Source organism: Thalassovita litoralis, from assembly GCF_900182725.1.
Classification (GTDB): domain Bacteria; phylum Pseudomonadota; class Alphaproteobacteria; order Rhodobacterales; family Rhodobacteraceae; genus Thalassobius; species Thalassobius litoralis.
Genome location: NZ_FXTO01000024.1, coordinates 1 through 48,238, shown reverse-complemented (window position 1 = coordinate 48,238; position 48,238 = coordinate 1). Strand labels below are relative to the sequence as shown.

Below are 48,238 nucleotides of genomic sequence, written 5' to 3'. Positions count from 1 at the left end.
ACGCAGCGCCCTGTGGATATATTGCAATTAAGGGTACAGAATCTGCCGAAAACGCTTCCAATCCGCAGAATCTGATTAATTAGGGTACAGTGACACCAGCCCAGGCAGGGCGCTCACCGTGAAAGGTCCAGCCCGAAGTCCGGGCTGTGCCGTCGCGGCCGAAGGCGATAACGTCAGCCGCGCTCCTCGAGGGTGATGCTGTAGTCAGGACCAAAGCGCAGATCGCGCCCGTCACCGAACTCGAGATGATGTTTGAAGAGCCCTGGCCATATGTTGAAATACCGCGGCTCAGGCCCGTGCGGGGTGATCCGGGTCGAGACCAGAATGGCTTCCGGCTCACCCTCGCGCAGGTAGATGCACTGGTAGCGCGGCTTGCCATCGTCCGTGAACCCCACGAGTTCATACCGGCAGCGGAACGCGATGCCCTGTTCGGACAGGTCTTTGACACCATCGATGGTGATCAGGATCTGGTTGCGCGCTATCGGCATGTTCGGACTCTCCCCACGAGAGCCCTTCTACTGCACGACACTAAGGCCATAAAGTCATATGGAGTCAATACGACATATTGCAGAAAAATACATATTGCGCGATAGTCTGCGCAACTTTTGCGGGAGAGCGACATGAAGCGACAGGCGATGGCAGCGGCGATGGGGGTGATGGCGGTGTTCGGAGCCCCGGGGAAGGCGCAGGCCTATGACATCGACTGCGCCATCATGCTCTGCATGGCTGGCGGCTTCCCCCCGAGCGCAGTCTGTGCACGGGCCTATCGCACTATGATCCGCCGCATCACGCCCTGGCCGAGCCTGCCGCCCTTCGGGGTCTGCACCTTCGCACATGTGCCGGTCGAGCTGGGCGGGCCCGGCGGGGAGGGCGAGCTCGACACCACTCTGCCCGAATACGAATGGCTGAACCGCACCCATGTGATCTGGTTCACCGGTCAAGCCTATAGAGAAAGGGGAGGTGAACAGTATTGGGACTGGTCTCTCCGTTCCTGCGACCGAGAGAACCGCACCTGCCGGTACATCCAGCGGGTCTACCGATCCCACACGCCCTGGCCCGAGGCATTCGTATCGGAAGGCGGTCAGGAGATCGCCTATCCGACCGGCGGAGGTTCCTCGTACTTCTATTTGCGCAGTATCATGGTTGAATACGGCGACTACGAGGGCAACATGGGCCACTCGGAGTGGTTCTCCTACTGATCCGAACGGTCTGATGCCTTCAGGGAAACTGGGCGAAGCTCGACCAGACAAGCATCAAAGCGTTCTGGATCGACATGCCAGCGGCGGCTCACCGAGCCATCATTCCAACGGTAATCGGTGAACAGGTGAATCTCCTGCGCACCGTCGTTCAGAAACCCGTTCTGGAAGGGCCAGCCTGTCTTCTTCTTACCCATCGAACTCTCTGCACTCCATTTGACTACCTCTTGAGACGTTCCGCTCCAGGACGCATCAGGGGCTGGCAAAAACTGGCTAGCGTTTTGTGAAGAGCTCTGCTGGATCTACGTTCAGTGCTTTGGCGATACGTTCGAGAAGGTCGAGGGAGGCCGCGAACTTGGCGTTCTCGAGCTTGCCCATATGGCCGCGACTCACATCGGCCCGATGAGCAAGCTCCTCCTGGCTGAGGCTGCGGGCGCGTCTCAATTCCTGGATGTTTAGTGCTACACGGTCCCGCAAGTTCATGCCGTTGAAACGGACACGATGCGCGAAATATCGCCACGCGATATATGTTACATTCGGAAGTGCAGAGAAGAAATCTTGGGATGGCGCGAGATCGCCGGAATGGAATGCCTGCCGAAACGCAGGTCACGTGATGATCCGTCTCGCAAACATTATGGGCCGTTCAATCGTTCTTTCAGGAAAGGGCGGCACCGGAGAGAGGTTCCGGTACCGCCAGGGTATCGCCCACAGGGAGGTGGTAGAGGGCGAATTCTACACGGAAAATTTGGGGTCGACCAATAATCGCGTAATCAAGATTATGGTAATTTTTAGGCTGTCACGGCACCTCAGACAGCTTCGAGTGCGATTGCAATTCCCTGTCCCACGCCAATACACATGGTCGACAACGACTTTTCTCCAGGTTTGAGGTCCAGCATCGCTGAGCCGGTGATGCGGGCACCCGACATGCCAAGCGGATGGCCGAGAGCAATAGCGCCGCCGTTTGGGTTCACGCGGGCATCATCATCCGCGATCCCCAGGTGCCGTAGTGTGGCCAGACCCTGCGAAGCAAAGGCTTCGTTAAGTTCGATCACCGAGAAGTCTTCTTGTTTCAGTCCAAGTCGCGCCATCAGCTTTTTCGACGCCGGTGCCGGCCCGAAACCCATGATGCGCGGTGCAACGCCGGCGGTTGCGCCGCCCAAGACCCTTGCGACCGGCGTGAGGCCAAATTTTTTTGCGACGTCGCTGGTGGCAAGGATCAATGCTGCGGCACCATCGTTCACGCCTGAAGAATTCCCTGCGGTTACCGTGCCATCCGCTTTTACGAAAGTTTTCAGTTGGGCGAGCGCTTCCAAAGTCGTACTCGCGCGAGGGTGTTCATCCTGTACGACGATCTTTGGCTCCCCCTTTCGCTGAGGAATCTCTACCGGGACAATTTCACGGGCCAAACGACCGTTCGCCATAGCAACGCTCGCCTTTTGCTGGGAATGTAGGGCGAAAGCATCTTGGTCGGCGCGGTTGATGCCGAAGACTTCAGCCACGTTTTCGGCCGTTTCAGGCATACTGTCGACGCCGTATTGGCTCTTCATCAGTCTATTGACGAAGCGCCAGCCGATGGTGGTGTCTTCCACACTATTCTCGCGCGAGAATACTGTTGTAGCTTTTGGCATCACAAACGGAGCACGCGACATGCTTTCCACACCACCTGCGACAATGAGATCGGCCTCTCCTGATTTGATAGCGCGGGCGGCCGTGATTATCGCATCCATGCCCGACCCGCACAACCGATTCATTGTTGTCCCCGGTACACAATCCGGAAATCCAGCTAGTAGAAGCGACATGCGAGCAACATTACGGTTGTCCTCTCCCGCTTGGTTGGCGCAGCCAAAAATCACTTCGTCAATGGTCGCTAGATCTAGCCCCGGGTTTCGGCTGGCCAAGGCCCTGAGTGGGATTGCGCCAAGATCGTCGGCTCGCACAGAAGAAAGCGCGCCGCCATAGCGACCGATTGGTGTGCGGATGTAATCGCAGATATAGACGTTTGTCATTCTTTGAGTGCCTTTGTCAGGTCCGGGACTGCGTCGAAGAGGTCTGCGACGAGGCCGTAATCGGCGATTTGGAAGATGGGGGCCTCTTCGTCCTTGTTGATGGCGACGATGACCTTACTGTCCTTCATCCCCGCAAGGTGTTGAATTGCCCCGGAAATCCCGACCGCGATATACAGCTCGGGCGCCACGACCTTGCCGGTCTGGCCGACCTGCCAGTCGTTCGGTGCGAACCCAGAGTCCACAGCCGCGCGCGAGGCGCCGACGGCAGCACCCAGTTTGTCCGCAAGTGCTTCAATAATCGCGAAATTTTCCTCGGAACCGACGCCGCGCCCGCCCGAGACCACGACCTTGGCCGAGGTCAGTTCCGGACGATCCGACGCCGCGACCTTGTCCTCGACCCAGGCGCTCAGGCCCGCGTTGCCGGCTGCTGCGATGGCCTCGACGGCGGCCGAGCCACCCTGGCCAGCCGCGTCGAAGGCGGTGGTGCGGACGGTCAGTAACTTCTTGGAATCGTTGGACTTTACCGTCTGCATCGCGTTGCCCGCGTAGATCGGGCGCTCGAACGTGGACCCGTCCAGGATGGCCGTCACGTCCGACAGAACCATCACATCCAGCAGCGCCGCAACGCGCGGCAGGATGTTTTTCGCGCTTGCCGTGGAGGGAGCAACGATATGTTCATAATTGCCTGCCAGGCTGACCACCAGATCGGCGACCGGCTCGGCCAGGCCGTTGGCGTAGGCCGCGTCATCCGCGACCACAACCTTCGCCACGCCGTCGATCTGCGACGCGGCCTGACCCGCAGCAGCAGGGCCCGCAACCAGAACGGTCACATCGCCCAGCGATTTGGCAGCGGTCACCGCCTTGGCGGTGGCGTCCAGCGCCAGCGCGCCACCGGCGATTTCTGCAAGGAGAAGAACAGCCATTACACGATCCCCTTTTCTTTCAGTTTCGACACCAGCTCGTCGACCGAGCCGACCATCTCGCCTGCCGACCGTGCGGCGGGCTCGGCGGTTTTCACAATCTCCAGGCGCGGGGTGACATCGACGCCGTAATCGGCGGCGGTCTTCTCATCCAGCGGCTTCTTCTTGGCCTTCATGATGTTGGGCAGCGAGGCATAGCGCGGCTCGTTCAGGCGCAAATCGGCGGTGACGATCGCCGGCAGCTTGACCTTGATCGTCTGCAACCCGCCATCCACTTCGCGGGTCACGACGGCATGATCGCCTTCGATCCCGACCTCGGAGGCATAGGTCGCCTGGCCCCAGCCCAGCAGCGCCGCCAGCATCTGGCCGGTGGCGTTCATGTCATTGTCGATCGCCTGCTTGCCCGCGATCACCAGGCCCGGCGCCTCGGCGTCGATCACGGCCTTCAGGATCTTGGCCACCGCCAGCGGCTCGATGTCCTGGTGCACGTCATCGGCGGCCACAACCAGGATCGCCCGGTCCGCGCCCATCGCCAGCGCCGTGCGCAGCGTTTCCTGCGCCTGCTTCACGCCGATCGAGACGACGACAACCTCGTCCGCCTTGCCCGCTTCCTTCAGCCGGATCGCCTCTTCGACCGCAATCTCGTCGAACGGGTTCATCGACATCTTCACATTCGCGAGATCAACTCCGCTCCCGTCCGCCTTAACGCGAACCTTCACGTTGTGGTCAATTAGGCGTTTTATAGGAGCAATTATTTTCATTGGCTTTTATCGTTTTCAAAATTTGCAATGGTGGTAACGGCCCGGATTCCGAGCCGTTACTCGGGATGGGTCCCTGTCAATTCGCAGTATAACCGCCATCTACTACAATCTCTGCTCCGTGAACGAACGATGACTCATCCGATGCGAGGAACAGGACCGCATTCGAAACCTCTTCAGGTTTGCTTGGTCGCTTGAGCAGCGTCGCCCCCAGAATTGCCTGCCGGGTAACTTCGTCGGCGTGTAGCAGATCTTTTGTCATGGGAGTATCGATGACACCGGGATGGATCGAATTCACGCGTATGCCACTTTCAGCCAGGTCGACTGCGCAGGATTTCGTCAACATCCGTACGGCGCCTTTGGATCCAATGTAGGCTCCCGCCGAAGCGGCTCCAACAATCCCATAGATTGAAGAAATATTGATAATAGATGCCTTTTCGGCCTCTTTCATCAATGGAACCGCGGCTCGGATGCCGAGATAAATACCGCGTACATTGACGTTGAACGTCATGTCAAATTCGTCAGGCGAGGTTTCGTGGAGCGGCTTAAGAATGAGAATGCCAGCGTTGTTCACTAGCACATCAAGCCGACCAGCACTTGATTGCACCGTAGAGATGACATTCTTCCAATCTTCTTCAAGCGTCACGTCATGTTGAATGAATTCCGCCTTCCCTCCGGCTTCAATGATACCTTTCACTACGCTTTCAGCCGCTTCCGTGTCACGGTCGGTTACAAATACATGCGCACCTTCACGTGCCAGCGTTTCACAATGGGCTTTTCCCATGCCCATCGCTCCACCTGTTACCAGTGCGACTTTTCCGAATACCCTTCCCAAATCTCTCTCCCTAGTTTTCATGAACAAATTTAATTGGTTCCGCCGGGGATTCTTGATGCCCGGCGGAATTCTTTACACCTTCTCGGCAGTGCGGTTGCGGATCAGGGATGTATAACCTTCCTCCTTCACTGCATTAATGGCATTTCGGTAATTGCCAATCCCGGCCATGTAGAACATTACTGCATTCTTCTTTCCGGGGATATTTGCGCCGAAGATCCAGCTTTCAGCTTTGGGGAAGAGTGTCATGTCGGCGATTTCACGACAGGTGCGAACCCAAGCATCGCGCGCTTCCACGGTTGGCTCCACATTTCGAACCCCCTCTTCTTCCACCGTGCAAATCGTGTCAGCGATCCATTCGACTTGCGTCTCAATGCTGGGGGGCAGGTTGGTGAAGGGGCCATTAGGGCCAAGGATCATGAAGAAGTTCGGGAAGTCGACCTCCATCATGCCGAGGTAACCGAGCGGGCCTTCCTTCCAAGTGTCGCGCATGGTCACGCCTCCGCGTCCGCGGAGGTCCATTTTGACGTAATTGCCGTCGACCGCATCGAAGCCAGTGGCAAAGATTACGATGTCAAGCTCATGCTCCTCGCCGCTTTCGAGACGTATGCCGTTCGGAGTGAACTCTGCGATCGGATCGGCCTTAACGTCGGCGAGGGTCACGTTGTCTCGGTTGTAGACCTCGTAATAGTTGTTTCCGCAAAGCGGGCGCTTGGCGTAAAGGTCCTTCGGCGTCAGTTTCTCTGCGACCTTGGGGTCCTTCACGATTTTCTTGATTTTGCCCTTGATGAAGTCAGCGGCCGCATCATTGGCCACTTGGCTGGTCGCAATATCGCAAAAGGTGCCAAACATGAAATAGAAACCACCGCCGCGCTGCCAGGCGGCTTCGAAGACCCGCTCCCGTTCTTCGGGGGAGGCGGTTTCGGCGGGCTTGACGCTTTCTTCGAAGCCGAAGGCCACAACAGAATTCTTCACTTGATTCCAGATACTATCGTAGTTTGCCTTTTGCTCTGCGATGGTAGCATCGTCTTGCGGGGTGTTCCCAATCGGCACGACATATTGTGCAGAGCGCTGAAAAACAGTCAGGTGTTTTGCAACTGGTGCCGTTGCTGTAATAACCTGCACACCGGTCGAGCCAGTGCCAATAATGCCCACGCGTTTGTTGCTCAAGTCCACGCCGTCGGGCCAGGCACCTGTGTGTAAGATACGGCCTTTGAAATCATCGATGCCCTTGAATTTTGGAACATTCGTTGCGGACAAGAGACCGAGGCCAGTGACAAGGTATTTGGCGGTAACTGTCTCACCACTATCAGTGATCACGTTCCAGAGACCGGTTTTTTCATTATAGTGCGCGCCGTCCACCTTGGTGTCGAACTTGTAGCTGCGTCGGAGATCGAGATGATCCGCCACCTCGTTCATGTATTCGAGGATCTCGGGCTGGGTCAGATACCGCGTTTTCCAGCGGCCTTTTTGAAGCAACTCTTTGTCAAAAGAATAGCGGTAGACATAGCTTTCCGTGTCCGACAGCGCACCGGGATATCGGTTCCACCACCAGGTGCCGCCAACGTCACTGGCGCTGTCATAGCCCCGGACGTTCAGTCCCTGCTCGTTGCGAAGTTTGTGGACGGCGTAAAGCCCGCCGAAGCCCGCGCCAATGACGACTGCGTCGTAATCCGCTCCGGATGTTTTAGTAATCTCAGTCTGAATGTTCATGTCACTCCTCCCAGAGTAAGACTGCTCCGCCCCGCAGTTTGCGGGTGAGATGGCAGATGAATGTGTCGTAGGGGTTTCTCTCGCACCGCACCGCACCGCACCGCAATGCAGTGCGAGTACAGGTGTCAGAGGGCCTGATACCATGCGGCGATGCGACCAAGTTCCTCGTTCGCCTCGGGCGCGCGTCCCGAAAGCGCGGGAAAGACATGCTGCATGCCTTCGACGATAGACAGGGTCACATTTACGCCCTGTGCCTTGGCCTTTTCGTGCAACCGCTCGGCATCGCTCCTAAGCGTCTCAGCCCCTCCGGCATTGATATAAAGCGGCGGGTAACCGGTGAAATCGTTCTCCAGAGGGTTGGCCAACGGATTTAGCTGATCAGTGCCTTCACCGAGGAACATTCCCGCCATCGCTTCGAGAATCGGTTTCCCGACTAGCGCATCGGTTTCCGCGTTGGTTTCCAGTGTTTCCCCGCGCATCGCCATGTCTAGCCAGGGCGAATATGCGATGACCGCTCCGGGCAGTGGCAGCCCAAGTTCGCGAAATTTCAGCACGCTGGCGATGGCAAGATTGCCGCCAGCACTGTCGCCAGCGGTCAGAATATTTCTTGCCTTGAAGCCCTTATCCAGCAATGCTGTGTACGCGGCTACCGCATCTTCGATCTGCGCCGGAAATGGGTGCTCGGGTGCGCGTCGATAGTGCAGGATCACCGACGTAACCCCAAGCACCTTAGCGAGGTGCCCTGCCATTTTCCGATGACTATCGGCTGAGCCGACGGCAAAGCCGCCACCATGAGTGTAAACAATTACACGCGAGGTATCGGCCCCGACAGGCAGTGCCCAGATAGCCTCGACTCCTCCGATATGATCGCTTTTGTAGCTAACGTTTTCCGGCTCTAGAGCAGGCTGCCCCCATTCATCGAACATGCTGCGCAAGTTCGCGATCGTCAGGTCTGGGTTCTCGACCATCTGATCGGTCCAATTCTGATAAAGCGCCCGCAGCGTATCCGCTTCTCTACTGATTTCCATATTTATCCTCCCAAGAGTAACATTTGGCAAAGCCACCACCTGACGTCGCCAATCTCGGAGGCGTCAAACGGTCTGAGGCGTACGCCAATGATCTCGGAGTAAGGGCGAAGAATGCACCGTGTATTGAACATACCTGCTTTGGAAATTGTATGATCTTGCTCAGCCTGTCGTGAGGCAGATATGCCTGCTACTAGGCTCTGTTGAACAAATTCCGTGCGGGATCCATCTTATGAACCCGGCTTGGTAGCCGGGGTGCATGAGCAGACTGCACCCCCGACCTACAACACCAGGAACTTGCGAGCCTACAATGAAGCGCTCAAGCGCCGGGGCGCTCTGGCAATCTGGTTCGACCCCGAAATGAGCTGGGAGGCCGCGCCGATAGGCAGTCGTGGCCGGCAGCAGACCTACAGCGATGCCTCCAGCCAGACCTGCCTTTCCATGAAGGTGTTATTCGGCATGGCGCTCCGGTAGACGACTGGGTTCGTCTAGAGCCTGCTGCAGCTGGTTGGTCTCGTCCGGACTGTGCCCGACTTCAGCACCCTGTCCCGGCGTCAGAAGACCCTGGCCGTGAACATCTCGAATCGCGGCTCCAAGGGGCCGCTGCACCTGCTGTCAGCACGCGTATCAAAGTCGCGGGCGAAGGCGAGTGGCACGCCCGCAAGCATGGTGGACCCAAACGGCGCGTCTGGACCGAGATCCATCTCGGGGTTGACGAGGAAACACTGGAGGTTCGCGCAGTGACGAGGTCACAGGGAGCCACATCGGCGATGCATGGGTTTTACCCGACCTCCTCAACCAGATCCCGGCGGACCAGTAGATCGGCAGTGTCATGGCTGACGGTGCCTACGACACACGGAAATGCCACGACGCAATTGCTGACCGTGGTGCCCACGCCGTTATCCCGCCACGCAAGAACGCAAAGCCATGGAAGACCATCACCGCCGGAGCCGTGGCGCGAAACGAGGCCCTGCGCGCGGCGAAGTGCCTGGCTCGCGCGCTCTGGCGACGATGGAGCGGATACCACCGCCGAAGCAGTGTCGAGACGAAAATGAACTGTGTCATGTCGCTGGGGCATCGCCTTATAGCGCGGGACTTTGACCGTCAGGTCGCGGCACTCCCAGTCCGCATCGCCGTCCTGAACGGATACACTGCACTCGGCATACCCGTTACGGAAGCTGTGGGATAAGTTTATCCGGGGAAAGGGCAACCACGGCCATCACCCCATTTGCAAAACAGACTCCCTCTACCACAGAAAGACAACTTATCTGCCGGTGATCGTGGGAAACATGCTGACATGTTCCTCCCCGGTCGCGAAAACTCTTTCTAAATAACGAGGCACCCTCCAGCCGCAAGGATCCTCTTTGACATGCGCGCTGAAGAGCGCGGTCAACCGATCCTTGCCGATATTTTTGGCGTGGTGCATCAGGCCTCCCCGCCAGCGGGGAAATCCGTAGCCGTGAATCATTACTAGGTCGATGTCTTGCGGTTTTTCTGCTACGCCTTCGTCAAGGATATCGCAGGCTTCCGCCACCATTGTGAGCAAGAGCCTTTCTACGATTTCGTCAGCTGAGAACTCGCGGCGAGTGAAGTTCATTTCTTCTGAGACACGGAGTATTTCGCTAGCGACCAGCTCCGAATGTGAGGGTTTGCCGTCTGGCCCATAGTCGTACCATCCGGCGCCCGATTTGCGTCCTAGGCGTTTGTGCTTTTCGACCAGCCGCTCGACCAAGGGCACGTGACCACAGCAGTTCCCTTCGGCAACTGCCTTGCGACGGATATTCGCGTAGGCGATGTCCAGCCCCGACATGTCCTGTGCAGCATATGGACCCATCGCCATACCGAATCCGCGCATAGCCGCGTCGATCTCGTCGACATTAGCCCCCTCCACCAGAAGGCGATTAGCGGCGCGACGGTAGCTCGACAAAATTCGGTTTCCGATGAAGCCATCGCAAACACCAGACAGTACCGGGATTTTACCAAGCCTGTGCGCCAGCACAAGTGCTGCACCTAATGTTCCGTCTGACGTTCGGTCGCTCCTGACGACTTCCAGAAGTTTCATAATATGCGCAGGACTGAAGAAATGCATCCCTACAAAGCGTGCCGGGTGTTTCAACCCATCAGAGAGCCGATTTACATCGAGATAGGATGTGTTTGTGGCAATGATGGTCTCGGGTGGCAGTGCGCCTTCGAGTTCGGTCAGGATCGCGGTCTTAACCGCAAAATCCTCGAAGGCCGCCTCGATTGCTAGATCGGTTGGTGGCAGAGCGTCATAGCCTGAGACCGTAACCAGCCGGTCTTCAACCGTCTTTGCCGCATCGACGGACAGAATACCGCGACTGATACCCTGATCAATCAGCTTTTGCAGGTTTTTACTGGCCCACTCGGCGGACGAGGCACTACGTTCGACGACAGTCACCGAGATCCCTGCGGTCGCCAGCGTGTACGCAATAGCTGCGCCCATATTGCCACCACCGACCACGATGGCGGTTTCAGCATCTCGGGAAGGTCGGGGGTAGGCGCGCCCCTTGTTGGTTGCGGTACGCTCGGTGAAGAAAACGTGCCTAAGGGCCCGCGCCTGATCCGAGGTACGAAGGTCCAAAAACGCAGAGCGCTCGCTGGCTAGTGCGTCGTGCAGCGGCGTCGTCGCACTGGTCGCGACTAGGTTCACCGCAACCTGCGGGGCATTCTGGCCAGGCATACGCCGCGCTACATGCGCTCGGGCGACTTCCGCTGCGACGTGGTTTGGCTTTGGTGAAGGAAGATTGTCGGGTGCCTGTGCCGCCTCAAGTACATCGTCATCGAGAGCTATGGCCGCGCCAAGCGGGTCATCGGCTAGCAGCTGGATCAGTCCCATTTTCAGTGCCTGCTCGGCGGAAACAGCCTTCCCGGTGACAATCATGTCAAGCGCAGCTTCAATACCGATAAGTCGCGGCAGTCTTTGGGTTCCCCCTGCGCCAGGCACGATCCCCAAGTTTACCTCTGGCAAGCCCAGTTTGGCAGAAGTTGAGGCGATGCGATAGCAGCAAGCCAGAGCAATCTCTAGTCCCCCACCAAGCGCAGCCCCGTTGATTGCTGCGATAGTAGGAATCGGGAGGTGTGCAAGTTGCATCAGCACATCATTTAGTTGTGGATCAACAGGCAACTTACCGAATTCCTTCGCATCCGCGCCCGCGACGAAGGTCGTTCCTGTGCCGGTGATAATCAGCCTGGTAGCCCCAGTTTCGAGGACTTTGAAGATACAGTGTTGTATTCCAGCCCGAACCTCCGCGTTGATTAGGTTAAGCGGCGAATTGTCTATGGTCAGAATTGCTGCGTCATTTGAGAAGCTTAATTCAACAGGCATGGGCATCCTCACAGCACTGGCGCGCGATTGCGCGAGATAAATTTGGTAATGAGATAGCCTTCGAAGGTTTCCGTCCCGCCTTCAGTCCCATAGCCGCTGTCTCTCACGCCTCCAAACGGAGTCTCGGGCAGAGCGAGGCCGAACTGGTTGATGCTTACCATACCTGCCTGCAAACCCGCAGCTGCTTTATCTGCACGCTCTAACGAATTGGTAAAGACATAGGACGCCAGCCCGAAGGGTAGCCCGTTGGCCCGCGACAGTCCGTCCTCTATGTCACGAAAAGACGAGACGACAGCAATCGGGCCGAAGGGTTCTTCGCGCATCAAGTCAATGTCGTCGTTGGGCGTATCGACGATTGTCGGGGCATAGAAGTTACCATGATTTCCAAGCCTTTTGCCTCCCGTCAACACCCGTGCGCCGTTTTCGCGGGCATCCTCGACGAGCTTTTCCATCGCATTCACGCGTCCGCGATGACACAATGGTCCCATCTGCGTGCCTTCGGCTAAACCAGCGCCCACCTTTACGCTCTCAAATGCTGAAACTAGTTCGGACAGAAATCGATCGTAGATGCCTTGTTGTACGTAAAACCGGGTTGGGGCGATGCACACCTGGCCTGCATTGCGCAGCTTGTTGACCGCCAAGGCGCGCGCCGCGGCCGTGGCATCGGTGTCGTCGAACACCAATACGGGCGCGTGACCGCCGAGCTCCATCGTCGCCCGCTTCATATGGCGGCCAGCCAATTCTGCCAGATGCTTGCCCACCTCGACCGAACCGGTGAAGGTGATTTTGCGCACCTCGGGGCGCGCAATTAGAGTTTCCGAAATGAAGGCCGCATTACCCCAGACAAGGTTCAGACAGCCTTCGGGCAATCCTGCATCCAGCAGATAGCGAGCAATTGCCATGCAACCCGCCGGAGCCTCTGCCGGGGCTTTTAAGATCATCGTGCAACCTGACGCAAGCGCCGCCGCGACCTTGCGTACCGCTTGGCTCAGCGGAAAATTCCAAGGCGTGATGGCAAGGCAGACGCCTATCGGTTCGCGCACGACAAGCTGCTGTACCCGCGGGCTGCGTGATGGAATGATGCGCCCATAAATGCGCCGACATTCCTCGGCGTGCCAGTCAACGTGGTCAGCCGAGGCGCGGACCTCAGCCAAAGCCTCAGCCAGCGGCTTGCCTTCATCGAGAGTGATCCAGCCAGCGATCAGTCTGTCATTTTGGCGCAGCAGGTCGGCAAACCGCCGCAAAATCGCACTTCGTTCCATGGGAGAGCTGTTTTTCCATCGGCGAAAAGCTGATTCGGCCGAGTGAACCGCATGGTCTAGATCTGCGGCGCTAGCCTGCGGAATCTGTCCGATAGTTTGCCCGTTTGCAGGGTTTATGACTGCACGATCCTCTGGCGTGGGAGAAGCGATCCAGTCTCGTCCGATGAGGTGCTGGATGGTCGGATAATTCATTTCTTTCATGGCATTATGCCCTCGCTTAGTTGTGTCATCCGCAGGATCCGGCACGAATGGGACTAGGTGGACGACCTTAATTTTCCGCATAGCGGGAAAGTTTACCGCAGTATTGACTCGGACGTTATCGATCGTTTAGGTGTGTTTCAAGACGCATAATTCTTTCCGAGGAGGGATATCGTGAGACCAAGGAAAGACCGCACCAAGGATGCCGAGAAACAGGATCGCGATTTTGTCACGGCGTTGGCGCGCGGCTTGGAGCTGTTGCGGGCCTTTCGGCGGGAAGGGGAGGCTCTGGGGAACGGTGAGTTGGCCGAGCGCACTGGCCTGAGCAGATCGACGGTCTCCCGGCTGGCCTATACACTGAACAAGCTGGAATACCTCAGCTACGACCCGGATACAGCACGTTATCGACTGGCCCCTCCAGTGCTTTCGTTGGGTTTCTCCTGCCTTGCAGGGATTCCGCTGCGGCAACTGGCGAAGCCCTTTATGCAGGAGCTGGCTGATTACACAGGCATGCCGGTGGCCATGGCCAGTCGTGACCGGCTATCGATGGTCTATCTGGAGCGGTGCAAGGGCACTAATGCCGTCACGCTGGCGATCGAGGTTGGTGCCCATATTAAACTGGCCACGACCGCGGTTGGTCGCGCCTGCATAGCGGCGCACGACCCGGATGAGCGGGCCAGAATTCTGGCCCTTGTGGAGGAACATGAAGGCGACAACTGGCCGAATGTGCAGCCCGGAATCGAAGCAGCTATCGCAGACTACCAACAGCACGGTTACTGCACGTCCTTCACGGAGTGGAAACGTGATGTGAACGCTGTAGCGGTGCCCTTCGTGCCGAAGGACGGCTCACCCATTATTGCCTTCAACTGCGGTGGCCCTTCGCAAACCCTTACGCGCGACTGGATCGAAAGCGACGTCGCGCACCGCCTTGTCGATCTTGTCCGCCGCGTTGCGGCGGTCGCACCCTGAACAATAGAGAGCATCATGGCCCTTGATAAAGATACCCTTTCCCAGTTTCTCGACGCGCTCGACCGCTTCGTGAAAGAGCGACTAATCCCTTACGAGGATCGCGTCGCCGACGAGGATGTGATTCCGCCGATGCTGGTCGATGAAATCCGCATGATGGGCCTTTTCGGCATGTCGATCCCGGAAGATTTCGGCGGGCTCGGCTTGTCGATGATAGAGGAAGTGCAAGCCGCTTTCGTTCTTGGCCAGGCTTCGCCTGCGTTCCGGTCGCTAGTTGGCACCAACAACGGGATCGGCTCTCAGGGAATCATCATCGATGGAACCGACGAGCAGAAGGCGCAGTATCTACCAGCTCTCGCGTCCGGAGATATGATCGCATCCTTCGCCCTAACCGAGCCAGATGCTGGGTCGGATGCTGGCAGTCTGCGCACTACGGCGCGGCGTGACGGTAACGATTTCCTTCTGAACGGCACGAAACGCTACATTACCAATGCACCGCGTGCCGATCTATTCACGGTTTTTGCCCGGACCAATCCAGAGGCGGAAGGTTCTGCCGGCGTAAGCGCCTTTCTCGTCGAGGCAGGGACGCCAGGCATAACGCTTGGCCAGCCTGACAGGAAGATGGGGCAGAAGGGCTCGCACACATGCGACGTCATCCTTGACAATGTCCGCGTGCCTGCCGCGAACATTATCGGCGGGCCGGACCGTCTGAACAAGGGCTTTAAGACAGCAATGAAAGTCCTTGACCGGGGCCGACTGCATATTTCTGCCGTCTGTGTGGGCGCCGCCGAACGGCTGATCCGTGACAGCCTATCCTATGCGATGGAACGCAAACAATTCGGTGAACCCATCGCTGAAAAGCAACTGATCCAAGCCATGCTGGCTGACAGTCGCGCCGAGGCCTTCGCAGCGCGTTGCATGATCGAAGAAACAGCACGCCGCAAGGACGCTGGTCAGAACGTGTCGACTGATGCTGCCTGCTGCAAGATGTTTGCCAGTGAGATGGTAGGTCGAGTGGCCGATCGCGCAGTGCAAATCCACGGCGGTGCAGGATACATGGCCGAATATGCGGTCGAGCGCTTCTATCGCGATGTGCGTCTCTTCCGCATCTACGAGGGGACAACCCAGATTCAGCAAATACTGATCGCGCGGAATATGATCCGCACTGCAGCAGCTTAACAGGAGCGAAGACAAACTATGGACTTCAATTTCCTTTCCACCCCGAGGATCGTCTGCGAGAGCGGTGGGCTTGGCCGGATCGGCAGCCTGATGCAAGATTTGTCTTGCACCCGTGCGCTGGTCGTGACGGACCCGGGCATATTGGCCTGTGGTTTTGCGGACGAGGCAGCCGCCTCACTTAGGGCTGCTGGCATCGAGGTTGAGATTTTTCATAAAGTCGAAGCGGACCCCCCGATCGCTGTCGTCGAGGCCGCGGTAGAGGTCGCGCGGGCCTTTGGTGCTGACGGAATCATCGGACTTGGCGGCGGCAGTTCACTGGACACTGCCAAGGTCATCGCAGCGGCGGTAGCCAACGATCAACCGATTACGGACATGATCGGGATTAATCAGGTCACCGATAAACGCTTGCCACTGATCCAGGTGCCAACCACGGCAGGGACCGGATCAGAGGTAACATGGGTGTCCGTGCTGACTTCGGAAAGCCACGAAAAAAAAGCGGTATATGCACCGCAGCTTCTGCCTGACGTTGCCTTGCTAGATGCAAAGCTAACATTGGGAATGCCTCGTCACATCACAGCGGCCACGGCGTTAGACGCAATGGTTCACGCCATTGAGGCAGTAACCAGTCGCACCAGAAAGAATCCCATTTCCGATGGAATGGCGGACAAAGCGCTGGTGCTTCTCGGTCAGAACTTACCAATCGTCATGGAAACGCCTTCGGACCTGTCAGCGCGAGAGGCCATGCTGTTGGGGGCGACACTGGCTGGGATGGCCTTCATTAATGCCAGCGTGGGGGCGATTCATGCCTTGTCATACCCACTTGGAACAGGTTTCAAGGTTCCTCACGGGCACGCAAACGCTCTGGTCGCAGGACCAGTGATGAGGTTCAACATGCCCGTTGCAGAAGCTGAATATGCTCGTCTATCGCGGTTACTACTGCCCTCGCGGCCTTTCAACTCTGATGCGGCTGCGGCCCATGGCCTGATCGACGAGATGGAACGGATGCTAGTCGAAAGCGGACTTGAGTCTCGACTTTCTGGTGTCGGAGTGACCGAGGCAGCCATTCCCGGAATGGCTAATGAGGTCGTGACCGGTATCACGCGATTGCTGGAGACCAACCCGCGCGACATGACAGCCGAAGATGTGTCGCGCCTCTATCAGGAGGCGCTTTGATGGCTGGCTCATTGGACGGGATCAAGGTGGTCGACCTCAGCCGCGTGCTGGGCGGGCCTTACTGCACCCAAATGCTTGCGGATCATGGCGCTGAGGTCATCAAGGTGGAGCCGCCTCTGGGCGACGAGACCCGCAGTTGGGGCCCGCCTTTCAATGATGAACTCAGCGCTTATTTCTCTGGCGCCAACCGCAACAAGCGGTCCATCGCTATCGATCTGCAGCAACCGGAAGGGCGCGACCTGATTTTGCGGTTTCTTCAGGATGCGGATGTTTTAGTTCACAATTTTAAGTCTGGTACTCTTGAAAAATGGGGGCTTGGTTATGCTGATGTTCTCAGGGCACGTTTTCCTAGACTGGTACTCTGCCATGTGACTGGATTTGGTTCCGATGGCCCACTTGGCGGTTTTCCCGGCTATGACGCCGTGGTACAAGCTATGACGGGCCTCATGAGCATCAACGGCAATCCCTCCGAAGGCCCGACACGCATGGGTACGCCCATCGTGGACATCGGCACCGGTCTGATCGCCTGTAACGCTATTCTCGCCGCACTTTTGGAACGGGGCCGGTCCGGATTGGGCCAAGCCATCGAAGTGCCGCTATATGATTGCGCGATCAGCATGATGCATCCCCAAGCGGCTAATTCCCTCATGTCCGGACAGATACCAATGGCGACCGGCAATGGGCATCCAAATATCGTACCATACGACATGTTCGAAACAAGTAATGGCAAACTCTATCTGGCTATCGGTAACAATGGTCAGTTCGCAAAACTCTGTGACGTGCTTGGCCTACCTGAGGTGCCCTGCGATCCACGATTTGCCGACAATGCCGCGCGTCTTGCGCATCGGTCAGAGATGACAGAGGTCTTGTCAGAGTGCCTGGTGCAACATGACGCCTTCAAACTTGAGCCGGTGCTTTTGAAAGCTGGGATTCCCGCCGGAGTCGTTCGGAATGTGAATGAAGCGTTGGAGCATCCACACACCCGACATCGCGGCATGGTGGTATCAGTTGGCACCTACCGCGGCACCGGCGTGCCAGCACGCTTGTCGCGTACCCCCGGAGCGGTTCGCGCGGCACCGCCTCGCTTCGGGCAGCATAGTAGGGAGTTGCTTAGCGAGGCTGGACTGACAGAAGCTGAAATCGATAGATTGACTCAAGCGAATATCGTTCGAGAAGAACCGCGGATGCGCGAGACGACCTAAGCCGAAATTTCAGCTCAAGCGGACGATCGTGAAAAAGTTCAGGGAGGCCAAGATGGAAAGACTGCTCATATCACCGGACCGGATACCCGAATGGATTCCCGGCACGACTACGTTGGACAGTTCCGGGTGCAACTGGAACGGCATTACCCTGAAGGGCTATCGTTATGAGCGACAAGACGCGGCAATTCCCCCCATGCGCGACTATATGATTGTTGCATATGATGGCGCGCCAACCACTATGCGCCGCACGAGTGGCGGCCCATGGCAAAGCGCGCGCGTAGAGAAAGGTAGGATTTCCTTGCTCACGCGTGCAGAGGAATCCACTTGGAGTTGGTCCGAGCCTATCACGGTTAGACACGTCTATCTCAGTCACAGTGAACTCGAAAACACGGCCCTTTCGGTCTTTGATCGTGACCCGAAGTCCATTGAGATCAATGATTGTCTGTCTGCGAAGGACCCCTGTATCCTGAACTGCATCCAATTGCTAGAGAATGAGCTAAAGAACGGTGGAATCGGCCAGAGATTGATCATCGACGCCCTGCGCATCCAGATCGCCGTTCACCTTCTGCGTCAGTACGCCAAGGTCTCTTTGACCAGCGACGCAAACTCGAACTTCAGCCCTGCTCAAAGGCAGAGAATCATCGATCTCGTTGAAAGCTGCTTAGGTGAAAACCTCAGTCTGGAAGACATGGCCGCATCTATCGGTTTCAGCCAGTTTCACTTTTCGCGTCAGTTCAAGGCGGAGTTTGGGTTGGCACCGTATGCATATGTTTTGCGCAAGCGAATATCGAAGGCCCAGGAGATGCTGAGAAAGGGTAATGCCCCCCTGAAAGTGGTCGCGCTTGACTGCGGTTTTGCAGATCAGAGTCATTTTAGTCGAACTTTTCGAAAAATGACAGGCGCGACCCCCGCCGAATTCCGGCGCATGGCATAATTACCGGAAAACTATTCCTTCCTATCGCTGTCACGCACCAGAGACAAAGAAATGTTGAGCCCGTAACGCTGCAATGAATGTACCAGAAACAGAATTTAAACCACGATTTGCCTTCGAACGCAGGATTTTCTTTGGCGACTGTGACCAGCTGGGAATCGCCTTTACTGGCCGGATCACGAATTTCGCGCTGGAAGCGATCGAGACTTTCTGGGACGATTTGCTTTCAGGCCGGGGCTGGCTTTTTCTACTCACGGAAAGAAACACGGCCATGCCTTTTGTCTCTATGGACCTACAATTCCATGCGCCGGTGAAAGCAGGCGCGAACCTAGCATGCGAGGTCTATGTGGTCCATGTCGGGGAAAGTTCAGTTGGTCTAAAAGTTGTCGGCCGTCAGCATGACTTGATTTGCTTCGAATGCGAAACGAAGTCAGTTTTCCGAGATGCTTCAACATTTGGAAAAGTCAAAATTGAAAGCTCAATTCGGCAGATTTTGCTCGCGGAAGTGGGTTCGGAAAATCAAACAGTGAGCTAGCAACCTTTGAGGTTGCCGCCTGTAATCAAAGAGGTTTTTCGCCCCGTTTGCGTGTGACCGAGTGCAAATTTCTATCTGGCCTTCAAGAATGGCATTTTGAAAAGCCGCGGCCAGAGACGAAGGTCAGCGGATGAGGTCTGAAGTGGTCCCAGGAAACCGGACAGTCAGCTAAGGTGTTTCCCGAACCTTTGAAGGGATACGAACATGGCAAAGCGCCGGAACTTTACAGATCAGTTTAAGGCCAAGGTGGCGTTGGAAGCGCTGCGTGGCGACAAGACCGTGCAGGAGATCGCGGCGAAGCATCAGTTGCACCCAAATCAGGTCAGCACATGGAAGCGGCAGGCCATCGAGGGCATGGCCGATGTGTTCTCGGGTGGCAAGCAGAGCGGCCCGACCGAGGCGGAAGTAAAGGAACTTCACGCCAAGATCGGGAGGCTGGCGGTCGAGAACGATTTTTTGTCGGAAGGGCTGAAGCGATGAGCCCTGGAAAGAAACGCGCGATGATCAACCGGGATCACCCCAAGCTGAGCATCAGCCAGCAGTGCAAGCTGGTGAGCCTGAGCCGGTCGGCGTTCTACTACACGCCCGCCGGGATCGACGCCGACACGCTGTCGATGATGAAAGAGATCGACCGGGTGTTCACCAAATACCCATTCTTCGGGTCGCGCCAGATCGCGGCCTATCTGCGCCGGGAAGGCATTGTTGTTGGCCGCCATCGCGTCAGGCGATTGATGGCGAAGATGGGTCTTGAAGCGGTCTACAAGCGCCCACGAACCAGCCAGCCGCATCCTCAGCACCCGGTCTTCCCGTATCTGCTGAGGAAGATGGTGATTGACCGACCGAACCAGGTCTGGTGCGCCGATATCACCTTTGTGCCAGTCAGAAATGGCTTCCTCTATCTGGTGGCAATCATGGACTGGGCGACGCGCAAGGTGCTGAGCTGGCGGTTGTCGAACACGATGCACGCCGACTTCTGCGTCGAAGCACTGAGCGAGGCCATCGCCAGGTACGGCCCGCCTGAGATCATGAACACAGATCAGGGATCGCAGTTCACCGGATCGGCCTGGATCACGACGCTGACCGAGGCGGGCGTGCGCATCTCGATGGACGGGCGCGGGCGTTACCTCGACAACATCTTCATCGAACGCCTCTGGCGATCCCTGAAGCAGGAGGCCATCTATCTCGAAGAAATCAATGAAGGCTTCCGGGCCCGTCGTGTCATCAAGGGCTGGATGGCATTCTATAACACCAGCCGACCCCATTCCGCGCTTGATCGGCAGACGCCGGACGACGCATATTGGGCAGGCTTGGAAGAGCGACACGCAGCATGAAACCTAAACCCGATACACCTTAGAAACGCTGCAAACCTGTCCGAAAAGATGGGACCACTTCACACGTCAACGCACAGTGAAAGCCAGAGAAAGGGAAGCCCGGGTGCCGGGCTTGAAAGGATAGAGAGAGGCTCATCCGGGTCCGGCGAGACAAGGACCCTGACCATGGCCAAGACCACGACCCGCCCGAATCCCACCACCTCAAAAAAGACCGAAGCCGTTGGATCGGCCGCGCCTGACGGCGGTGCCGACATCCGGATGATCCCGCTCGACAAGCTGGAGCCGAGCCCACTCAACGTCCGCAAGGTGGCCGCAAGCGCCAGCGACGATGCCGAGATTCTTGCGAGCATCCGCGAGACGGGAATCAAGCAGAACCTGGTGGTTCACGCACTTTCCGAGACACGTTTTGCCGTCGACGCAGGCGGTCGTCGCCTCAAGGCGCTGAAACAACTCGCCGAGGACGGTGTGATCCCCGCTGATCATCCAGTGCCCTGCCTTGTCGAGGACGAGCGCAACGCCATCCTTACCTCGGCCACAGAAAACCTCCAGCGCGCGGCGATGCATCCGGCAGACCAGTTCGAGGCCTTCGACAAGATGATCGGCGAGGGTCGCAGCGAAGACGAGATTGCGCTCAAATTCGGCGTCTCCGTCGACCTGGTGCGCCGTCGCCTCAAACTCGCCCGTGTCGCACCCGAAATCATCGAGCAGTTTCGTGCCGGTGATCTGACCCTCGAATGCGTGATGGCTTTCACGCTGACCGACGACCATGACCGCCAGCTCGCGGTCTGGAACGCCGTGAAGGGCGGCTATCACATCCATCCGCAGAGCATCAAACGTCAGCTGACCGGGGCCGCACATTCGGCGAACTCGGCAATTGGTCGATTTGTCGGCATCGAGGCGTATGAGACGGCGGGCGGGGTTCTGCTGCGGGATCTCTTCGACGACCGGGCAACCGCTCATATGGAAAACCCCGACCTCTTGGAGCGTCTCGCCATTGAGAAACTGCAGGCTGCGGCCAAACCCTTCGAAGGGATATGGAAATGGGTCGAAGTGCATCTTTCGGTGGATTATGGCGCGTTTCGCAGTTTCGGGCGGGTCTATCCGCAGGACATCGAACCGGATGCGGACATGCTGGCCGAGGAGGAACGTCTCATCGCGCGTGAGGAAGAATTGGCGGCGCAGAACGACGGGGAGGACTGGACCGACGCGGAGACCGAAGAATACTACGCCATCGAGCCGCGTTTGCGCGAAATTGAAGCCATGCAGCGCGAACGGCAACCCTATGCCGAGGCAGATCGCGCTATCGCCGGTGTAGTCCTGACCATCGGCCATGACGGGGTGTTGCGCGTCGAGAAAGGCCTGGTGCGGCCCGAGGACATTCCTGTTGCGCCCGAACCGGACGATACCACCGCAGATCCGGATGGCGCTCCCTCCCCTGCCCGCCCACAGGTGACGCCGCCGACCTCCTCCACGCCGGTGCCGAGCTCCGACCCGGCCGCGACGTTGCGCAAGGCGGACGGGATTTCGGCGAGCCTGGCCGACGATCTGCGCGCCACGCGTCAGCACATCCTGCGGGCGCATCTGGCGGCGGATTTCGAGGTGGCTTTCGATGCGATGCTCTACGCGCTCTGCGAGCAGGCTTTGGGGCGGTCCTACAACAACGAGGCGCTCGATATCTCCATCCGGCCCTTCCAGGCGCAAAACCGCGAGGTGCTGCATGCGGACACCGTCGCTCAGAAGATGCTTGAGGCGTTGGAGCAGGACCTCGCCACCGACTGGATGAAGCTGGAGAAACCCGATGACTTCCGGGCGATGTCGGCCCTGCCCATTGCGGACAAGCAGGCGCTTTTCGCCTGGGCGACGGGTCTCGCGGTCAAGCCGCAGCTCTCCTCTGACAATCGCCCCTCCCACATCATTGAGGAGATTGGTGCGCGGCTCGACGTCGATGTGGCGGCCTGCTGGCGCCCGAGTGCCCAGAACTACTGGGGTCGCGTCAACAAGGGGCATGCGGTGGCCACGGCGCGCAAGCTCATCGGCGATGATTACGCCGAGGATCGCAATCGCGAACGCAAGGGCGATCTCGCAGCCGCGATGGAGCGCGCTTTCGCGGAAACGGCCGGCGAGACGGAAGGTTTCGACGCGGCGACGGCAGCAAAGACAACGCGCTGGCTGCCAGACGGGATGGTGTTTGCCGGTGCGGCGGAGGCCGACGCCAAAATGATTGGCGATGCGCCCGAGGCGGAGGAAGGCGACGTGCCTGCCGCAGACGCTCTGGCCGAGGCGGAGAGCAATGAACCATCGTCCTTGCCCGCCTTCCTTAGCGGAGATGCGGCCTGACGAAGCGAACACCGACCTGATCACGACATGAGCTTTGGGCCGCCCTCACATCGAGGGCGGCTCTTTCCGGCTGACGGGTTGCCGACAGCCGATATCGGATCGGCTGGCCCGTCCCGGAGACATCCTATGACCACCAGACTCGACCTCGATCCTGTTCAGGAAGCCGCACGCATCGCCGCGCAGAATGACGCGTTTCGCAATTCCATCCTCGGCAATCCTTCCGTTGCCGATGCCCCGCAGGGACAGTTTGTGATGACATGTGGCGTCGCCGCGCTTGGACCCGACGCACAACTGGAACTCACACGCCGCGTTGCCGCGTTCGACGCCTTCAATGCCGACAGTGACCCGCAGGGATTGCACGAGATGGGGGTCATCGAATTCAATGGCACGAAGGTTTGGTTCAAGATCGACTTGTACGACGTCGATTATCAGTACGGCTCGCCTGAGCCTTCCGACCCGAAACAGACGCGTCGCGTGCTGACCTTGCTTCTCCCGTCGGAATACTGACGCCCTCCACCCCCAATCGCCGCCCCGGGCCGTCCTTGCATAAAGGGCGGTCCTTTCGGGCTGGCGGGTTTCAAGGGGCGCGATGATCGCGTCCGGCCTGCTGCAGGAGACCAGAGATGGCCAAGACACTCGATTACCAGATCACCCTCTATCCCGCGCATCGTGACGGCGCCTTCGTTGTTACCCAGTTCCATATGATGGCGACCTACCCCGAAAAGCGCGTCCAGGCCGCGGGCATGGACGATTTGATCGACAAGGTGACGCAGTTCGCAATGGAGCATGGTGAGAGTTGCAGTGCTTCGGTGCGTTGCCTCGCCCCGCGCAAACCGCCGGGGTTCAAGCGCGCGACCGAGAATCTGTATTTCAACCTGGTTGACCGGACGGCTGAAAACCGCGGCGACGCTGCGGCCTGAAGCCCCCCAAAGGAAACTCCGGGGCGGCCTCGCGTAACGGTCGCCCTCCCCTCTCCCAATTCCAAAGGACAAAAAGACATGACACAAGCGACTGATTTCTACGCACAGATGCTCGAATCCCAGAGACGCGCATCCGAAGAGCGGGGCGAGACTCGCGCTGCCCTTCTCTCCGAGCTGCGTGCCTTCGGCGTGACCAGCATCGAGGTGCAATATGAAGGCTACGGCGATTCCGGCAATGTCGAGGATGTCGTCGTGACACCCGACACGATCACGCTGACAGAAGAGTTGCGACGCCGGGTTGAAGATTTTGGTTGGGATTTCGCCTATGCGCTGAGCCCCGGATTCGAGAACAACGAGGGCGGTTATGGCGAGCTGACCTGGGCGCTCGAGACGGACAAGATCGATGTTAGCCACTCGAACCGCTATATCGAAACCAACACCACCGAACACGAGGGGCTCTGACATGGCACATCCCCTCCACCACGCCGAAAGCTCCGCCCGAAAATTCGGCGGTGTTCCAGATGACTATCAGTTCGTGCATGACTGGTTTGACTCATCCAAAGAGCACCTAGGTCTCTTTGTTCACAGAGCCCAAAAACATCATACAGTCGGGATCTATGATGCCGAACGTCACTTCGGCCGCAGCCTGACCAACAGCGCGGGCCGGGTCGTCCCGATCCGCTGGATCGGTGAGCAGCATGTGCGCGAGGACTGCCAGGGACGGATCCCGTCGCTGGCGGACTGGCTTGTCCGCATTCAGCCGGAACCGTGGATGGCCAATGGCCGGATCGACAACGATCCTACGCAGATTGTTGGCGATCCGCGTGCGGTCTGGATCGAGGCGGTCTCCAATCACCAGACCATTCTCGGTTTTGAGGACTGGCTGCTGAAGGTCTCTGTCGAGCACATCCAGCATCGCCAAAACCGCGCCGCTGCCTGATCCGCCGGCCAGAAAACTCACCAACCACCGGATCCCATCCACTTCGACCCGCCTGCGCCACAACCGGCTTGGCGGGTCGATTGCGTTTCAAGAAAGGATATCGACATGCAAGACCCTGTCTACGAGGAGGCCTACCAAGGCCACGTCATCAAGATCTATCACGACCCCGATTCTGAGAACCCAAGGGAGTGGTCCAACCTCGGAGCGCTGATCTGTTGGCACCGCCGATACCGGCTGGGGGACAGCCACCGGTTCGACTGCCCCGAGGCGTTCCTGCGCGATCTTGCGGGCGTCTCGGATCAGAGCGATCTTTCACTGGATCGCCTCCGCGAGCGCGCCGAGCGCAAGGCAATCATCTTGCCCGTGTACCTCTACGACCATTCCGGCCTCGCGATGAACACCATCGAGTTCCATTGTCCGTGGGATTCCGGCCAAGTTGGCTTTGTATACGTAACGCTCGAAACGGTTCGAAAGGAGTTCGGCGCGAAGCGCGTCACCAAGGCGATGCGCGAAAAGGCCAAGGACATTCTGCGCGCTGAGATCGTCACCTTCGATGCCTACCTCGGCGGACGGGTTTATGGCTATGTCGTCGAGCGTGACGGTGAAGAGATCGACGCCTGTTGGGGGTTCTTCGAGCACTATGATCTGGACTGCCTGTCCGAGGCGCGGGCGGTTGTAGATCCTCTGATTTTGCGAGAGGTACAAAGACCCGCCGCTGCGGAACAGGGCGCAAGCCCACCCCCGAGTTGAAACGCCCGCAATACTCATATATCTTATTCATGCGTATTACGGAGGTGAGCATGGCAAGCACAAGCGTCACACTTGGCCCCCATTGGGACGAATTCATCGCCCTGATGCTTAAAGAGGGGCGTTACGGGTCAACCAGCGAGTTGATCCGCGCCTCTCTGCGCCTGATGGAGGAGCAGGAAGGTCAGCGGGCGCGGCTTCGCGTTGCGCTGATGGAGGGCAAACAATCCGGTGACGCCGGTCCGCTTGACATGGATGAGATCAAGCGCGACGCGCGGAGCCGCTCTGGCGCTTCTGATGCGTGACATTCATCACTCTCAGGCGGCAAAATCCGACCTCGTCGATATCTGGGTCGAGACAGACCGACAGTGGGGCGAGGCGCAGGCGGACCGCTATCTCGATGATATCGATCGCGCCCTGAAGGGTCTCATCGCCAACCCGCAAATGGGGTCTGACTGTTCCGATCTCTTGCAGGGTGCGCGTAAACTGATCACGGGCCGGCACCTCGTGTTCTACGAGGTGGACCCGGACAGGATCTTCGTGATCCGAGTCTTGCATCAGTCCATGGACGTGCCGAGGCATCTGCGGTCGTCCTGATAACGGGCGAATTCGCACCGGGGCTTTGCCATGAAAGAGCGAGAGGCAGGGCAGGAGGGGTGACCCCTCCCGGGTGAGAGAGTGCGCGCGGGGCTTGGGGCCAACCCTAAACCCCGGAGATTGCCGATGAACGCTCACCCCCATTCCGTCCAACTTGCAACCGAGCCCGACGCCCCTGCCCTGCCAGAGGCTCCGGGCTTCGCCCAACACCTGATGCAGGTTGCGAAAGCCCTCGTCCCCCTGTTCGAGGCGGGCAGGTCCATCGACGCCGCCGCCCTTCGCACTGCGATGGAGCAAGCCTTCGGTGCCAGCGACACCAGCGGCTCCTGGATCTGGAAGGATGCTTACGAAGCCGCAGAGGTCGCCCAGATCCTGATGCTTTCGCGCTACGGTGCGCTGATGCAGCGCCAGGTATCCGCGCCGCGGGCATTTCTCACCATGATCGAGCGTCTCGCCGGTCTGGCCCCCTCCCACACGCGGCGCTCTGAAGACAGTGTCCGCCTGCAACAATTCTCGACCCCTCTGCCCCTCGCGGCCATCGTTGCGCAGGCGGCGGGCTTTCGGGACGACGACCTGGTGCTCGAGCCTTCGGCCGGTACCGGCCTGCTGGCGATTTTCGCAAAGATTGCAGGCGCTCGCCTGGCGCTGAATGAGCTTGCCGAGACCCGCCGCGCCCTGCTGGGACATCTGTTCCCCGGTGCAGTCGTCTCGGATCACGATGCCGCCTCGATCGATGACCGGCTGGATCGGTCGATCACGCCCTCGGTCATCGTGATGAACCCACCGTTTTCTGCGGCCAACCATGTCGACGGCCGGTTCCGGCAGGCCACCAGCCAACATGTCCTGTCCGCCCTAGCGCGTCTCGCGCCGGGTGGGCGGCTTGTCGTCATCACCGGCGAGAGCTTCCGCCCCTCGACGAAATCCTTTCAGTCGACGTTTCAGCGGATCGCACAAAGCGCCGATGTGGTATTTTCCGCCGCTATCGACGGCAAGGTCTTTGCGCGGCATGGCACCACGATCGACACACGGCTGACGGTGATCGACAAGCGTGCGACTGGCGCTGATGAGATCGCATCGGTCGAAAGCGAGGCCGTCTACCATCCGATCTGCGCGACCACCGCCGACCTTCTCAACGCAGTGCTCACCCACTGCCCGCAGCGCCACAGCCCCTCGCCCTGCCCCACCAGTACGGCCCTGTCGGCTCCGACCGCTTCGACCCGCACCAACCTGCAGGCCCTGCGCAATGCCGCGCGCAAGGAAACCCGTGCCCTCGCCGAAGAACGCGCAAGGCACCCGTTTGACGATATCACGACGGCCCCGATCGACTACCTGCCGAAGGCTTGGAGCCAACCCGACGGCACGCTGCAGGACACGGTCTACGAGGCCTATGACCTTCAGGCGATCAGGATCGATGGCGCGGCGGAGCACCCGACAGCACTTGTCCAATCCGCAGCCATGGCGTCTGTCCCGCCGCCCGTGCCGACCTATCGCCCAGTCTTGCCGAAGTCCCTTGTCGCTGACGGCCTCCTCTCCGCTCCGCAGCTCGAAAGCGTGATCTACGCGGGCAACGCGCATGAGACGCATCTCAAGGGCTGGTTCAAGCGCGGCGAGATCGAAGGCCAGTTGATGGCGGCGGCCGAGGGCGACGAAGGCGCGTTTCGCCTGCGCAAGGGCTGGTTTCTGGGTGATGGCACGGGATGCGGTAAAGGGCGACAGGTTGCCGGTATCATCCTCGATAATTGGCTCAAAGGGCGCCGACGGGCCGTTTGGGTCTCGAAGAGCGACAAGCTCATCGAAGATGCGCGTCGCGACTGGATAGCGCTCGGGGGACGCGAAAGCGATATCGTGCCGCTCTCGAAGTTCCGCCAGGGCAGCGACATCCGCCTGCCCGAGGGCATCCTCTTCGTCACCTACGCCACGCTGCGCTCGGCTGAACGTGAGGGCAAAGCCTCCCGCCTCGATCAGGTCACGTCCTGGCTCAGCGATGGGTTCGACGGGGTCATTGCTTTTGATGAAAGCCATGCCATGGCGAATGCTGCCGGAGAAAAGTCCGACCGCGGCGACAAGAAGGCGTCCCAGCAGGGCCTCGCTGGCCTCGCGCTGCAGAACGCCGCGCCCGATGCACGGGTTCTCTATGTCTCGGCGACCGGTGCCACAGTCGTCGGCAATCTTGCCTATGCTTCGCGCCTCGGTCTCTGGGGCACCGGCGATTTCCCCTTCGTGACGCGGGCCGAGTTCGTCGCCGCGATGGAGGCCGGGGGCATTGCGGCCATGGAGATGATCTCGCGCGACCTGAAGGCGCTTGGGCTCTATCTGGCGCGGTCCCTCTCCTATGCCGGGGTCGAATACGAGATGCTGGTCCATGAGCTGAGCCCCGCTCAAGTCGCCATATACGACAGCTACGCCGATGCCTACCAGATCATCCACAACAACCTTGAGGCAGCGCTTCAGGCCTCGGGTATTTCTTCTGAGACCGGCACGCTGAACGCCCAAGCGAAATCCGCCGCGCGTTCGGCCTTCGAGAGCAACAAGCAGCGCTTCTTCAACCATCTCATCACCGCCATGAAATGTCCCTCGCTGATCCGCGCCATCGAGGCGGACCTTGCAGCAGGGCACTCGGCCGTGATTCAGGTGGTCTCGACCAGCGAAGCGGTGATGGAACGCCGTCTCGAGGAGATTCCGGCCTCGGACTGGGACGATCTGCAGGTCGATTTCACGCCGAGGGAGAACATCATGGACTACCTGATGCACAGCTTCCCGACGCAGCTTTTTGAGCCTTACACCGACGAGAATGGCGATCTGCGCTCGCGCCCCGCCCTCGATTGCGATGGCAACCCGATCATCTGCCGCGAGGCGGAGCGGCGGCGGGATGATCTTGTCGAGCATCTTGGGGCCCTCGCCCCGGTGCAGGGCGCGCTCGACCAGATCCTCTGGCATTTCGGAGGCGATGCAGTGGCTGAGGTCACGGGGCGCAAGCGGCGCATCGTCAAGACGCGTGAGGGGCGGCTCAAGGTCGAGAACCGCCCCGCCTCCTCCAACCTCGGCGAAACCCAGGCCTTCATGGACGATGCAAAACGCATCCTGATCTTCTCCGATGCGGGTGGCACCGGGCGCAGCTACCACGCCGATCTCGGGGCCAAGAACCAGCGCCTTCGGGTGCATTACCTCCTGGAGCCCGGGTGGAAGGCCGACAATGCGATTCAGGGTCTCGGGAGGACCAACCGCACGAACCAGGCGCAGCCGCCACTCTTTCGCCCCGTCGCCACAGACGTGAAGGGCGAGAAGCGCTTTCTCTCCACCATCGCCCGCCGCCTCGACACGCTGGGTGCCATCACCAAGGGACAGCGCGAGACCGGCGGTCAGAACATGTTCCGTGCCGAGGACAACCTTGAGAGCCCCTACGCACGCGCTGCGCTGCGCCAGTTCTTCTACAAGCTGCGTGCGGGTAAGATCGAGGCCTGCTCCTATGCGAAATTCCAGGAGATGACCGGGCTGACGCTCGATGACGCGGACGGCACGATGAAGGAAACCCTGCCGCCGATCCAGCAGTTCCTGAACCGCTGCCTTGCTCTGAGGATTGACGTGCAAGACGCAATTTTCGAGGCCTTCGGCGGGTTCCTCTCGGCGATCATCGAAGACGCGCGGCAGGCGGGCACGCTGGATGTCGGCCTCGAGACCCTGCGCGCGGAGAAGTTCGAGATCGTCGATCGCAAGGTCATCTTCGAGCATGAGGCGACGGGGGCGACGGCCACTGCGCTGACCGTGGAGCGCACAGACCGCAACGATCCTCTCGCCCTGCCCCGGGTCAAATCGATCTGCGCAAACACAGAGGGCGCGACGCTCTGCTGGAACACGACCTCCAAACGCGCGGCGCTGATGGTGAAGGCGCCCGCCTTCATGGACGAAGACGGTGTGCCGATCCTGCGGGTGAAACTGCTGCGGCCCATGGGAACCGAGATCCTCGCGGCCAGCGAATTTTCGACCTCGCATTGGGAGGAGATTGATGACTCGATGTTCGAACATCTCTGGCAGACCGAAGTCGCCGCCGTGCCGGAGTTCACCACCTCGAAGATCACGCTGATCTGCGGGCTGCTCCTGCCGATCTGGGATCGGCTGCCCGCTGACAACATGCGCATCTATCGCCTGCAGACCGAGGATGGGGAACGCGCCATCGGCCGTCTGGTCAGCCAGGATCAGCTTCTCAATGTCTTTGCACGCCTTGGTCTCGATTGCCAGATCGAGATGACGCCGCGGGAAGTGCTCGCCGCCGTGATGGAAGCCAGGACGACGCTGAACCTCCTCGGCGGCTATCAGCTGCGCCGGTCGCTGGTCATGGGGCAGCCGAGGCTTGAGCTGATAGGTGCTTCAGGCGCGGCCCTGCCCGGACTGAAGGCAATGGGCTGTTTCACGGAAGTGATCCAGTGGAAGACGCGGGTGTTCATTCCGGTCGACGGCATCGAGGTGCTGACACGGGTCCTTGCCGAGCATCCAGTTGGCGCCGGCACATCGGAGGCCGCCGCATGAGCGCGCGCCACAGTATCGCGGACCTCTCGGCCGATCTGGCAGACCATGCCGAGAGTTTCTGCCGCCAGTATTTCCCCGAGGGGCGCAAGCTGGGTAATTATTGGCAGGTCGGCGACACGTCCGGTGCAAAGGGCCAGAGCCTCGCCATCCGTCTGCAGGCGCAGGTTGGTCGTAAAGCCGGGTCCTGGCAAGATTTCGCGACGGGTGAATATGGCGACCTGATCGACCTGCTGCATGAACGGCTTGGGTCTGTCACGCTCAAGGAGACCCTGAGGGAGGCTCGATCCTTCCTCGGCGAAGCCCCCTGCCCTGCCGTACCTCGAGACACCCAAAGGGCTGAGCGCCCGGATGCAGCCTCCAGCAAACGCATCGCGCGGGCGCGCAAACTTTTCGCTGCTGGCAAGCCGGTGTTTGGCACCTTGGCCGCCACCTATCTGCAGGGGCGCGGGATCACACGGCTCGGCCCGGCCCTGCGCTATCACGCGCGTGTCTTCCTGCGGCAGGGCGAGGACGACCCCGATCTGCTGGAACGGGCCCCTGCCCTACTGGCAAAGATCACCGACAATCGCGGCCAGATCACCGGATGCGCAAGGGTTTTTCTCGACCCGTCCACCGGCGGTTTGGCCGAGATCGAGAGCCCGAAGCGGATCCTCGGACAGCTGCACGGCCATGCCATCCGCTTCTGGTCCGGCAAGGCGCGCAGCGATCTCATCGTCGGTGAAGGTCTCGAGAACACCCTCTCGGTCGGCACGGCTCTCCCCGAGTTCGATCTCGCCTCCTGTCTCACTGCCACCCATCTCGGCCTCTTCATCCCGCCGCCGAGGATCAAGCGTATCTGGATCGCGCGGGACAATGACGAAGCTGGACGCGACGCATCAATAAGATTGCTTAACCAACTGGAATCGCTTGGAATTACCTGTGGTGATCTCGTACCAAACATGGGCGATTTCAACGACGATCTGCGGGCATTTGGCAAAGATGCGCTGCGCCGTTCTCTGCTAAAGGCCATGAAAGCACAAGGTCTGGAGATCGAGGACGGGTGACCGCCTGCCTACCCATTGATGTCCGACAGGGCAAAGGTTCCGCCGGTTCGATCTGATCCCGTTTGGACAAGGGGAGCGATGGACCAGCGGGTCGGGGCTGAGTGCCCCTCGCCCGGGCAGCAATGCGCCCGCTACCCGGAAAATTCCCCTCCCCTTTCAGGGCATTCCTCGCGGGACCAATTTTCCGGTCCGGGTCACATTCTCCGCTTCGCTCCGATCCTGACGGATGCGGCCCGGTCGCCGCCGGTCCTGACATCGCCCCATCCAAATCGGGTCAGATCAAACAGAGGAACCAGACAATGCCCCATCAGACAGACATCCAAGAGGAGACCGGCGTGACCTCCGCCATCCTCGACCACCTCGCACTTCACGTCGCAACGCCCGGGCCCGGCGAGACCGATCATCGCCCCCTGCCCCAGCCCGACGAGGTCGAACTCGCCATGGCGACGCTCTTTGACACCACCATCGGCCTCCTCACCGGAAGCCAGTTGGAAGACAATCTCGAAGAGATGCTCTGGTCCCTGACCTCGATCTTCCATCGCCGGCTCACCCATATCCAGAAGCTCCTCGATGACAACGAATTCGAGGTCCGGGAAAGTCTGGCCATCCAGGACGGCTCCGAGGTCGCCTCGGTCGAACTCGAGCGCCTCCAGATGATCGGGCTGAAGCTCTGGGACCATCGCGACGCTTTCGAGCAGATGCGCGATCTGGCCGTGGACCACTTCTCGGCCGCCACCGGTTCACCCTGGCTGCCCCGCACCGGATCCAAGGTCTCGCATCGCGGTCTCACCTCCGCCGTGGTGGACAGCCGGGCCTATCTCTCGGCCAAGCGGCGCAAGGAGACCGAGGTTCACTGCCCCGAAGGCACGCGGATCGCCTTCTCGGGCGGGGACTATCACGCCTACGACCTGATCTGGTCCGTCCTCGATGCCACCCATGCGAAATACCCCGACATGGTGCTCTTGCACGGTGGCACGCCCAAAGGCGCCGAGATGATCGCGGCCCGCTGGGCAGATACCCGAGGTGTCACCCAGGTGGTCTTCAGGCCCGACTGGAAGAGCCATGGCAAGGCTGCCCCCTTCAAGCGCAACGACAAGATGCTCGAGACCATGCCCCAGGGTCTGATCGCCACGCCCGGTTCGGGCATCACCGAGAATATCGTCGACAAGGCCCGCAAACTCGGCATCCGCATCAAGAGGATCGGGGCTTAGGCCCCGGTTCACGCACCGCGCAGGAGATCCCGCACGACCACAGCCTCGGAGTAATGGAACGCTACCCTTGTGGTGGACTTGGTGCACGACGCAATATCTAGAAAGTGCTTGCACGAATCTGGCTGGTCGGGCAATAGTCTCGAAAAATAACGCGCGGTCACATAAAAAACGCGCCCACGGATCGGGGCAGACATGAGCGAAGCAGAACAGGATCTTGATATCGCCATCGGGCACTACGCGGAACTTCTCGCGTCGAACCTGCATGCTCAGCGCGCTGCGCACTTCCCACCAGATGCAAAGAAGGTGATGCGCACTTTGACCAGCGGCGAAGCTGCTGAGCTCCTTGGCGTCGACCATACCTATCTTCGGAAGCTTCATCGAGAAGGAAAGATCGTTGACGTCGAGACGACGGCGGGAAGTCATCGCCGCTATACGCTCGACGATATCTGGGAAATCCGGCAGACGCTTGAAGGAAATGCAAAAAAGTCTGGAACTTACGTGCCTGGGCGTCGCGACGGTGACGAGCTTCAAGTCATATCAGTGGTGAACTTCAAGGGCGGCTCCGGCAAAACGACGACGTCTGCTCACCTCGCTCAGCGCTTGGCGCTAAAGGGGTACAGGGTTCTTGCGATCGATCTCGACCCCCAAGCATCTCTTTCGGCTCTTCATGGAATCCAGCCAGAACTCGACCTTATGGAGGGCGGAACCCTCTATGATGCCGTTCGCTACGACGATCCGGTTCCGATCGCCGAAGTGATCCGCAAGACTTACATCCGCGGCCTTGATCTTATCCCGGGCAACCTTGAACTCATGGAGTTCGAGCACGAGACGCCTGCTGCTATCCAGCGAGGCGGAGCGAAGGCGTTCTTCGCGAGAGTTCATGACGCACTCGATAGTGTTGAAGCAAACTACGACGTTGTTGTGATCGACTGCCCGCCGCAGCTTGGTTTCTTGACGATGTCAGCACTTTCTGCGTCCTCGGGTGTCCTCGTGACGGTTCACCCGCAGATGCTTGACCTCATGTCGATGTCTCAATTCCTGCGAATGACTGCGGATCTCCTGGGAGTGATCAGGGATGCAGGCGCAAATCTGCGCTTCGATTGGCTGCGCTTCTTGCCAACGCGATACAAAGTCGGCGACGCGCCACAAACCGAAGTCATCGCCTTCATTCGCGGGCTGTTTGGGAGGTCGGTCCTGACCAATCACATGGTTGAATCGACCGCAATATCTGATGCCGGCTTGACCAAGCAAACGCTCTACGAAGCTGACAAAAAGGACTTCACGCGTCAGACGTTTGATCGTGCGATCGAATCCATGAACGCAGTGAACGATGAGATCGCTGAAATCATCCAGAACACATGGGGTCGGAATGGCAAGAAAGCCTAAACTTGGCCTGCCGCTGCAGACCCTTCGCAACGCTCCTGACGCTCTTGAAGGGCGCCGACTGCGTGGCGGTGTATTTGAGATCGATCCGGCGCAGATCCTTACCGAAGGACGGTTGGATGACAGGCTTCAGATTGAAGTTGAGGGCCTGAAGAACTCTATTTCCAAGAACGGTCAGCGTGTGCCCGTCTTGGTGCGCCCACTGGAAGGCGATCGCTACAACCTGATCTATGGCCGCAGACGCTTGGAAGCATGTCGCGAACTCGGTATCAAAGTTCGAGCCATCGTCACAGAGGTTGAGGGTGATCAAGCGCTTCGAGATCAGCTTCTCGAGAACCAAGAGCGTCGTGATCTGAGCTTTATTGAGCGTGCGCTCGTTGCGACGGCACTTCTGGACGGTGATCATTTGGAAGGGGCTGAGCGCACCAATCGAGGTGTCGCCGAAGTCCTTAACCTCCACGAAGCCGGGGTTTCACAACTCTTGAGTGTCGTTCGGACGGTCGGCGAGGAACTCATCCAGGCAATTGGTGCGGCTCCCGGGATTGGTCGCCCGAGATGGGAAGAGCTCAAAAAGGCTTTGGGTGCCTACGACGGTGATCGAGACCAACTGCAAGCCGTAGCTCATGCAGCCAAGTCCGAAAGTTCCGGCTCGGTCGATGAGGTTTCTGAGCGTGCGTTTCTCGCAGTTCTGGCAGCCGCGAAGAGCGCAGAGAAGAAAGCAAGCCCGTCTAGAAAAGGCGTGCCTGCTTTGGCGATCCCCGGTGTCGGAGCTGCGACGGTCAAGACCAGCCGCCAAGGCAAGCAGCTTAAACTCGATCTGACTACGGATGAACCTGATTTTATCAGCTGGTTGGAGGGCAATGCCCCAAAGCTGATTACCGAGCTTCATGAGCGCTGGAAGCGTTCAGAAGACTGAGGAAGAGCAACCAACAAGAAGGAGGCACGATACAGGCAAAAAGAAAAAGGCCCCGAGAAGCTAGCTTCACGAGACCTTTGTAAGGTTTCGCACCGGGATCAGCCCGCTACAAAATCTCAGTTTTCGCACTTCTGAATGTAGCGTTCTGGCCCCTACCCCGCAAGCGCAAAGCGATTCGCGGGCCCTAGAATTTTTGTCTTCGTGAACATTTTCATGGAGTACACACCAATTTCGCCGTTTATGCGGCCGATTTCGCACGCTCATTTGCGCGTCATCGAGCGACCCGAGGCATCTGTTCCGGCCAGACCCGTTAACAAGTGGGAACTCCTGCGCGAGCTCTCCAAGGCGCAAGCGGCCTTTGGGGTCTCGGAACGTGATCTGACTGTTTTGCAGGGGCTCCTCAGCTTCTTTCCGGACGATGCGCTTGGCGGGAACGCCGAGATGGTCGTCTTCCCCTCGAACAAGGCGATCTGCGAGCGCCTGAATGGCATGCCGTGCTCAACGATGCGTCGTCACCTCGCGCGTCTCGTCGAGGCTGGCTTGCTCCAGCGGCGCGATAGCCCCAATGGGAAGCGCTACGTCCGCAAGCACGGCGAAGACCGCGTCGCCTTTGGCTTCGATCTTTCCCCGCTCTACTGCCAGTCCGAGGAGATAGCACGGGCCGCAGAGGCCGTACGTGAGGCTGAGGAGCGCGTCAGGCGCCTGAGAGAGGTCGTAAGCCTCATGCGACGCGATCTCGCGGCCCTCGCCGAGTTCGGAGACGAGATGCAGCCAGGCCTAGGCTTCTGGGATCAGCTTCGCGACAAGGCTGCCCTCACAGCCCGCGCGCTTCGCCGCAAGCTTTCAATTGAGGACCTCGCGGCCTATCGAGCCGATCTTGAAGCTCTCCTTGACCAGGCACGCAACATCATTGATGGCCCTGAAACAGAAGAAATGAACACCAATGATGCCCAATCTGAGCGTCACCATCATAATTCAAATAAAGAATCTATAGATTTTGAGCCGGCTTTAGAAAAAAGCGGGGCGGCGGCGGGTGTGCCAGATGTGGATACGAATGAGCCGGTGGCTGACGTTGATGAACAGGACACAAGACATCTGCCAAAGATCCCGCTTCACCTAGTGATAGCGGCATGTCCCTCGCTGAAGACCTTCTACCAAGGTGAGATCCGGCATTGGCATCAGCTTTTCGATGCGGCGGGCCATGTGCGGCCAGCCATGGGGATCAGTGCGTCTGCATGGGAAGAAGCACAGCGGTTCATGGGTCCGGAGCAAGCGTCGATCGTCGTTGCTGCGATGCTGGAACGCTTCGCCGACATAAGATCGCCTGGTGGATACTTGCGAGCTCTGACTGCCAAAGCTGCGGCCGGCGAGTTCTCCTGTGGGCCGATGGTCATGGCATTGATTGGGCGACGATCTGCAGCTTAACAGCTGTTAAGGTTGAGAGACTGCGTACTTTTCCGCCACCTCGGGACTGTCGACTTAACAGCTGTTAAAGTCCTGCCTCGCGAGCGTCAGAATATGAGAGGGAAAGGGTTGTTGGTTTGAGGGTGACGGGAAGTGAGATCGGAAGAGTGGCTTCCGGCGCCCGTCGTGGAGGAGATCTGATGGCGAAACCTGCCCAGAAAGTCACCCAGTCCCCGTTCCGGGACATTCCCTTCGACAAGCTCGTGCTGAGCCAGTCCAACGTCCGGCGCATCAAGGCCGGCATCTCGGTCGAGGAACTGGCCGAAGACATCGCCCGCCGCGGGTTGCTGCAAAGCCTGTGCGTCCGGCCCGTTCTGGCGGATGATGGGTCCGAGACAGGCAAGTTCAAAATACCCGCTGGCGGTAGGCGCTTCCAGGCCCTGTCACTCTTGGTGAAGCAGAAGCGCCTGGCCAAGACGACGCCCATTCCCTGCTTCGTGCGGGATGCGAAGTCCACGATCCTCGCCGAAGACGACTCGCTCGCCGAGAACATGAAGCGCGCTGTCCTGCATCCACTCGATCAGTTCCGCGCCTTCGTGGCGCTGCAGGAGAAGGGTCAGGGCGACGAAGAGATCGCAACCGCCTTCTTCGTCAGGCCGCAGGTGATCAAACAGCGCTTGAAACTCGCCGTCGTGGCCCCTGCCCTGCTCGAGCTTTATGCCGAGGATGAAATGACGCTGGAGCAGCTGATGGCCTTGACGGTTAACCCGGATCATGAGCGCCAGGTTCAGGTCTGGGAGGCGATCCGCTCGTCCTGGAACAAGGAGCCCTATCAGATCCGGCGGATGCTGACGGAAACCTCGGTGCGGGCATCCGATCGTCGTGCTGTCTTTGTCGGCATCGATGCCTATGAGTCTGCTGGCGGCACCATGTTGCACGACCTCTTCCAGGGCGATGACGGCGGCTGGCTGGAAGACCCCGCCCTGTTCGATCGTCTGGTCAGCGAGAAGCTTCAGGCTGAAGCCGAAGCCATTGCGACCGAAGGTTGGAAATGGATCGAGGTCTCGCTCGACCTGCCCTATGGCTACAGCCACGGTTTGCGGCGGCTGAGCGGAGACCCGGCACCGATGACGGATGACGAAGGCGCGGCCCATGCCAAGCTTCTTGCCGAATACCGGGCGCTCGAAGAGGAATACGAGGGCCAGGATGAATTCCCCGAGGAAGTCGACGCGCGACTTGGCGAGTTGGAAATTGCGATGGAGAAGCTCGAGACTCGGCCGTTGATCTTCGACGATGAAGAGATCGCGCGGGCAGGGGCTTTTGTGACGCTTTATCGCATGGCGAGCTTGTCGTTAATCGCGGCTTTGTCCGGCCCGAGGATGAGCCTCGGGAATACGCTGATGTCTTCAGCTGTGAACCGACAGCAGGGCGCTGAGCTTTCAACGGGGAGTTACGCGGATGGTATCGGCCACGGTACGGAAATCACTTCTGCTGGTCAAGCGCTTGGCGCGAACGCACGCGACGACGAGGACGATGGTGCGTTGAAGCCCTTGCCTGAGCCCGTTCCCGACACCGAGCAGGCTGAAGATGCAGATCTTCTTGACTTCATCAGCTCAGACCGGCCAAGGATTAATGACAGGATGACAGTTCGCAAGATTACAATCCAGCGGCTTTCGTCAGGTTCACGCGGAAGCGGTCGCGGCGGCGTTGGTAGCGGCGGGTCATCTGTGCCGAAGCGTGGCCAAGGTGCTTCTGCACATACCGCTCGTCCACCTCGGCCGAACTGGCGAGACCTGCGCGCAGAGAATGGCCAGAGAACAGTGCCAGGCGTTCCTTTTCGGGCAGTTCGGATCGGATGCCGGCGTCCAGGACCGTTCGCTTGATCAGCCGCGCGACATGCTTGTCGTTCAGCCTTGTCTCCAGGGCCTTCTTTCCACCCCGAGTGGTGCCGACAAAGACCGGCCCGAAGTCGATCCTGGCGAAGTGCAACCACTGCTCGAGCGCATGCACAGGGCAGCTGGAGTTAGACGATCCCAGACCGATCTCGACCTCGCGCCAGCCGGTCTTGGCGTTGAGCGTCAGCACGGCGCCGTCGTCGAGGATCTCGATCCAGCCGCCTGAATCGGGCGTGTCGTCCTTTCCGACATCCAGGCTGACGATCTCGGAGCGGCGGAGCCCGCCGGCGTACCCGAGGAGCAGGATGGCGCGGTCCCTGAGCCCGCGCAGGTCGTAGGGCAGGGTGGCGACCATCGCGAGGATGTCCTCGGCCAGGATCGCTTCCTTCTGCACCGGCGGACGGGCGTGTTTGCGTTTGATCCCGGCCAGCACTGTTGCGATGTGGCGGTTCTTACGATCGAGGACAAAGCCGCGTTGCGCATAGTTCCAGGCAAGGCCGGAGAGGCGACGTTCGATGGTACTGACCGATAGGGCAGGGGAGGGGCCCGCTCCGGACGCCAGGTCTGCGAGATAAAGCCCGATCATTTCAGGCGACGGGGGCAGAGGCTCCGCGCCCTTCATCCGACACCACCGCGCGAAATGCGCCCAATCCTTGGCATAGGCTTTCAGCGTATTGTCAGAAGCTGCGGCGCGCGCATAATCTCGGGCGGCGTCGACCAGGCGATCAAGGCTGCCGGATCCCGCGACGTGGGCGGGTAGGGAGATGTCGTCGCTTTTTTCTTGATCGCTGTCGCCGTTCTGAGCGATACAAAACGCACCAGAGTTTGATGATGTCGACTTCTCGTCCTCTGAGGGCATTTTCCAGTGAATCCGGTGGTGAAATTAAACTGCGTCCTAGCATATCTCTTGATGTCCGATAATGCAAACTTATTGGACGTAATTGCGCGCGACATAGCGGGGCGGTTTGCGCATCATATTGTGGACGAAAGCGCCGCGAGAGACTAGTGTTGTGGCATGACATATCAGCCCGCCACCATCTCTGACGACCTGAACACCCTACCGCAGCTGCCGGGCTGGGTCACCTCCAGGCGTGCCGAAACCCTTGAAACTGTGGCCTTTCGGTCGGGGGCGGCGCTGACGGTGCTCGATCAGCTGATCAGTGATCCCAGGCATGGTGTGCCCGTGAAACTGCTCGCCAACCGGCTGGCACTGAGTGCGGCGACGGTCACCTCGAAACTGGAAGGGCGGCTGGCGAGGGAGGCGGACATCCGCGATGCCTATCACCTAGCACCGCCAGGCGAGGCGCGGGGCCCGGATGGCGATCTGCTGGCCTTCTGGCGCGAGGCCGTGCGGCTTAGCACGCTTAAACGCGCCAGATATGTTCAACCGCATACGCATTAACTCCTTACTCACACCATACTGCGCTGCCGCCATTTCAATCGAAAGGCGTTGTCTCGCAATCGCGTGGGCGGAGGGACCTGGAACCAACAGGGTTGGTCCCAGCCAATGCGCCTCCTCTTCATCTCGGGCATTGAACATGCGTACACCAGTTTCATCACTCAAAGGCAGCGGGACGTGATGAAGGAGTCCGTGTGCCAGTTCGTGAGCAAGATCCGCCGTTTGACGTGGCTTCTCGTGGCCATCGTTCAAGATCACAAGCCGTGCAGTACCCTTGTGAATGGTGACTGCAGAAAATCCCTTTGCGCCTGTGCATTGCCGAAGGCGTGCGACGTCGAGTGGGTGCTCTTTCTGGAATGACGAAAGATCAACAACGATGTGCTCAAGGTGTTTTGCGAGGCTCCATGGGCACAGTTTTCCGGTTTCAGGGATGCCGAGTTCGCGTCGAACATCCTGAGCGTACCATTCCGCATCGGTCTTGAAGCCCCGCCTTAGTGCCATCAGTGCGTCCTCAGGCCCTCATATGCGGATTGAATGATGCGCTCGAGAGCGTCTGCCTGTTCTTTTCCTAAGTTTGGGTCTGCGCGGAACAACATCAGTGCTTTGGTCAACGACGAGGGCTCGCCATTCTGACTGCTGTCGTGCGCGCGCATGAAATCGTCGGCGCTCAGTTTCGCCCATGAGCACAGAGATGCTAGGCTGTCTACATCCGGTCTCTTCCCTTGCGAGATCCGCGTGAGCGATGAAGCGCTCACCCCCGACTGTTCTGCAACCTTTCTCCAGGTGAGCTTCCGTTCCTCCCGTACCGCGTCCAACGCGGCGTAGAAGCCGTTCCCGTCGAATTGCACACTAGGCATGGTGTTCGACTCTTGCAATTTTCATTTTGGCCCCGTATGTGTTGTTTCAGGATTTCATTATAGCAACGCTGTTGCGAATCCGTAAAGCACAGACACTGCGGCAAATGGGGCGGTTCAATATGAGGAAGAGCATCGAGGACGACCTGAAGGCCATCGGCTTGGGCCTCGACGCTGGCATCCTGCCGACCGTGTTCAATCGGGGGGTCATTCGGCCCGACAGCTCCTCGGTTGTCTTGAAACCTTCGGGCCAGGAGATAGCTGATGCACGGCACCAATCGACACGATCCGCAACCCGACCGTGGGAACGGACCGCCGGAGGGCAAGGGACGACCGGACAATCCCGGGCGCCCGATTCCGGAGCACCGTTCGTCCAGCCAGGACTACGGTCTCGCTATGCGGAAGGCATAGGGGAATGCCGGGACGCGTACCCGGGTCTGCTCGCGTTTCCTCAAGAAAGGCAGATGTGGCTCTTCGCTGAGAGCGATCTGATCGAAGGCCTAGGTAGAAGAGCCGCATTTGCCATTCAACTTCCCTATACCACCAGAAGGCCGGTTCAAGCCTGGGGCTTTTGGACCACTGCTGTCAGTAAAACATGGATCGGGCCGAGGCATACGAATTTTCCCGATGGCTCGATTTGCGCATTCGAGCCGCGAGACAAGACATGGCTTCCCGGCGGTTCGGTGACCGGACTGCTCGACCTATATAGCCTCTGGGCCGTGCGGCATCTCTACCTCGAGAAATACGGAAAATGGCCCGGCCGGCAATCTGTGCCGATTGCAGCTGAGAGACTGCTCGAACTCGGCGACGATGAGTTTTGCGGATGTGAACATCCATTCGGGAAATACGCCCAGTGCTGTCGGTCATCTGACCAGAAGAACACCTCCGGTTCTGAGCTACTGGATTTTGCAATGAAGACCCGCAGGCCTCCAGCGGAGGTTCTTCGGTTTGTTTGGAACCCAACCAGCCCTCCGCCTCGGAGGGACCCAATAACACGCCAGACTTGAGAAGGAGAATTCAGATGGCAGGCAAAGGCAACGGCGGGAGCTATCGCGGCGCGAAATCGGGGCGGTACGTGACAAAGGCTTATGGGAAGTCACATCCGCGCACGACGGTAAAAGAAGCGCCTGGCAAGAGTGGTTCTACCGGTGGCAGCTATCGGAGCGCAATTTCCGGGCGCTTCGTGACGGCAAAGCATGGCAAGGCGAACCCGGGTACGACCGTTCGAGAAAAGTGAGTTTGCCTCTCGCCCAGAGAACGTGTTAGTCAGGCTTTGTTTTAGCGTACGGAAATTCGCCGTACACTTGACATGTACGACGATATGCCGTACATAGCTGCGTGTGAGTGGCATCTTGCCGCTTGACGTCGTTTCGGATCAAGGAGGCAACCATGTTGGCGTTTGAGGATAGCACTGTCGCTGTCGACGAGCCCAAGAGCGCTCGGCTGGAAGCGCGTACACAGCCTTCGGTGAAGGATGCGATCAGTCGCGCAGCAACCTTGAGCGGTGTTGAGGTAAGCTCCTTTGTTGTGAGCGCTGCATACAAGGCCGCGCAGACGACGATTGAAGCTCATAAGTTGACGGCGTTGGAGAGCGAGGCGGATCGTGCTGCGTTCTTTGGCGCGCTCGAAAATCCTCCGAAGCCGAATAATCGGCTGAAGCAGGCTTTTGCATTGCGCGAGACGCTGATCGCGAATGCCGACTGACGCCGCCGTAGACGCCAAGTTCACAATCGAGCCGTTCGATGCCAAGAGCCAGGATCGAACGGCTTTTTCCTGTGGTGTCCCCCAGATCGACAATTACCTGAAGTTGACGGCCAAGAAGGGGTCCAAGGCTGATGTCGTCCGGATCTGGGTCGTGCTAGACGATGACCGTAGAACCCTTGGGTTCTACGGGATCAACATGCATGCGGTTGTTGCGGAAGACATGCCTGATGAGCTGGCCAGGAAGGCGCCAAGGCATGGCATGCTGCCAGCTGCATTCATTTCCATGATCGGCGTCGATCAAACGATGCAGGTAAAGGGCTTGGGCAGCGCATTGCTTGCCGATGCGCTCAACCGGATTGGGCGCGTCTCAGACGAAATTGGAACCTGTGCCGTCCTTCTCGATGTGTTCGACTGCGGAAACCCCGAAATCGTGGCGCGCCGAAAAGCATACTACGAGGCGTTCGGTTTTACCCCGTTGCCAGATCAGCCGTTGCGCCTGTTCATGCCGATCCAGACAGTGCGGGCGCTGTCCGGTTGATCGCTCATTGGGCGCCGAAAGTCATGTGCATGACGCGAATGCAAAAAATCTGAACTCAAAGGAAAGTGACTAAGACATTCTGACCCTATGGTTTGCGACAGTGAACAGTCTAGCATGTTCTGAATTTGTTCCGCATAATAAACTAACAAAACCAAAACAACACGATTCGAGCAGATGGACAGCAAGGTTCTATCATCAATTAGACATGCAGAGGTTGGACGCCTGCAAACACTGCTCGCCGAGCACCGCCAGCCGGTTCTGTTGCTAGGAGCAGGGGCTTCCGTTACATCCGGTGTGCCAGCGGCCGGTGAAACAGTGAACCGCGCAGCGAAGTGGGCATACTGTAAGTCGCATGGTCGGTCTCCGATGGACCCAGGCGTCGTTGATTCTGATTGGATACCTTGGCTTGAACAGCAGTCTTGGTTCAAACGGGGGGTTGGTCTCCCCGACCAATACCCTGTTGCGATCGACAACCTTTTGGGAATTGGACAGGATCGAAGAGAGTTCTTCGAGCAACTTATCAGCCGTGGTGTGAAGCCCGGACAGGGGTATCGGGCGCTAGCACGGATTTTAGACAACGGTTGGGTTGCAACGGTTCTAACGACAAACTTTGATCATTGCATTGATCGAGCGGCCGTTCTTGAAGCAGTGCCGCCCTTCTTGGTCAAGATCCGCACTGCGTCGGATTGGGTCCAGTTCAAAACGTCGCCAGCAAACCCGCAGTTAATCCACATCCATGGATCGGTTGAGCACTACTCCGACAAGAATTTGGCCGAAGATGTATTGAAGTTGGACCAAGAGACCGTCGAGCATATCAAGCCTCTTTTGCGTGATCACCCATTGATTGTAGTTGGGTATCGCGGAATGGAGCCATCGGTCATGAAAGACCTTCTTGAAAACCAAATTGACTATGCAAATGGGTTCAAAAACGGGGTCTTCTGGTGCGATATGAAGCGCAGCATAGGCGAATCCCTCTCGCCTCTGGTACAATCTTTTGCGGACAAGATTGGTTCAAACTTCAATCGGGTTCCAATTGATGGCTTCGATCAACTATTGAAGACGGACCTGCTGGAGCAACTCGTTGCTCGGCAGACTCCCTTGAAACAACTTGGGCCGGTCAGCGCCCCGAGTTCTCTTCCTTTGGACATGCGCCCTTTTCAATCCGGGCGGTTCGAAGATCTGGATGAACAGGTTCTTTTCCAGCGGTTGAAGCAGTACGCCGACAAGCACTACGAACCTTATCCTGAGCGCTTTAACTCTGATTGGGTCAAAGAACGCGCGGTTGTTAAGAAGCTCCTGCATCAAACTGAAGGTGATCCGGAAAGTTCGGCGCCTACAGGATAGACGTCCCAGACAGCAACACCGGCGCCGATGCCGTTCCACTTCACCCGGACATGGCATGATGGTGCCAAGGTAAATCCGTTCAGGCAGTTTGCCGCGAGCTCTGCTGAAGGCAAAGGTATAGGCTCGCAAAGAACATGTTCCCGCTGGTGAAGCCTTTGACGGTCAATGCTACCTTCGGCCCAGCCTGCTTAGGCGGGCCAACTGTGCCAGCATTCGCGCGCCTGAGCTGCCCGAACCAGTGTCAGGGTTCGTCGGAACGGTTTGGCTAGTCGGCATTGGCCGAGTTCCAGATCTGGCGCAGTGAGGCCCCTGCTGCACGGTCCGAACGGCGCAACACGCTGCGGATGCGCACGTCATTGTCGAGCTGGTTGTAGACCTCGCGGTCCGTCACGTAGCGGAAGACCTCCGCCTCGATAATGGCGCGGTTCTCGGTGACGGTGGTGGCCCCGACGGTGGCTTCGGGGAGGGCGAAGCCGGTGGCGGGATCGTAAGGCACAACAACTGGGGGCGGATCGACATCGAGGATGGCCACGGCGGCCGCGCTGAGGCAGCCCAGGATGCCAAAGCCGAGGCCGATGAGTCCCAGGCGCTGCCAGAGCCGTTCCCGTCTCAGTGCGCCGTAGACCAGTTCCTCCTCGATGATGGCGGTTTCTTCGTCCAACAATCAGTCCTCAATCCGCGCTCAGTTCCGGAAGCGTGAACTCCATGAAGCGTTGTTCTTCGGCGATGGTGGCGGCATCGATCACGCCGCCGGTGCCATCTCCTACGGTCTGGATCGCTTCGAGCTGCCACATGGCGACGAGCGCGATGGCGAGCTCTGCCGTCACCCGCGTGTTGAGATCGACGCTCTCCTTGAGCTCATCCATGTCGTCGATGAGCCCGACGAGCCGGTCGACACGTTCGAGCGACTGCCCGGCATCCTCATAGCTGTTCTGGGCCGCGGCCGAGACCAGCGCGCCGGTCGTGGCCTGTGTCGCCACGCGCACGGCCCCGGGATTGCCGCTGCGGGCCATTTCCGAGAGCGTGTCCTCGTCGAAGCCGAGATCGGCCAGCACCCGGTCCATCTGGGTTTCGATCTCGACGGCGCCGGATCCGGTGAGCCCGGAAAAATCCCCCGTCTTGATGGCTTGAATCGTGGCGATGATGTCGCCGAACTCCTGGTCCAGGAGACCGTTTAGTTCGTCTTCCATCTGTGTCCGGATGATCTCGGGCAACTCTGCGAGACGCGTTAACGCCTCATACGTTCGTTGTAGCTCGGCGAGCTGCTCCGTGAGCGTGGCAAGCTGTTCGCGGAGCTGCACGAGTTGCTCGTTTTGCAGGATCTCGTCCTCGATCATCTGCCGGAGCTGCTGGATGTTTTGGGCGATGTTCTGGGTGTCCACGACCGGCACGCCCTGGGCCAGGGCGGGGGCACTGGTCACGAAAGGCGAGCAAAGCGCCAAGACGCTGGCCAGGGTCAACGCGCGAAATGGTGCTGAAATGAACATTCTGCGGGCCATCAATCCAGATCCTCCAATGTGAACTCCATGAATTCGTTCTCGACCATGCGGGCCGCGGCCTGGGCCAATTGGGCCGCACTGAGCGGTTGGGTCCGTGCGGCTTTCAGGCGAATGCGCGCGGCCATCAGCCGGACCAGTTCGGCGCGGGCATAGGTGTTGAGCGCCATGCTCTCCTGGATGTCCTGGGTCGCGCCGATCATGGTGACGATGTCCTGGACGCGCAGGGCGGCCTGCCGGATGGCGGCGGGGGAATTGCTGCCGTAGAAGGCGGCGCCGAACCCGCTGAACGAGAGATTGGCGTTGGTGAGAAGCGCGGGGTCGATCGTGCCGAGCGCTTCGATGCCGCCGATCCGCGCGAGGTAGAGATTGTAGCGTTCGGGGATGACCCTGATGTAGTGCTGGGTCTCCTTGAAGGGCGGTACACCGCCATATTCGAACACACGGCCAGGCCCGGCGTTATAGGCCGCGAGCGCGTTGACGACGTTGCCGTCGAAGGTGGTGAGCTGGGCCGCGAGGTAGCGCGCGCCGCCCTCGACCTGCAGGTAGGGGCTGTCATAATATTCCGGGTTGATCCCGAGATCGCTTGCGGTGCCCGGCATGATTTGGGTGAGGCCGAAAGCGCCCACGGGCGAGCGTGCGCCGATGGAGAAGCGGCTCTCCTGCCAGATGAGCGCCTGCAGGAGGGCGCGCCATTGCACGACGGAAAGACCGGCCCGCCCGACCCCGGGCCGCCCGTGGGTCTCCTGGGCGACCCGGATGATCAGCTGCTCGATGTTTTCTGCCGCATCCCCGAACATACCCGCGCCGCCGGGGTTGGGATCGACATCGCCGGAGCCGTAGACCGCCGCTGCGGATCGGTCCGGATCGCCGCCGCCGCCCTCGAAGTCTGCGACCATACCCGGCAGCCCCTGGCCGCCGAAGCTCGTCTGCGCGTCGAGGATGGCGCGCAGCGTGGCGAGCTGTTCCCGTTCGATCTCGGTCAGCAACTCTTCGACGGTGAGTTTCTCACGCTGGACGGCGAGGTCAGCGTCCCGGTCGCCCGTCTCGACGATATCGCGGGCCGTCAGCCCGGAATCGTTGGTGGGAACGCCCTGGCCGAGCGCGGCTGCCGGCAGGAGAGCCGCAAGGAGGATATGTGCGACCCTAGGCCTCAACGCTGTCGTCCGGGTTTCCGATGGGTGTGAAAATGCAATCCGGCTCGGCGCGGTCGAGCGAGGCGCGGAAAGCGAAACAGTTGGCCTTGGGTTCGCGATATTCGGCGCAGGAAGAGAGAACGCCGAGCGCGGCGAGGAGGATAAGGGGTCGGATCATGAGAGCCTCCAGAAATCAGGACGGTCGCGGTAGTCGGGGCCGACGAGGGCCTCGCCCTTTTCCATGCCGCCGAGGATGGTGAGGAGGGGGCCGAGGGCGGAGAGGTCGGCATCGACCACCACCGAGCCACCGTCGTCACGGATGAGCGCGAGGCGGCTGTCGCTGCCGGTGTTCAGGAGCACGTCGAGTTCCTTCTCGAAGAGGTTCAGCATCGCGTAATCCGAGGCGTGCGCCCGGATGTTGGGGAGCAGGATCTGGGTTGGCACCGCCTCGACGATGGTCTTGCCGGTCCGCGTGCGTTCGAGCTGGCTCGCATATTGCGTCATCATCACCGCGACCGTGTTCTGTTTCCGGGCGGTCACCAGCCAGTTCGAGAGCCGTTCGGCAAAGTATGGGTTGTCGAGCGCCTTCCATGCCTCGTCGATCACGATGATGGTGGGACGCCGGTCCTCGATCTCTCGCTCAATCCGGCGGAAAAGATAGGAGAGCACCGCCATGCGCTCCTTCTCGCTTTCGCTGTCGAGAATGCCGGTCAGGTCGAACCCCACGACGTCGCCATCAAGCGAGAAAGTGTCCTCCAGGCTTTGGCCGAAAATCCAGCCGTATCGCCCATCCTCGGTCCATTCGAGAAGCCGCTGGTGAAGATCGCCATTGTCGTCGGTCGAGACAAAGAGCGAGGCGAAGTCCTTCCAGTTCCGCAAGGCCGGGTTGGTGGCTGTGGAGTTCTGGCGGACCACCTCCTTGATGCGGTTCGTTTGCGCCGGGGTCAGGGGCTTGTCGGAGCGGTAGAGCAAGGAGGCGAGCCAATCCGAAAGCCAGGCCGTGCCGCGCTCATCGATCTCGGTCCAGAGCGGGTTGAGGCCGGTCGCCTGTCCCGCCTTGATCGAGGCGTAGCGCCCGCCATTGGCGCGGACGGCCATTTCCATCCCGAGCCGGTAGTCGAAAACGAAGATGCGCGCGCCGACCCGCCGGGCTTGCGTCATGAGGAAGGCCGAGAGGACGGATGTCACTGTACCCTCATTAATCAGAATTGCCTTTAAAATTATCGTTTGTTTTCAGCGGCACGATGTACCCTTAATTTTCATATTGTACCGTTAAT

General features: G+C 59.2%; 44 protein-coding genes and 4 pseudogenes. 29 read left to right on the top strand and 19 right to left on the bottom strand.

Going from position 1 to position 48,238, the window contains the following annotated elements; genetic code table 11:
* Nucleotides 1-173: 173 nt before the first annotated feature.
* Nucleotides 174-488, bottom strand: coding sequence for a hypothetical protein (locus tag FN828_RS15140; protein WP_007120603.1), 315 nt, complete (start codon nucleotides 486-488; stop codon nucleotides 174-176).
* A 132-nt stretch (nucleotides 489-620) separates the two neighbouring features.
* On the opposite strand from FN828_RS15140, the gene FN828_RS15135 reads away from it, so the two are divergent.
* Nucleotides 621-1,199 carry a hypothetical protein gene (locus tag FN828_RS15135; protein WP_007120602.1) on the top strand — a complete coding sequence of 193 codons (579 nt, stop codon included), beginning with the start codon at nucleotides 621-623 and terminating at the stop codon, nucleotides 1,197-1,199.
* Here FN828_RS15135 and FN828_RS15130 read toward each other — a convergent pair.
* The 8 genes from FN828_RS15130 to FN828_RS15095 all read right to left on the bottom strand — a co-directional run bounded on the left by FN828_RS15130 (nucleotide 1,193) and on the right by FN828_RS15095 (nucleotide 8,453).
* Nucleotides 1,193-1,393, bottom strand: coding sequence for a hypothetical protein (locus tag FN828_RS15130; RefSeq protein ID WP_007120601.1), 201 nt, complete (start codon nucleotides 1,391-1,393; stop codon nucleotides 1,193-1,195). The genes FN828_RS15135 and FN828_RS15130 overlap by 7 nt on opposite strands.
* Before the next feature lie 76 nt (nucleotides 1,394-1,469).
* Nucleotides 1,470-1,679 carry a helix-turn-helix domain-containing protein gene (locus FN828_RS15125; RefSeq protein ID WP_007120600.1) on the bottom strand — a complete coding sequence of 70 codons (210 nt, stop codon included), beginning with the start codon at nucleotides 1,677-1,679 and terminating at the stop codon, nucleotides 1,470-1,472.
* Between the two features lie 323 nt (nucleotides 1,680-2,002).
* Nucleotides 2,003-3,202: a 3-oxoadipyl-CoA thiolase gene (gene pcaF / locus FN828_RS15120; protein ID WP_007120599.1), complete on the bottom strand. Its 1,200-nt coding sequence runs from the start codon at nucleotides 3,200-3,202 to the stop codon at nucleotides 2,003-2,005.
* The gene (locus FN828_RS15115; protein ID WP_009827022.1) at nucleotides 3,199-4,125 is read right to left on the bottom strand and encodes an FAD-binding protein; all 927 of its coding nucleotides are present in this window, start codon (nucleotides 4,123-4,125) and stop codon (nucleotides 3,199-3,201) included. The genes pcaF and FN828_RS15115 overlap by 4 nt, the downstream gene beginning before the upstream one ends.
* Nucleotides 4,125-4,883 (bottom strand): electron transfer flavoprotein subunit beta/FixA family protein, encoded by a 759-nt coding sequence (locus tag FN828_RS15110; protein ID WP_009827023.1) that lies wholly within the window; start codon nucleotides 4,881-4,883, stop codon nucleotides 4,125-4,127. Before FN828_RS15110 ends, FN828_RS15115 begins: the two co-directional genes overlap by 1 nt.
* 76 nt (nucleotides 4,884-4,959) lie before the next feature.
* Nucleotides 4,960-5,715: an SDR family NAD(P)-dependent oxidoreductase gene (locus FN828_RS15105; protein ID WP_037954867.1), complete on the bottom strand. Its 756-nt coding sequence runs from the start codon at nucleotides 5,713-5,715 to the stop codon at nucleotides 4,960-4,962.
* Nucleotides 5,716-5,787: 72 nt separating this feature from the next.
* Nucleotides 5,788-7,425, bottom strand: coding sequence for a flavin-containing monooxygenase (locus tag FN828_RS15100; protein ID WP_009827025.1), 1,638 nt, complete (start codon nucleotides 7,423-7,425; stop codon nucleotides 5,788-5,790).
* 125 nt (nucleotides 7,426-7,550) lie between these two features.
* Complete coding sequence (locus FN828_RS15095) at nucleotides 7,551-8,453, bottom strand: alpha/beta hydrolase (RefSeq protein WP_009827026.1); 903 nt, start codon at nucleotides 8,451-8,453, stop codon at nucleotides 7,551-7,553.
* Between the two features lie 252 nt (nucleotides 8,454-8,705).
* Here FN828_RS15095 and FN828_RS15090 point away from each other — a divergent pair.
* Nucleotides 8,706-9,639: pseudogene (locus tag FN828_RS15090) on the top strand (IS5 family transposase).
* Between the two features lie 75 nt (nucleotides 9,640-9,714).
* On the opposite strand, the gene FN828_RS15085 reads toward FN828_RS15090, so the two are convergent.
* Together FN828_RS15085 and FN828_RS15080 are read right to left on the bottom strand one after the other, a co-directional pair.
* Complete coding sequence (locus FN828_RS15085) at nucleotides 9,715-11,796, bottom strand: FAD-dependent oxidoreductase (protein WP_197918802.1); 2,082 nt, start codon at nucleotides 11,794-11,796, stop codon at nucleotides 9,715-9,717.
* Between the two features lie 8 nt (nucleotides 11,797-11,804).
* Nucleotides 11,805-13,259, bottom strand: a complete 1,455-nt coding sequence (locus tag FN828_RS15080; protein ID WP_232272174.1) for an NAD-dependent succinate-semialdehyde dehydrogenase — start codon at nucleotides 13,257-13,259, stop codon at nucleotides 11,805-11,807.
* Between the two features lie 171 nt (nucleotides 13,260-13,430).
* On the opposite strand from FN828_RS15080, the gene FN828_RS15075 reads away from it, so the two are divergent.
* The 22 genes and pseudogenes from FN828_RS15075 to FN828_RS21120 all read left to right on the top strand — a co-directional run.
* The gene (locus FN828_RS15075) at nucleotides 13,431-14,225 is read left to right on the top strand and encodes an IclR family transcriptional regulator (protein ID WP_007120594.1); all 795 of its coding nucleotides are present in this window, start codon (nucleotides 13,431-13,433) and stop codon (nucleotides 14,223-14,225) included.
* A gap of 15 nt (nucleotides 14,226-14,240) precedes the next feature.
* Nucleotides 14,241-15,401: an acyl-CoA dehydrogenase family protein gene (locus FN828_RS15070; RefSeq protein WP_007120593.1), complete on the top strand. Its 1,161-nt coding sequence runs from the start codon at nucleotides 14,241-14,243 to the stop codon at nucleotides 15,399-15,401.
* Between the two features lie 18 nt (nucleotides 15,402-15,419).
* Nucleotides 15,420-16,574, top strand: a complete 1,155-nt coding sequence (locus FN828_RS15065) for an iron-containing alcohol dehydrogenase (RefSeq protein WP_007120592.1) — start codon at nucleotides 15,420-15,422, stop codon at nucleotides 16,572-16,574.
* The gene (locus FN828_RS15060; RefSeq protein ID WP_007120591.1) at nucleotides 16,574-17,776 is read left to right on the top strand and encodes a CaiB/BaiF CoA transferase family protein; all 1,203 of its coding nucleotides are present in this window, start codon (nucleotides 16,574-16,576) and stop codon (nucleotides 17,774-17,776) included. Before FN828_RS15065 ends, FN828_RS15060 begins: the two co-directional genes overlap by 1 nt.
* 52 nt (nucleotides 17,777-17,828) lie before the next feature.
* Nucleotides 17,829-18,710: a helix-turn-helix domain-containing protein gene (locus FN828_RS15055; protein ID WP_232272173.1), complete on the top strand. Its 882-nt coding sequence runs from the start codon at nucleotides 17,829-17,831 to the stop codon at nucleotides 18,708-18,710.
* Nucleotides 18,711-18,783: 73 nt separating this feature from the next.
* Complete coding sequence (locus FN828_RS15050) at nucleotides 18,784-19,242, top strand: acyl-CoA thioesterase (RefSeq protein ID WP_007120589.1); 459 nt, start codon at nucleotides 18,784-18,786, stop codon at nucleotides 19,240-19,242.
* A 204-nt stretch (nucleotides 19,243-19,446) separates the two neighbouring features.
* Nucleotides 19,447-20,573 (top strand): IS3 family transposase gene (locus FN828_RS15045; RefSeq protein WP_197918801.1). Its coding sequence is split into 2 segments (ribosomal slippage): nucleotides 19,447-19,717 and nucleotides 19,717-20,573, totalling 1,128 coding nucleotides; the frame shifts between segments, so codons are not numbered across the junction.
* Nucleotides 20,574-20,738: 165 nt separating this feature from the next.
* On the top strand, nucleotides 20,739-22,910 hold the full coding sequence (locus FN828_RS15040) for a ParB/RepB/Spo0J family partition protein (protein ID WP_142494283.1): 2,172 nt from the start codon (nucleotides 20,739-20,741) through the stop codon (nucleotides 22,908-22,910).
* A 126-nt stretch (nucleotides 22,911-23,036) separates the two neighbouring features.
* Nucleotides 23,037-23,417, top strand: a complete 381-nt coding sequence (locus tag FN828_RS15035; protein ID WP_009827032.1) for a DUF3768 domain-containing protein — start codon at nucleotides 23,037-23,039, stop codon at nucleotides 23,415-23,417.
* A gap of 116 nt (nucleotides 23,418-23,533) precedes the next feature.
* Entirely contained in the window at nucleotides 23,534-23,830 is a 297-nt protein-coding gene (locus tag FN828_RS15030) for a hypothetical protein (RefSeq protein ID WP_009827033.1), read from the top strand.
* A gap of 78 nt (nucleotides 23,831-23,908) precedes the next feature.
* Nucleotides 23,909-24,292 carry a DUF6878 family protein gene (locus tag FN828_RS15025; protein WP_009827034.1) on the top strand — a complete coding sequence of 128 codons (384 nt, stop codon included), beginning with the start codon at nucleotides 23,909-23,911 and terminating at the stop codon, nucleotides 24,290-24,292.
* Nucleotide 24,293: 1 nt separating this feature from the next.
* The gene (locus FN828_RS15020) at nucleotides 24,294-24,770 is read left to right on the top strand and encodes a DUF6915 family protein (protein ID WP_009827035.1); all 477 of its coding nucleotides are present in this window, start codon (nucleotides 24,294-24,296) and stop codon (nucleotides 24,768-24,770) included.
* Nucleotides 24,771-24,875: 105 nt separating this feature from the next.
* Nucleotides 24,876-25,520 carry a hypothetical protein gene (locus FN828_RS15015; RefSeq protein WP_009827036.1) on the top strand — a complete coding sequence of 215 codons (645 nt, stop codon included), beginning with the start codon at nucleotides 24,876-24,878 and terminating at the stop codon, nucleotides 25,518-25,520.
* Between the two features lie 50 nt (nucleotides 25,521-25,570).
* Entirely contained in the window at nucleotides 25,571-25,822 is a 252-nt protein-coding gene (locus FN828_RS15010) for a type II toxin-antitoxin system ParD family antitoxin (RefSeq protein WP_009827037.1), read from the top strand.
* Nucleotides 25,815-26,114 carry a type II toxin-antitoxin system RelE/ParE family toxin gene (locus FN828_RS15005; RefSeq protein ID WP_009827038.1) on the top strand — a complete coding sequence of 100 codons (300 nt, stop codon included), beginning with the start codon at nucleotides 25,815-25,817 and terminating at the stop codon, nucleotides 26,112-26,114. Before FN828_RS15010 ends, FN828_RS15005 begins: the two co-directional genes overlap by 8 nt.
* A gap of 126 nt (nucleotides 26,115-26,240) precedes the next feature.
* Nucleotides 26,241-30,638 carry a strawberry notch-like NTP hydrolase domain-containing protein gene (locus FN828_RS15000; RefSeq protein ID WP_142494282.1) on the top strand — a complete coding sequence of 1,466 codons (4,398 nt, stop codon included), beginning with the start codon at nucleotides 26,241-26,243 and terminating at the stop codon, nucleotides 30,636-30,638.
* The gene (locus FN828_RS14995) at nucleotides 30,635-31,681 is read left to right on the top strand and encodes a DUF7146 domain-containing protein (protein ID WP_009827040.1); all 1,047 of its coding nucleotides are present in this window, start codon (nucleotides 30,635-30,637) and stop codon (nucleotides 31,679-31,681) included. Before FN828_RS15000 ends, FN828_RS14995 begins: the two co-directional genes overlap by 4 nt.
* 299 nt (nucleotides 31,682-31,980) lie before the next feature.
* A complete protein-coding gene (locus FN828_RS14990; RefSeq protein WP_142494281.1) occupies nucleotides 31,981-32,892 on the top strand; it encodes a DUF2493 domain-containing protein in 912 nt (303 codons plus the stop codon).
* Between the two features lie 192 nt (nucleotides 32,893-33,084).
* Nucleotides 33,085-34,278, top strand: a complete 1,194-nt coding sequence (repA, locus tag FN828_RS14985) for a plasmid partitioning protein RepA (RefSeq protein ID WP_009827042.1) — start codon at nucleotides 33,085-33,087, stop codon at nucleotides 34,276-34,278.
* Nucleotides 34,262-35,191 (top strand): plasmid partitioning protein RepB, encoded by a 930-nt coding sequence (gene repB, locus FN828_RS14980; RefSeq protein WP_037954833.1) that lies wholly within the window; start codon nucleotides 34,262-34,264, stop codon nucleotides 35,189-35,191. Before repA ends, repB begins: the two co-directional genes overlap by 17 nt.
* 213 nt (nucleotides 35,192-35,404) lie before the next feature.
* The gene (gene repC, locus FN828_RS14975) at nucleotides 35,405-36,616 is read left to right on the top strand and encodes a plasmid replication protein RepC (RefSeq protein WP_037954835.1); all 1,212 of its coding nucleotides are present in this window, start codon (nucleotides 35,405-35,407) and stop codon (nucleotides 36,614-36,616) included.
* A gap of 179 nt (nucleotides 36,617-36,795) precedes the next feature.
* Nucleotides 36,796-38,154, top strand: a pseudogene (locus FN828_RS21120) (ParB/RepB/Spo0J family partition protein); the annotation flags it as partial.
* 97 nt (nucleotides 38,155-38,251) lie between these two features.
* Here the strand turns inward: FN828_RS21120 and FN828_RS14965 are convergent.
* The gene (locus FN828_RS14965) at nucleotides 38,252-39,349 is read right to left on the bottom strand and encodes a tyrosine-type recombinase/integrase (RefSeq protein ID WP_084353840.1); all 1,098 of its coding nucleotides are present in this window, start codon (nucleotides 39,347-39,349) and stop codon (nucleotides 38,252-38,254) included.
* A 156-nt stretch (nucleotides 39,350-39,505) separates the two neighbouring features.
* Between FN828_RS14965 and FN828_RS14960 the strand changes: the two genes are divergently transcribed.
* Nucleotides 39,506-39,892 carry a DUF1403 family protein gene (locus FN828_RS14960; RefSeq protein WP_235891496.1) on the top strand — a complete coding sequence of 129 codons (387 nt, stop codon included), beginning with the start codon at nucleotides 39,506-39,508 and terminating at the stop codon, nucleotides 39,890-39,892.
* Here FN828_RS14960 and FN828_RS21115 read toward each other — a convergent pair.
* Together FN828_RS21115 and FN828_RS21110 are read right to left on the bottom strand one after the other, a co-directional pair.
* Nucleotides 39,776-40,390, bottom strand: a complete 615-nt coding sequence (locus FN828_RS21115; RefSeq protein ID WP_142494280.1) for an ImmA/IrrE family metallo-endopeptidase — start codon at nucleotides 40,388-40,390, stop codon at nucleotides 39,776-39,778. The two genes, FN828_RS14960 and FN828_RS21115, sit on opposite strands and share 117 nt — an antisense overlap.
* Nucleotides 40,390-40,746 carry a helix-turn-helix domain-containing protein gene (locus FN828_RS21110; RefSeq protein ID WP_133357971.1) on the bottom strand — a complete coding sequence of 119 codons (357 nt, stop codon included), beginning with the start codon at nucleotides 40,744-40,746 and terminating at the stop codon, nucleotides 40,390-40,392. The genes FN828_RS21115 and FN828_RS21110 overlap by 1 nt, the downstream gene beginning before the upstream one ends.
* A 1,018-nt stretch (nucleotides 40,747-41,764) precedes the next feature.
* Here FN828_RS21110 and FN828_RS14945 point away from each other — a divergent pair.
* From FN828_RS14945 to FN828_RS14930, 4 genes are all read left to right on the top strand, one after another.
* Complete coding sequence (locus FN828_RS14945; protein WP_142494279.1) at nucleotides 41,765-41,980, top strand: hypothetical protein; 216 nt, start codon at nucleotides 41,765-41,767, stop codon at nucleotides 41,978-41,980.
* Between the two features lie 152 nt (nucleotides 41,981-42,132).
* Nucleotides 42,133-42,447, top strand: coding sequence for a type II toxin-antitoxin system TacA family antitoxin (locus FN828_RS14940; protein WP_142494278.1), 315 nt, complete (start codon nucleotides 42,133-42,135; stop codon nucleotides 42,445-42,447).
* The gene (locus FN828_RS14935; RefSeq protein ID WP_142494277.1) at nucleotides 42,437-42,985 is read left to right on the top strand and encodes a GNAT family protein; all 549 of its coding nucleotides are present in this window, start codon (nucleotides 42,437-42,439) and stop codon (nucleotides 42,983-42,985) included. The genes FN828_RS14940 and FN828_RS14935 overlap by 11 nt, the downstream gene beginning before the upstream one ends.
* A 174-nt stretch (nucleotides 42,986-43,159) precedes the next feature.
* Complete coding sequence (locus FN828_RS14930) at nucleotides 43,160-44,329, top strand: SIR2 family protein (protein ID WP_142494276.1); 1,170 nt, start codon at nucleotides 43,160-43,162, stop codon at nucleotides 44,327-44,329.
* A 274-nt stretch (nucleotides 44,330-44,603) separates the two neighbouring features.
* On the opposite strand, the pseudogene FN828_RS14925 reads toward FN828_RS14930, so the two are convergent.
* The 5 genes and pseudogenes from FN828_RS14925 to FN828_RS14910 form a co-directional block, all read right to left on the bottom strand.
* Nucleotides 44,604-44,990, bottom strand: a pseudogene (locus tag FN828_RS14925) (VirB8/TrbF family protein); the annotation flags it as partial.
* Between the two features lie 10 nt (nucleotides 44,991-45,000).
* Nucleotides 45,001-45,828 carry a type IV secretion system protein gene (locus FN828_RS14920; protein ID WP_229861760.1) on the bottom strand — a complete coding sequence of 276 codons (828 nt, stop codon included), beginning with the start codon at nucleotides 45,826-45,828 and terminating at the stop codon, nucleotides 45,001-45,003.
* Nucleotides 45,828-46,961, bottom strand: a complete 1,134-nt coding sequence (locus tag FN828_RS14915) for a lytic transglycosylase domain-containing protein (protein ID WP_407682148.1) — start codon at nucleotides 46,959-46,961, stop codon at nucleotides 45,828-45,830. Before FN828_RS14915 ends, FN828_RS14920 begins: the two co-directional genes overlap by 1 nt.
* Before the next feature lie 10 nt (nucleotides 46,962-46,971).
* A complete protein-coding gene (locus FN828_RS20595) occupies nucleotides 46,972-47,139 on the bottom strand; it encodes a hypothetical protein (protein WP_185959040.1) in 168 nt (55 codons plus the stop codon).
* Nucleotides 47,136-48,149 (bottom strand): annotated as a pseudogene (locus tag FN828_RS14910) (VirB4 family type IV secretion system protein); the annotation flags it as partial. The gene FN828_RS20595 and the pseudogene FN828_RS14910, both read right to left, overlap by 4 nt.
* Between the last annotated feature and the right edge of the window lie 89 nt (nucleotides 48,150-48,238).

Coding starts and splice junctions, on each gene's coding strand:
- repC (WP_037954835.1), top strand. CDS start 35,405: ATGGAGTACACACCAATTTCGCCGTTTATGCGGCCGATTTCGCACGCT.
- FN828_RS15100 (WP_009827025.1), bottom strand. CDS start 7,425: ATGAACATTCAGACTGAGATTACTAAAACATCCGGAGCGGATTACGAC.
- FN828_RS14945 (WP_142494279.1), top strand. CDS start 41,765: ATGGCAGGCAAAGGCAACGGCGGGAGCTATCGCGGCGCGAAATCGGGG.
- FN828_RS15010 (WP_009827037.1), top strand. CDS start 25,571: ATGGCAAGCACAAGCGTCACACTTGGCCCCCATTGGGACGAATTCATC.
- FN828_RS15005 (WP_009827038.1), top strand. CDS start 25,815: ATGCGTGACATTCATCACTCTCAGGCGGCAAAATCCGACCTCGTCGAT.
- FN828_RS15115 (WP_009827022.1), bottom strand. CDS start 4,125: ATGGCTGTTCTTCTCCTTGCAGAAATCGCCGGTGGCGCGCTGGCGCTG.
- FN828_RS14930 (WP_142494276.1), top strand. CDS start 43,160: ATGGACAGCAAGGTTCTATCATCAATTAGACATGCAGAGGTTGGACGC.
- FN828_RS21115 (WP_142494280.1), bottom strand. CDS start 40,390: ATGGCACTAAGGCGGGGCTTCAAGACCGATGCGGAATGGTACGCTCAG.
- FN828_RS15035 (WP_009827032.1), top strand. CDS start 23,037: ATGACCACCAGACTCGACCTCGATCCTGTTCAGGAAGCCGCACGCATC.
- FN828_RS14935 (WP_142494277.1), top strand. CDS start 42,437: ATGCCGACTGACGCCGCCGTAGACGCCAAGTTCACAATCGAGCCGTTC.
- FN828_RS15025 (WP_009827034.1), top strand. CDS start 23,909: ATGACACAAGCGACTGATTTCTACGCACAGATGCTCGAATCCCAGAGA.
- FN828_RS15015 (WP_009827036.1), top strand. CDS start 24,876: ATGCAAGACCCTGTCTACGAGGAGGCCTACCAAGGCCACGTCATCAAG.
- FN828_RS15055 (WP_232272173.1), top strand. CDS start 17,829: ATGGAAAGACTGCTCATATCACCGGACCGGATACCCGAATGGATTCCC.
- FN828_RS15000 (WP_142494282.1), top strand. CDS start 26,241: ATGAACGCTCACCCCCATTCCGTCCAACTTGCAACCGAGCCCGACGCC.
- FN828_RS15080 (WP_232272174.1), bottom strand. CDS start 13,259: ATGAAAGAAATGAATTATCCGACCATCCAGCACCTCATCGGACGAGAC.
- FN828_RS15110 (WP_009827023.1), bottom strand. CDS start 4,883: ATGAAAATAATTGCTCCTATAAAACGCCTAATTGACCACAACGTGAAG.
- pcaF (WP_007120599.1), bottom strand. CDS start 3,202: ATGACAAACGTCTATATCTGCGATTACATCCGCACACCAATCGGTCGC.
- FN828_RS15135 (WP_007120602.1), top strand. CDS start 621: ATGAAGCGACAGGCGATGGCAGCGGCGATGGGGGTGATGGCGGTGTTC.
- FN828_RS15085 (WP_197918802.1), bottom strand. CDS start 11,796: ATGCCTGTTGAATTAAGCTTCTCAAATGACGCAGCAATTCTGACCATA.
- FN828_RS14940 (WP_142494278.1), top strand. CDS start 42,133: ATGTTGGCGTTTGAGGATAGCACTGTCGCTGTCGACGAGCCCAAGAGC.
- FN828_RS14995 (WP_009827040.1), top strand. CDS start 30,635: ATGAGCGCGCGCCACAGTATCGCGGACCTCTCGGCCGATCTGGCAGAC.
- FN828_RS15030 (WP_009827033.1), top strand. CDS start 23,534: ATGGCCAAGACACTCGATTACCAGATCACCCTCTATCCCGCGCATCGT.
- FN828_RS14990 (WP_142494281.1), top strand. CDS start 31,981: ATGCCCCATCAGACAGACATCCAAGAGGAGACCGGCGTGACCTCCGCC.
- FN828_RS15065 (WP_007120592.1), top strand. CDS start 15,420: ATGGACTTCAATTTCCTTTCCACCCCGAGGATCGTCTGCGAGAGCGGT.
- FN828_RS15125 (WP_007120600.1), bottom strand. CDS start 1,679: ATGAACTTGCGGGACCGTGTAGCACTAAACATCCAGGAATTGAGACGC.
- FN828_RS20595 (WP_185959040.1), bottom strand. CDS start 47,139: ATGATCCGACCCCTTATCCTCCTCGCCGCGCTCGGCGTTCTCTCTTCC.
- FN828_RS14965 (WP_084353840.1), bottom strand. CDS start 39,349: ATGCCCTCAGAGGACGAGAAGTCGACATCATCAAACTCTGGTGCGTTT.
- FN828_RS15020 (WP_009827035.1), top strand. CDS start 24,294: ATGGCACATCCCCTCCACCACGCCGAAAGCTCCGCCCGAAAATTCGGC.
- FN828_RS15060 (WP_007120591.1), top strand. CDS start 16,574: ATGGCTGGCTCATTGGACGGGATCAAGGTGGTCGACCTCAGCCGCGTG.
- repB (WP_037954833.1), top strand. CDS start 34,262: ATGGCAAGAAAGCCTAAACTTGGCCTGCCGCTGCAGACCCTTCGCAAC.
- FN828_RS14920 (WP_229861760.1), bottom strand. CDS start 45,828: ATGGCCCGCAGAATGTTCATTTCAGCACCATTTCGCGCGTTGACCCTG.
- FN828_RS15070 (WP_007120593.1), top strand. CDS start 14,241: ATGGCCCTTGATAAAGATACCCTTTCCCAGTTTCTCGACGCGCTCGAC.
- FN828_RS15130 (WP_007120601.1), bottom strand. CDS start 1,393: ATGGGTAAGAAGAAGACAGGCTGGCCCTTCCAGAACGGGTTTCTGAAC.
- FN828_RS14960 (WP_235891496.1), top strand. CDS start 39,506: ATGACATATCAGCCCGCCACCATCTCTGACGACCTGAACACCCTACCG.
- FN828_RS15040 (WP_142494283.1), top strand. CDS start 20,739: ATGGCCAAGACCACGACCCGCCCGAATCCCACCACCTCAAAAAAGACC.
- FN828_RS15140 (WP_007120603.1), bottom strand. CDS start 488: ATGCCGATAGCGCGCAACCAGATCCTGATCACCATCGATGGTGTCAAA.
- FN828_RS15095 (WP_009827026.1), bottom strand. CDS start 8,453: ATGGAAATCAGTAGAGAAGCGGATACGCTGCGGGCGCTTTATCAGAAT.
- FN828_RS15050 (WP_007120589.1), top strand. CDS start 18,784: ATGAATGTACCAGAAACAGAATTTAAACCACGATTTGCCTTCGAACGC.
- repA (WP_009827042.1), top strand. CDS start 33,085: ATGAGCGAAGCAGAACAGGATCTTGATATCGCCATCGGGCACTACGCG.
- FN828_RS21110 (WP_133357971.1), bottom strand. CDS start 40,746: ATGCCTAGTGTGCAATTCGACGGGAACGGCTTCTACGCCGCGTTGGAC.